Genomic DNA, 57,671 nt, shown 5'->3' on the forward strand with positions numbered 1-57,671 from the left:
TGGAATCAGAAAAAGGAATGTTCCAAAGGAAAAGACCGTGTAGCCACCGAACTAAACCACTATATCAATACGGTTCGTGCCAAAGTATTGCAGATACACCGTAAACTGGAAATAGACAACAAATCGATAACAGCCGATATAATAAAGGATTGTTTCTACGGACGGGATAAGGTACAGCGCAGCTTGCTGGAAGTGTATGCAGAGCATAACGAAAAATGTCGTGCCCTGATTGGCAAAGAATATACGGAAAGCACAGTTACCAAGTTTGATACTTCCATAAACCGCCTGAAAGAATATATTCGCAGTAATTACCACCGTGATGATATAATGTTGGCAGAACTGGATGGACAGTTTATCCGTGACTTTGATTTTTGGCTGAAAACGGACAAGCATTGCCAAAATAACTCCGCATTGAAACATTTGAAGAACTTGAAAAAGGTTATCCGCATTGCTTTAGCTAACGATTGGATAAAGAAAGACCCGTTTTACGGCATCCACTTCAAGCAGGATGAAGTAAATGTAGAGTTTCTTTCACGTGAAGAACTGGATATTCTGATGAACAAAGAATTTACTATCAAACGATTGGAGCAGGTAAGAGATGTTTTTGTCTTTTGTTGTTTTACCGCGCTCGCTTTCGTGGATGTGCAGCAATTAAGCCGTGAACACCTGATAAAAGACAATAACGGTGCTTTGTGGATACGCAAGGCACGACAGAAAACTAATCAGATGTGTAATGTTCCCGTCTTATCTATTCCTCAAAGGATATTGAGAAAATATGAAGATAATGCAGAGTGCATAAAAAAAGGAGTACTTTTGCCTGTAATCAGTAATCAGCGCATGAATGCCTATCTAAAGGAAATCGCTGATTTATGCGGCATTACCAAACGCTTAACTACACATGTGGCACGCCATACTGCGGCTACCATCGTTTTCCTTGCCAATGATGTATCAATGGAAAATGTATCTAAGATTTTGGGACATTCCAATATAAGAATGACACAGCATTATGCAAAGGTTTTAGATAGCTCCATTATGCGTGATATGGTGAATGTGGAGAAGAATTTTAAATAGAAAAAGAATTATGCTTGCTTTATTCTTTGACGATACATAGTTAGTCCTTTTATCTTTAAGAATGCTTGTTCATTGTTTTGAACGTCCGCCCTGATTCGCTTTATTCTTTTATTATATGATTGTGGTATTTTAAGTTTATTGTTTTGACATATTACACCAGTAACTATTGGATTTTTTGTTTTATAAAAAGTTTTAGAATGACTAATTTTATATCCTGAAGTAGTTATAATAGATAATATTTCAGGGATTTTTTTATGGAAATCTATAGAAGAAGACATTGTTATATCATCAACAAATATTGAAAATTTAATATTATTCTCTTTTGCTAATGCCTGTATTCTATCGCCAACAGGCTTGAATACCAAATTAGCTATTAATGTTGATGTTGGAACACCTTGTGGAACTTGATAATTATGTGTAGTAAGTTTAGTTAAAGTTCTTGCAATTTCAGGGGTGCATCCTAATTTTAAAAACATATAAAACACCATTTTATGATTAATGGAAGGAAAAAATGATTTCAAGTCTGTAGTAAATACATATTTATTACCTTGATGATATTTAGCGTTAAGAATATTATCCTTCTTAGGAATACCTCCAAAAAAATAATTAGGAAGAGTTGTTTTTGAAAGTAAATAGTTATACAATCTTTTTTGTATAACTTTCAAATCTTTATTAGTGGAGTTAATTGTGCGTTTTTTTATTGTTCCATCAGAATTATATAAAGGTTCATTGGTGTCTTTATTTAATTTAGGCTTTTCCCATGTAGAGTAATATTTATCTATATTCTCTATAATGGAATCCAATTGTTGACGAGAAACTTTTAGTATATATAGCAAATGCTTTTCGGTTGTAATCATCCTACTAAAATGTATAAAAGAAATTAGAGAGCCGATAGAATATCAAAAACGGTTTTCAAAAAACTGTATATTTTTGAAATAACTGGAATTACCTTAAACAAACTTTTAAAAAGTAGATATAAGGTGCTTCCACATTTTTGAATAGACTTTAATAGTTGAGAAAACTCATCTATTTTTTTTGTCATTCTTCCTATCTTCGAAGAGCAATGGGAGGTTTTTATTTTTCCTCCTTTTGAAGGTATAACCTTTTTCATGATATATAATATTAAATGATTATATGGCAATATCGCCATGTCCTCAATCAATATTACTAATAACCAATAATACTATATACATTACCTTCTTTTGCTCTCTATTTTCATGTCCTAACAGACGTAGAGACGATTTACAAGTGGGGAATCCCTATATAGAATGCCAACAAACTATAAATGGATAAACCACTATCTCTGATGTTTATCATTAATATAGATGAACACAGATGCTCGTCCCATAAAACCATATTGGTGTGATAAATCACTTTAATTTTGTAGTACTATTGGTTAAATTGTACCTTCTTCTACATTCTTTCAAAGAACGAATACTTTGCAAAAGTATAGAATAAAATAGTATTACCAAAGAAAAATGCTATGTAATTTTCCCAAGCTGAATAAAACATTAACAAAGGTAAGCTCCGTATTCCGTCCGTTCAAGTCCAAGCCCTACGGGTTTAACTAAAAATCTCCACACCTGCGCTACGCTCCGGGTTGTATTTTTAGTTAAAGACTTGCACAGACGAAATACTACACTAATAAAGTTAATGTTCTTAGTCAGTTTCGGAAAAAAATGTGTGTTTTTAAGAATGGTAGGCTATTCCTGCCGTTCTTTATTATAATAGGTCTGCAAAAGCCTTTCTATATCACTTTGACGGTAGATTATTTTGCCTTTTATCTGAATGTAAGGGATAACGCCCGTATCTCTCCATTCTTGCAGCGTGCGGATGCTTACTTTCAGATATTTGGATGCTTCCCGGTTGCTTAGAAACTTTTCACCGTTCAAATGCTGTCTGTTTTTCTTTGCCAGTTGGCTGATACCGTCTAATATTTTATCCATAGACTGAAAGAAGTCCCTAATTATTTCACTGTTGCCGTTTATCAGTTCCATATTGTTATATCGTTCTATTGATTTATAATTCGTTTGAATGATTGACAGACATACATCTGTCAGTTACGCAGATACTCGCCATAGTAAAATATGGAAATACTATCTTTTACCGTATCATAGCCGATATAAAGCCGTTTAAAGGCTTCAACGATGAAGTAACGGTTATCTTCTTTCTGTATCTCGTAAACGGCTGGTTTCGCCTGTCCGTTATCAGATACATGGAGCATCGAAAGGAAATACTTTTTCTTGCTTTGGTATATCATCACCGTAGGATGAAGGTTTAAACTTTCCCAAATTCCGACAATGGCAGACAATTTGAATGACTGGTTTACTTCCGTATTATTTTCTTCTTTCTTTTCCATAGGACAATCTTTATTTATTGTTTGATTGATAATTCGTTATCTTGTTTTCCGTACATTCTACAATCAGTCTTTCAATATCGGCAGATTTATAGTATAGTTTGTTACCAATTTGGGAGTAGCCCAGTTTACCGCTATCCCGGTAGTTCTGCAAACTTCGGATGCTGATACCGAGCAGGGCACACACTTCACGACCTGACAGCCATTCATCCGGCTGGCGGGTATTCTCTTTGCAAATCCGTTCCACCTGACTGGCGAAGCCGGAAAACCGACCGCACACCTGTTTAAAAGTCTGTTCCTCAATAGTTATGATATTCATACGTTCTTCTCTTTTGGTTCGTTGAATATTCCTTTTTGCATTTCTTCCCGGTAGAGAGCCGAAAGAACATCATTGTGTGTATTCAAATGTTCTTCCAGTACGTTATCAATGAAATTTCCGATACTTACCTGTTTGCCTGTAATCACCCCTATAATCTGCATGATACGTTTCTGTATCTCTCCGCTTATGTACACGCTTTGACGGTTGCAGATTGTTCGCTTTTGGAGATACACCGCTTTGTAGTTCTCCTGTTTTTGCTGTAATGACTGTTTTACTTCTTCCATACTTTCAATTTTTAAAGGTTTATAAATAAGTTGATTGATTTCTGATACTGATTGAAAGAAAGCCAGCCAGTTTTATAGCTATATAATTTTATCTTTAAATAGCTTTCAATCATAGTTTAAAGCCATTTCCAAAGATTGTTCGGCTGTCTTATATATTGCTTTCATTCAATCAATTTCAGGCAAAGAAAGGGGTAAAAACAGACGCTTTAAAAAATAGGGTTACTTTGACCGTTTGTGTCGTTATTTGGCGTAGTGGGCTATATTTCAAAGACAATTTGCTGTCTGTAATTTTGTAAACGATAAACAGACAGAAGAAGAAGCCGAACCGCTTGCTTTGGCAATCCGACGAAAGGAGGATTTTTATGTTCATTAGAACATAGCAAGTTGTGTTTTGAGGTCCGCTATTCGCTTTTTGCACCTCAAAACCTTGCCACCTGATAAGGTGGTTTGGTTTACTCCGAAGTCGTAAACCTTGTAAAAATTATGATTATGGAACAGAAAAAGAAGTATCAACACAATGGAGGGCGCAAGCCTAAACTTGACCCACGAACACACCGCTATTCGTTCAATTTGGACGATGTAGAAAACGCCAAATTCCTGTCATTCTTTGATAGGTCAGGCTACACTATCAAAGCGCATTTTATTAAGAATTGCATTTTCGGTAAGTCATTTAAGGTTACGGTCAGGGATAAAAGTAAGGTTGATTATTACATTCAGCTAACACAGTTCTATTCACAATTCAGAAGTATAGGGCAGAATTATAATCAGGTAGTGAAAGAACTTCATTCCAATTTTTCAGAGAAGAAAGCACTTGCTTTACTTTACAGACTGGAACAATGTACTTTGGAATTGATAAAGACTAATGAAATGATAGTACTTTTAAGCAGACGGTTTGAACAGTCTTACCAAAGAGAGGGGACAATATCGGCAGAGGAATAAAAACGGCTTGCCAAAAAAGAAAAATCCCGAAGTTGCCACGTGTACAACTTCGGGATAGTTTCTTTCTTATTTGTCCGTTCCGTGTTCTTTTTCAAACTTTCGGAGCGTACCTACATCAAACCTTTCCTTTATGAACTCTCGCACATCAGAAGCCCGATAATAGGCTTTTCCGCTAATCATCATAAAGGATAGTATTTTTTTGCTTCGTAATCTCTGCAATGTTCGGGTACTTACTTTGAACAACAGGCATAAGTCCTGATTATCCAAAAGTTTATCGCCCGGCATTACTTCGGGATTGGTTTGCAAACTCTTCACGTCTTTTCCTACTTCTTCCAGTTTATCAAGTAGTTTTTGCATCCAGTCTTTGAACTCGTAATTATCTACATACATATTTGCTTCATTTTTCAAGTTATACATAAATGATTACCAATCGATTGATGAAGCAAAGTTCTGAAAATGGAAGCAAAGAAATTACAGGGTAGTATATGCTACCTCGTATAAATTTATGCTAAACACCTGATTATCTATACCCTTTATTTTCGTGTTCTTTGCGGATAAGGTTTGCCAGTTCATTAAGGAACTCTGTTAGTTTGGCTGGCTTTCGCTTGATGACATCCATGTACTTTTGATGATAATCACCTAATTTAATGTTAAAGAGCCATTCAAAGGCTTTTCCTAAGTCCGTCAGGTGAACAGGTTTTTCATTTTGATATATTATACGTTTTGACAGGAATAAGCCGCTGACTATTTCCATGATGTTGATAAGGCTTGTTTTGTCTGCTAAATGGAGAGGGGAAAGGGATAGTTTATTTGCGTGTTGCTCGAATTGTTCGGGGTATTTGATATGCAAATTCACTATGCGTACTTCTGTTTTGATTAGTTCTATTGCTTCATCAATCAAATGCAAATAGGGTATTTTTTTCTTGCTCAAACCGCACACGATACGATTTAAGCCGATGTAAGCCGAAAGAAAAATAACGTAATAAAACGCTGTAATCCTGTTCGTTGATACTAAAATCGGCTAAATGGGTAGCCAGTTCTTCAATAGCTTCTGTAAATTCGGATGCAGAAACTTTACGCTGTGAGTATTCCGATAATAATCGGAAGAATCTCTGTTCCAACAAATTATTCATTATGGGAATTATAGAAAGAAGTCCTACCAACGTGGTAGAACTTCCTTTTTTAATAAGTTATTTATTTACAAACTGAAAATCATATTCATTATATCTGTTACCAATATTAGGATATTTTTTTAAAAGCAGTTGTATATTAGAAACATCTTCCGTTGATAGATTTACATCTACCGCTTTTGCATTTTCTTCTAAATACTTAATCCGTTTAGTTCCCGGAATAGGAATTATATTTTCACTTTGTGCCAATATCCAAGCTAAGGCAAGTTGGGCTGGGGTTATTCCTTTGCTTTCTGCTATTTCTGCAATTTCAATAGCCAGTTTTTGATTATTTTCCCAATATTTACCGTTATAACGTGGCAAATGCTTGCGGAAATCATGTTCTTCCAACGCATTTACGTTGATAGTATTTGTTACTAAACCTCTGCCTAACGGTGAAAATGGAACTAAAGTTACACCTAATTCTTTTGTTAATGGCAGAATCTCTTTTTCGACATCATGTGTTAATAAAGAATATTCACTTTCAACCGCAGATATAGGATGAACATTACAAGCTCTTTTCAGTGATTCGGAAGAACATTCGCTTAGTCCCAAATAGCGTACTTTACCCTCTTTTACTAACTCTGCCATAGCTTCAACTGTTTCTTCGATTGGTATTGTGGGGTCAATCCGATGCGCATAATACAAGTCTATAGTTTCGATATTTAATCTTTTCAGGCTGTTCTCTACAGCTTGTTTTACATATCTTGGAGAAGCATCCACATAACTATCACCACCAACGAACACGCTACCTTGACTATTGCGTAAGCGAAAACCAAATTTTGTTGCAATGAAAATCTGATTTCTTTTTTCTGCTAATACTTTGGATAGCAATTCTTCATTAGCACCATTTCCATACACATCCGCAGTATCCCAAAAATTAATGCCAAGTTCTAAAGCATGATGCAATGTCTTAATGCTTTCTTTTTCGTCGGCTACTCCATACGCAGCACTCATTCCCATACAACCCAATCCGATAGCGGATAGGTTTACTTCTGTTTTGCCTAATTTTCTGTACTTCATTATTTATATTTTTTAGTCGGTACAAAATTAGGTAATGGAAATATGGCTGGTTAACACTATTCAAAGCATCATTTGCACAAATCAAATAATTGTTGTTCTCTAATTTCGCTTGGCGATTTTCCTGTGTGCTTACGATAGAATTTACTGAAATAGGCCATATTTTCAAATCCCAAGCTATAAGCAATTTCTGAAATAGAAAAATTACTATGTAATAAATACTGGGTACATTCTTTGATTATTCTTTCCGCAATCATTGTAGAGGTAGTTTTTCCAGTAGTATCTTTTACCACTTTATTTAAATGATTAACGTGTATAGACAAACGGTTTGCATAATCGGCAGGAGTGCGCAAACTTAATACTGAATGTGGATAATCAACAGGAAATTGTCTATCCAATAATTCTATAAATAATTCGGTAATACGTTGCGAAGCATTCGGATGTGATTCATATTTATTAGACTCCTGCATTTTTAAAGCTGTATGTATCAACAAATGAAGATAACAACGTAAAACATCATGTTTGTTTGCATAGTCTGACTGGTTTTCTTCCTGCATTTGTGTGTATATATCCATGACTTTGGCAACTTGTGCGTCATTCAAGAAGAAAACCTTATCTCCAGTAACTTTGAATAATGGTGTATTAGCCAAAGAGCCATTCTTTTCTTCTGACTGAACAAACTGCTCATTGAATATGCAGAACATACCTTTCTGTTCTTCACTAATTGATTCCCAAGCATAAGGGACTAAAGGATTAGAAAATAACATAGCAGGACGATTTACTAAAATCCATTTATCTGCATAATATAGTTTTCCCACACCAATAATCAATGTGACTTTATAAAAATCTCTATAACTGAATTGTACTGTCCCAAAATTACATTGTCGGGAAAGAACATTGAAATATGGGTTCTCCTTAGAGTAGGTTGTACCCAGTTGAGGGTCACAACGCTGGATTCTTTTATAGAACTGTGGAATACTTTCGGACATAATATTCAATATTGTATCGTTAGAGTCCTATAATATTTTTAATTTTTTGTATATTCTCAATGGTTAGATTATCATTATTACATTTAGGACATAATATTGCTTCTGTTTCAAAAAAGAATTCATAATCATCCCGTTTTAGAAAGTACTTATTTTTACAGATAGGACAGGTAAATCGTATTTTCTTATTGAATAATATGAAAATAGAATCTTTTTTTGTGCGAAGATAACTCTCTGTAAATAAGGAAAAACCTATTGTTCTTCTTAGCCTTTTTACAATGCTTAAGTTTTGATTATCGGTGTCTTTTAATATTGAGAATATCAACTTGTCAATAATATCTACTGCATATATAAGTATATATGGGACTACCCAATAATACTGTTTGTAATATAGAGCAAAATCTTCTTCTTGAGAAAAAACAAAATTAAAATTTTGTGGTTCTGTTCGATAATTCTTATCTTTAGTAACAATATGTAAAGCATGATTAGAAATCCCATTAATCCCATATTCGCATAATTTGTTATAACGTAAATCGTGAACAAAATCAGCGTCAAATAAAGGATTTGTTAGGCAATCTACTGCATTCTTAATAACATCCACTTTGTTTATATTTTTACTACTTGGGTCATACGTTTCCACAGTATCTGAATGAAAAAATCTATATATAAAATCAGAACGATTATATAGTAACTGTTCTAATATTAGTAATTCATCTGTAAAGGGTTTACGAATTAATGCATAGGCAACTGTTATTTTTCCTCTTTTTGCACAATATAAAGATTCAAAAACAAAATTGATAAAATCCGACGTTATAGAAAGTATTATATGTTTAGTCAAGATTAATTCTAAATCTTTGTTTTTATTATTCCATGTAAGCCAGTCGATTGCATGAATTTTATTCTTATTCAGTTCGTCCATTCCAGTCTCGCTTCCATCTAAAATTGACTCTGTATGATATAAGTCCTGATAATTTTTTTCTTTATATATTTCCGTTAATTGGTCATATATTACAGCACAAATATCTTGAATTCTATGATAGCATTTAGGCAAGAAAATTTGCTCGTTGGGAGTAATTGCTAATACTGGGGCTGTTTTTTCAGGTTTCATAGGCTATAGATGTTTATAGACAAAGATACAAATAATGAAATGGCATACAATATTCATCTAAAACTATTTTTCTGAAAATAATGATGTCTTTGCATTTTTGTTGTATCTTTGCCCTAACTCAAACAACCACCGCAACACCAAGCAATCTAAAGAATTGCACACGTGGGGTTATTAGTGGGAGAAAGAATTAAGAGCTTGCTAAGATATTGAGTACTTGAAGAATAAAACTAAGGTTCATCTTCCGTACGCACCGCAAAAGCAAATAGCAGATTAAAGCAAAGCTCTGAAGTTCAAAGATTTCAGGGCTTTTTTATTTTATTGAAGTAAATGAAAAGAATAGAGGCTGTCTCTTGAAAAACAGCCTCTGATTTTTTAGTCTATCTGAAAAAGATGTCGTAGTCGGAATCTATTTGATAATTGACAACACCCCATTCTATTAACCATTTGATATTTCGTCCGGCATTTGGAAGATTATCAGGTTCTACGTTTCCTCTGAAAGGTAAATTAGCACAACACATTATCTTGATACCGTTATCTTGTGCCCATTTAATAGTTCTCCCGTTAATCTCATCAACTCCGGCAAAAAGGAAATAATAGTCTTTTGTCTTTTCTCCATATTCTTTGAAGAAGTCATTGGTTTCACGCATAAGCATGGTGATAAGCGGCCCTTTTCCTCTGAAATATTCGCCATGTCCGATAAAATAAGATGAATTAAGGAAGCCGGTGTCTTTTAATATTCGTTCTAGCTCCTGGTAGAACTCCAATGATGGTTTATCTAATTTAATGTCAATCATTAGTTCTTTGAGCTTTCCTTTAGCATGGTTGCAATACTCTTCCATGGAAACGGGAGCTTTTATTCCTTCTTTTAATGGACGAAGTGCCTGAATTTCTTCCCATGTCATATCTGCACCTCTTCCTTTTGAATCATAATCGCGTTCGAATGATCGGTTATGGTAAAGAAATAATTTCCCATCTTTACTTTGGCGTACGTCAATCTCGGCTCCAACATATCCTCTTTCAATCGCTTCATCTAGAGCAGCAATGCTGTTCTCTAAGTTTTTCCCTCTATCCACAACTCCTCCTCTATGGGCGATCAAATAAAACTGGGGTTGAATATGTACATTTTCCTTTGGAGCCTCATTGGCATCAATAGGATGAGAGGCCTGAACGTATCCGAAGTTCAGAATACAACTTAATGCTATTAAACAAAAGTTTTTCATGACGTTTATGAATTATATATGTTAGTTAATTAATTAAATAATTACTGTTTTGAACCAGTATACCACTACTTTTGTCTATTTCCTCTTGAGGCAATGGGAAAAAATAATGTTTAGGTCGGATAAACTTCTTGCGTCCCACATCGGTTACATGTGAAGATACCGGATCTCCATAAAGCTTGGGTAGATCTACCCAGTTTATTTTATCCCATCTGACCAAATCAAAATGCCTTCTGTTCTCACCTGCTAATTCCAATCGACGTTCTTTCATTAGCTCCTCTTTTCCCGCATTTTGCAATGGGGGCAAACCTACACGTGCACGGACTGCATTTATTTCCACATCACCAGCACCGGGACCGGATTGTCGTATCTTTGCTTCTGCTACTAGTAAATAAACATCTGCACTTCTCATTAAAGGTATTAACAGATCAAAATTTAGTCTACCGTCGGCAGTAAAGGTAGTATATTTATTGAAATGGTAACCTGTTTCAGATTTATCAGCTTCATAATCTATCAAATTATTTCCTACTTGTATTTTATCTCCTTCTGCCCACATGGTCATTTCTCTTCTGGGGTCATTTCCAAATGCCTGATAGAGTCCGGGGAGCGGATGAAAGAAATTCCAACCTCCCAGATTTCGAGGTGAAAAATAATAAATGGTAGATGTATTACGCCAAGTACTGGAGGACGCTACATACAGTAGCATTTCCGAAGTGGCTGTTGTTGTTTGCCTAAAATTGCTTTGATAATCTGCGGCTAATTTGTACAAGTCATTATTGATCACTTTTGCCCCAGCTTCGATTGCATTAGTTAATTTGCCTTCTTTTCCTTCGTAGGAAGCCCAATGCATATACAATTGGGTTAAGTAAGCGTAGGCAGTACCTTTGGTTATTCGACCCGCAGTGGATGTGTTATCTAAGTTCTCCGCAGCCAGGAGTAAATCATGTTCAATCTGAGACAATACCTCTTCCACTGTGGCTTTCGGTTTGTTATAGTTCGTGTTACGCACATCGTCTTCTAATATAAGGGGTATTTCCCCATAAGGTAAATATAACCACCAATAAGCAAAAGCTCTGAAAAAATAAGCCTCACCAATACTACGTTTTTTTATAGCATCAGTGATATTGGTCATCGAAGGAACATTTATTAAAAGGTTGTTTGCACGAGAAATCATTTCATATTTCCATTTCCAACCAGCTTTCAACATATTATTCCCGGCATCTAAAGTAAATGTTTCAAGAGCTTCATCCTCACTGTGATCTCCGGCACGGAACATATCATCAGAACATACATCCCATGTATAATCTCCGTGAGCTACAAAATCTTCTATAATAAGAATACCATATAATCCGGTAACAGCATCTACTACAGCTTCTTCATTTTTAAAGAAATTTTTTTCGGTATATATTCCCTTAATGTCAACAGATAAAAAATCATTACAGGAGATAAAAATCAATATACCGATTAATTCGATGATATATAATTTGTAATTTTTCATAATGTACTATTTTGATAGGGTTAAAAGTTCAAATTCAATCCAAAAGTAAACTTTCTGCTTTGGGGATATTGTGCATAATCCACACCCTTCTGTTTATTACCGTCGGTATATCCTATTTCAGGGGAATATCCCGAATAAGAAGTAATTGTGAATAAATTTTCTGCACTAACAAAGAGACGGAGATTATTGATAGATATCTTCTTTAACAGATTATTAGGAATAGTATATCCTAAAGTTATATTTTTCAGTTTAACAAAATCTCCACTTTCAATGAAGAGATCAGACGTTCGATGGTTCTGATTTGTCCTCAAAGTAGTCATCCTGGGTATAGAATTACTGGTACCTTCACCATGCCAACGGTTTAAAGTTTCGCTGTACATGTTGTATGAGAAACTGGGGTCAAGACCTTGCATTCTATCTGCATTATATAGGTCTGCACCAAAACTTCCAATGAAATTCATTGATAAATCGAATCCTTTATATCCGAATTGTGTTTGTAAGCCTAAAATAACATTTGGATTCGGATCTCCTATATAAGTTCGGTCTTTCTCGTCAATGATACCATCATTATTGATGTCAATAAAGCGGACATCTCCTGGGGAGATAGAACTTTTTCTCGGATCATTCTTTATATTAGGATCATTTTGAATTTCTGCGGCATTCTGGTAAAGTCCGTCAGTTTTCCATCCATAAAAAGATGCGATAGGTTTTCCTTCATAACTTCTGGATATTTCCTGCTCCTGACGTCCGTATGTGATAGACCCAATGTAATTGTTGTCACCATACAATTTCAAAATCTTATTTTTGACAAAAGAAGCATTAAAATTAATGTTGTAATTGAATCCTGATGACAGATTTTGACGGTATCCCAATTCAATTTCCCAACCTCTATTTCTCATTTCTCCAATATTACTATCTGGAATTGTGGCACGTCCGATTGTTCCTACAACCACAGTTGGTACAAGCATATCCACGGTCTTTTTATCAAACCATGTTATGGATGCTGTCAATTTCTGATCAAAAAAAGCACCGTCAATACCGATATTTGTCATTCCTGTTTTTTCCCAGGTAATATTCGTGTTTGCTAAACTGGTTATTCTGGCTCCTCCAACTTTATCCGTTCCAAAAGTATATTTATTTCCATAATCGATGTTTTTCTTCATTACGGTGAGGTATTGAAGATCGGCAACTTCCTGATTACCTAGTAATCCCCAACCACCAACTACTTTCAGGTTATCGATCCAGGAAATATTTTTCATGAAGTTTTCTTCAGATAGTCTCCATCCTAATGATACGGCTGGGAAATATCCCCAACGTTTACCTTCCGGAAATTTAGATGAACCGTCAGCACGGAAAGTTGCTGTTAGCAAATAACGGTTATTGTAAGAATAGAATACGCGGCCGAAATAGGAAGCTAGAGCTGTTTCAGTATAATAATTTCCATTGATAGAACCCATAGTTGAGCCATTATCGAAAACTAACTGGTTGTCATCTTCGTCTGCAAAAGTTTTCATAGTTGCACTATAATACTGACCTTTACTTTTCTGAGCAGAGAATCCGGCTGTTGCATTAATACTATGCATATTATTGATGTCTTTTTTATAAGCCAGATAGGCTTCTCCTAAAAAAGAATAACGTTCTTGATGTTCTTGAGTTAATTCGGCATCATTTCTTTTACGCATTTGTTCGCTTACCATCGGATAAAAAGTCTTCGTTGAATAAATACTACCGTCAAATGCAGCATTTCCTTTCAGATAAAGATCTTCAATGATTTTATAATCAAGCGTAATTGAAGTAAGCAAACCATGATTATTCCGTTGATGCCTTTCCGTTTCTAATTCGTATACAGGGTTATTAATGTCTCCCAATTCATTGTTTTCTACTGCTGAACCCCAAGTGCCATCTTCATTGAGGCATGGTATGGCAGGATTGAAGCGAAGAGCTTGCCATACGACCCCCGAATATACGGATTGAGTACTTGGATTATACCAGCGGCGATAAGTATATTGCAAACTCTGACCGATCCTTAATCTGCTGTTAATCTGATGATCTGAATTTAATCGTAAGGAAACACGTTCGAACTCCGAATTAATGATAATGCCATCTTCTTTGTAATAACCGATGCTTGACATATAATTAGACTTATCATTTCCTCCTGACATACGTAGGTCGACATTGGCTACCTTTCCTTGATTAAAAAGCTCATCTTGCCAATCTGTTCGTTGTGTTTCATAATAAGGATTATTCCAAAAAGAATTTACTGCAATTCCATCATTCAGGTAACGTTCTTTCTTTAGCATAACTAACTCAGGAGCAGTAAGTACATCTAATGTTTTGCTTATGTTTGAAATACCATAGAATGCATTCACGTCTATGTTTGTTTTAACATTTTTCTTTCCTCTTTTAGTTGTAATAATGACAACTCCATTAGCTGCTCTTGTACCGTAGATTGCTGATGATGAGGCATCTTTTAAGACTTCTATCGTCTCAATGTCATTAGGATTTACATCAGAAATCTTTCCTGAAGGAACTCCGTCAATAACAACAAGCGGATTGGAAGCACTCATGCTACCTGTACCACGAACACGAATAACCGGCTCAGCTCCGGGAGAACCTCCATCTGAAACAATATCTACACCCGCTGCTTTTCCTTGCAAAGCATTCGACAAATTGGCAACAGGTAAATCCTTTAAATTATCTCCTTTAATATTAGCAATAGAACCTGTGATATCTCTCTTCTGTTGTACACCGTATCCAACTACTACCACTTCATCCAGATTTTGGGTGTTTTCGCGTAAAACAATGGAAAGGGTACGTTGGTTTCCTACTTTTATTTCTGTAGATATATAACCTATATAAGATATAATCAGCACTGCATTATCAGGCACTAGTAAGGAAAACTTTCCATCAATATCAGTAATTGTTCCGATAGAACTATTACCCTTTATAGAGACGTTTGCCCCTATAATGGATTCTCCTGACTCATTAAGAATAGTTCCTTTAATTTCATGAGAATTCTGTTGAGAGACTGAAGCTTTTTCCTTATTCAATATGATATATTTATCATTTACGGAATAAATCAAATCAGTACCTTCTAGTATTTTATGCAAAATTGTTTGAACTGGCTCAGATTCAGCCTTTATAGATACAAGACGCTGATTATCTACTTCATAGTTGCTATAAATAAAAAGCAAGTTGGTTTGCCTTTCAATGAGATCAAATACATTCTTAAGAGTCGCATTATTAATATCCAATGTTACTTCTTCTTTTTTTAATAGTTCAGAAGACTGGGCTGCATTTATTTCCGGTAAAAAACAAATACATCCGATGCATAATAATGCAAGTTTACATAATGTGTTTCTAATGGTATTCATACATACTAGTTTTTAATTAATGGTTGTACACGTAATAACTATAGATTTTTTATTTGTGGCTTTTCAATTTATTCTAGATTCACTTATTCATAGGCATATGGTTTATTTGATGATTACTTGGTTTTTGATTATTTGGTATTTAAAATTTATAATATTAGACAATGCATTCAATATATCTTCTAAAGACTCATTTTGAATGAATTTTGCTGTTATATTATGTCTGGTGATATTTGTATTTGATTTATCATAACTGATCTGTACTCCATATTGGATTTCAATACGGCGTAAGACATCACTTATAGGGGTTTTGTCAAAAATTAATATTCCTTCTTTCCATGAAGTATATCTGGATGCATTTACTTCATTTACAATAAAACCATTTATCTGAGGATTATACACGGATTGGTGATTAGGTGACATTATAATAGATTGAGAATTAGGGGTGTCAAGTGTTGAAAGACGTACGGAGCCTTCCGTCAGAATAACCTGAACCGAATTATCCTGAGAATAAGCAGAAACTGAAAATTCTGTCCCGAGTGCTTCAATTTCTATCAGAGATGTCTTTACTCTAAAAGGTTTTTCTTTATTGGAGGCAACTTTAAAATACCCTTCTCCTATGAGATAAATAATACGATTTTTATCAATAAACTTTTTCGGTGCTATTAAGACGGAACCCGAATTTAAATAAACCCGTGTATCGTCTTCTAAGACAACTTCACGCCTTTCACCCATTGGAGCAACATATTCTGTGTATGATATAATTGACTCCTGAACAATAGTTCTATTATTAAAAGAAAGGTATGTGAAAAATGAGGCTAAGACTGGTAACAACAAAATACCAGCTATTTTCAAAATAGAATAGTTCTTTTGAGTAGCTTTCCTTTTTGCGGAAAACAATTCTTCATAAAGTGAAATCCTGGCTAATAATTGCTTTAAAGAATTTTCTACTTCTTTTTCCGATACATTCACTTGAAGATTGTTCCACAGATCTTTTAAATCCTGCTGTTCCATAAATTGTCATTTATAAGTAATACAATAAAGAGAATGGATACACGTAAATAAGAATCCAAAAAAGCATATGGTTCTTTAAAGGAAGAAAAACAGATAGTTTTTTTCTATGACTTTGCGTAGAAATTTCAAAGAAGAAGAGATGTGTTTTTCTACTGTTCGTTTGGATATGCCTAATTTTTTAGCAATTTCTGCATTCATAAGTCCTTCTTCTCTGCTTAGCCGAAATACTTTTTGTTGTTGGGAAGGCATATCATTAACAGCACCTTCTATTATAGCAAGTAAATCTTTGAAATAAAAATATTCTTCTACTTCTGTATGTGCCGTGTTAAAGACTTGGATAGTATGGTCTATATATCGTTGTTCAACTTCTTTCTTCTTAAAATAATTCAGAACAATATTTTTTGCAATAGTAAACATGTAGGAGTCAAAAGATAAATCTAAATTTAGGTTTTCACGGTTTATCCATAACCTCATAAAAACATCTTGCGTTATTTCTTCAGTCAATTGTTTATCTTTTAAAAATTGAAAGATAAAAGAAAATATTTTGGGATAATATAAACGGAATAATTGAGAAAAGGCGAGTTTATTACCTTTCTTTATTTGCTCAATTATATGACTTATATTATTCGGCATAGGATAAATAGTCAATATTTTATTGGAGTGTATTTGACAAATATTGCAAAAAATATTCATTAATATACAAATAACAACTGTTTAATTAATATCAAGCAATCTGTATCGTCTTTACAATGAAATATAGAAAGTCACACGGTATAAAGTTTTCTATACCGTGTTTTGACAAAGTCAATTGTTTCGGTTCATTCCTATTCTGGCAGAAACAGCATTTCTTCTGGAATAATTGTTTCATTCATATTCCGGCTTGCTATTCCTACTTCAAGTTCTTCTCCCATATAACTTTCAAAATAAAGTACTTTTAACTCATGAAAACCTGCTTCCAGAGCCACCTTTCCCGAAATATACCGGGCAGAATGCGATCCATCATTATCTACAATTACATTTCCGTCAATTAACAATTTGGACCCGTCATCCGAGTAAGTATAAAAACGATACACACCTCTTTCAGGTATTTTGATCCAGGTATGAAACTCATATCCGAAATGATCTTTTACAGCGGCTTCCTTTATGGTAAAGTTAGGGAATGATCCTCTTTTTACCTCTGTTTTAGAATCTAAATCGGTGGTAGATTTGTATTCCCCTTCGTAATAAATATAACGGACGCCTTGTTGGGGTTGCTTTATGTTTTTAGCGGCTAAATACTTCAGATTTTCCTCATCTAAAGAGGAAATACCGGAAGGATAATAATAAGAAAGCTCTTTTCCTTTTGCCGTACGTATCCATGTATCAAACTTTTGTTGGCCTTCATATAATTCAATAATTCTTCCCCCTCTTTCCAGTTTACCCCGTGCATCTGCCCCTGTAGTTCTTCCAAACCCTAATGCTATGCCATAATTAATTCCTATATAATCGTTATCGTGGTCATGTCCTGTAAAAACACCCATTATATCTCCCATATCAACCATTGAACTGAATAGGGCTGAATTTATATTGGGAGAGGATATTACTTCTTCGTTGTGACCAATTGTCGTATTCTGTCCTATAATGTTATGGTATTCCGGAATCGGAATATGAAAAAATGCCAGCGAAGGTAAAGGCTTATTTCCATTACTCTTGGTATATTGTTCGCTTTGCTTACGATACCATTCAATCTGATTATACTTGATCCGGTCATACTCTCCATATTTTCGGGTATTTTCCGGATAATCATGAGAGTCTAGGCAATAAAGCAGAGCTGCTAAATCAGACTTAGAGCCTTGTACTTCAATTACAAAATTTCCACATCCATGAATATCTTCAGGGCCTTTATTCCCTACAAAATAAGGAGATTGGTTAAGCCAATTATAAATAGTTTCTCTAGTGTACCCTTGTTCGGCGTCATGATTTCCCATAGTTACGGCAAAAGGAATCTCCTCTTCTTCAAAGATTTTAATAATCGCTTGCCATCCTTTTTCTGCCGGACGACTAGTGACAACATCTCCTGTGATAATAGCAAGATTAGGCTTTTCTGTTTGCAAAACATGTTTTATAGTGGCCGTTGTATGAGCACAATTTTGCGAATGAGGATTCCAATGCAAATCTGTAAATTGAACAATTTTGAATTTGCCATTCTCCTCAAATTTCAAAGGAATCTTTGTCTGGGCAGTTACCAAGCCGGCAAATAAACCTGATGCAATGATAACAAATGATAGTAGTTTTTTCATGATTTGATATGTGATTAATCTTAAAACAGATTTCTACTTATAGAATATACAAACTTAATGACCTGTTACACTTACCAAATTGATGGATATTTAGTGTTTATTCACACTTGTATTGAAAAAGTAGTGGAAATGTCTTAAAAGGTATCGGTGATATCACGAAGAAAAGGAAATTAAAGAAGAAGAGGAACAGATAAATGCCTGCGTATAAAGAGAAATTTGAATCGGTATTTGTGTGAAGGTTTGAAGAAAAAGAGCTATATTTGCACCGCTTTTGAAAACGAGATAGATAATTCCTAAATAAATCAGATTAAGAAATGACAAAGAGTGCATTACAAATCGCAAGAGCAGCTTACCAGCCAAAGGTACCTGCTGCATTGAAAGGTGCTGTTAAAGCCGTAGACGGCGAGTATACTCAATCAGTAGCCGATCAGGACGAAATCAAGAAATTGTTCCCTAACACTTACGGTATGCCTATCGTTACTTTCGAGAAAAGTAATGAAAAGAAGGCTATGCCTGCAATGAATGTAGGTGTTATTCTTTCTGGAGGCCAAGCTCCTGGAGGTCACAATGTGATCGCTGGTTTGTTCGATGGTATTAAGGCTCATAATACAGCTTCTCGCTTGTATGGATTTATTCTAGGCCCAGGCGGTTTGATAGATCACAAATATATGGAACTAACATCCGGTATTATTGACGAATACCGTAATACGGGTGGTTTCGATATGATCGGTTCCGGTCGTACAAAGCTGGAAACTAAAGAACAGTTTGATAAGGGACTTGAAATATTGAAGGAACTTGATATTAAGGCTTTGGTTATTATTGGCGGTGACGACTCAAATACAAATGCTTGTGTTTTAGCAGAATATTATAAAGCTATTAACGCCGGCGTACAGGTTATAGGTTGTCCGAAAACTATTGACGGTGACTTAAAGAATGCCCAGATTGAAACTTCTTTTGGTTTCGATACGGCTTGTAAAGTTTATTCAGAAGTTATCGGTAACATTCAGCGTGACTGTAACTCTGCCCAGAAGTACTGGCATTTCATTAAATTGATGGGACGTTCGGCATCTCATATCGCTTTGGAGTGTGCTTTGCAAACTCAGCCGAATATCTGTATTATATCAGAAGAAGTTGAAGCAAAAAATATGTCATTGGATGACATCGTTACATATATTGCAGGTATCGTTGCAAAGCGTGCCGATGAAGGCAATAACTTCGGTACTGTATTGATCCCCGAAGGTTTGATTGAATTTGTCCCTGCAATGAAACGTTTGATTGCTGAGTTAAATGACTTCTTGGCTAAAAATGACGCAGAGTTCAAGATGATTAAAAAGAGCGAACAACGTGCTTATATCATTAGCAAGTTAACGAAAGACAATGCTGACCTATACGCATCTCTTCCTGAAGGCGTTGCCCGTCAGTTATCTTTAGATCGTGACCCGCACGGAAATGTTCAGGTTTCTTTGATTGAAACAGAAAAGCTGCTTTCTGAAATGGTTGCTAAGAAATTGGCAGAATGGAAGGCTGCAGGTAAGTATGTAGGTAAGTTTGCTGCTCAACACCACTTCTTTGGTTATGAAGGACGTTGTGCTGCTCCGTCTAATTATGATGCAGATTATTGCTATTCATTAGGATACACTGCTTCTTGCCTGATAGCTTCTGGTAAAACTGGCTATATGTCATCCGTTCGCAATACTACTGCTCCTGCTGATAAATGGATTGCCGGCGGTATTCCTGTAACAATGATGATGAATATGGAGCGTCGTCATGGCGAAATGAAACCAGTTATCCAGAAAGCTTTAGTAAAGTTGGATGGCGCGCCATTTAAGAAATTTGCTGCAAACCGTGACGAGTGGGCTATGACTACAAGTTATGTTTATCCGGGTCCTATCCAGTATTTCGGTCCTACCGAAGTATGCGATGAACCTACTAAGACTTTGCAGTTGGAACAGGCTAAATAAGAACCTTTAAATACTGTTTATATTGTCGGAGAGCAACAAGGATACCCTTGTTGCTCTCTTTTTTTGTAGTGTTGTCTTGACGTTAAACAGCATGTTTATTAATAAAAAAGTTACCATCATCTAGCAAAAAATATCCGCACTTTTATTCTTTTGACCTGGCTCAAAATTGATTTTGCCCTAGCTCAAAATTAATTTCGAGCCAGGTCGTAATTGATTTCGACCTAGGTCAAAAGAATAAAGACTCAGGACTTTTTCCATAAATGGTGCTATGGTGAAGGATAATACGTAGGCACTCTTTGCCTAAAAATAAGTGGAGATACTGAACCGGGATTTGTTTTTTCTCCATTTGTTTTTAATATATGGACAAAGAAATTATCTTTGTATATAATAAGCTCATAGTCATCGTTCTTATATACATTTGTTTATTTAAATTAGATATCCATGAAAATTAGATTCATTCAGTTATTTATTTTGCTATTGTTTATTCCTCTAACCCTTTTTGCACAAGGTAGATTTTCCTTTGAGATTAAGGATGGACATTTTTACCGGGACGGTGCGGTTACGCCTGTTATCTCCGGAGAAATGCACTATCCCCGTATTCCTCATCAATATTGGCGTCACCGCTTGGAGATGATGAAGGCTATGGGATTGAATACTGTGGCTACTTATGTGTTTTGGAATTTACATGAAACTGAACCTGGAAAATGGGATTTTGAAGGAGACAAGAACCTTCGTGAATATATAAAAACCGCCGGCGATCTGGGAATGATGGTTATACTTCGTCCCGGTCCGTATGTATGTGCCGAATGGGAATTTGGAGGCTATCCGTGGTGGTTGCAGAATATTCCGAACATGGAAATCAGGCGGGATAACCCGGAGTTCTTGCAACGGACAAAACTATATATAGACCGTTTATATAAAGAAGTTGGCGACTTGCAGGTAACAAAGGGAGGCCCGATTATTATGGTACAGGCCGAGAATGAATTCGGTTCATATGTTGCACAACGCAAAGATATTCCTTTGGAAGAACACCGGCGGTATAATGCCAAGATACGTCAGCAGCTGGCTGATGCCGGATTTGACGCGCCTCTGTTTACTTCGGACGGGAGCTGGTTGTTTGAGGGTGGCTCAACGCCGGGCGCTTTGCCTACTGCAAACGGAGAAAGCAATATAGATAATTTGAAAAAGGTTGTAAATGAATATCATGGAGGGACAGGACCTTATATGGTAGCTGAGTTTTATCCGGGCTGGTTAATGCACTGGGCTGAACCGTTCCCCGACGTAAGCGCTTCAAGCGTTGCACGTCAGACAGAGATGTATTTACAGAATGATGTTTCATTTAATTTTTATATGGTTCATGGTGGAACTAACTTTGGTTTTACTTCCGGGGCAAACTATGATAAGAACCATGATATTCAGCCGGATATGACAAGCTATGATTATGATGCCCCTATCAGTGAGGCCGGTTGGGTTACTCCTAAATATGATTCGATCCGGAACGTTATTAAGAAATATGTAAAATATACAGTTCCGGAAGCTCCCGCTCCTAATCCTGTAATAGAGATTCCTTCTATTCGTTTAACGAAGGTTGCGGATGTGTTGGCTCTTGCTAAAGAGCAGAAACCTTTGGTGGCATCTAATCCGATGACTTTTGAGCAGTTGAATCAAGGATATGGTTATGTGCTGTATACGCATCATTTCAATCAACCGATCTCGGGAACTCTGGAGATTCCCGGTTTAAGAGATTATGCTACGGTTTATTTGAATGGTGAACGGGTTGGAGAATTGAATCGTTATTATAATAATTATTCAATGCCAATTGATATTCCGTTCAATACAACGCTGGAAGTTTTAGTAGAGAATTGGGGACGCATCAATTACGGGGAGGAGATTGTAAATAACACGAAAGGTATTATCAGTCCGGTAACTATCAATGGCCTGGAAATATCCGACTGGTCTATGTATAAGTTACCGATGGACCGCGAGCCGTCATTTGCAAAGCTAAGTAAAGATAAGGTTTATACTAACACGCCGGACAAAACCTCTTCTTTGTATGGCAAGCCTGTTTTCTATGAAGGAACTTTCAATTTGGATAAGACGGGAGATACATTTATAGATATGTCTGCCTGGGGGAAAGGTATCATCTTTATTAATGGAAAAAATATAGGTAGATATTGGCAGGTTGGTCCTCAGCAGACGTTGTATATTCCGGGTGTGTGGCTAAAGAAAGGGGAGAACCGTATTGTTATTTTTGAGCAGTTGAATGATGAAAGAAAGACGAATGTAAGAACTGTAAAAACTCCGGTTTTGACCCAGCTAAAGAGTGTGTCATCAACAGAGGTAAGAAATAAACTTATGGAAAAAGTAGAGAGTCCGTTTAGTGTGGACGAAACGATAAATAAGATAGAGCAAACTATCAAATCGAATGGAGCTTCCGTATTTGCCGTATTTGATCATGCGAAGAATGCGAAAGAGGCGGGAATGGAATTGTTGCCGATAAAGGTGGTCGTTTTCGGCTCTCCTGAAATAGGAACGAAGTTGATGCAAGAGAATCCTGCTATTTCTTTGGAGTTGCCATTACGGATTTCCGTTTGGGAAGCTGCTGACGGCAAAGTATGGGTTACCTATCCGAACTTAGATGAAATATCGAAGGAATATGGAATGGAAAACAATACTGTTGTCGGTAAAATGCAGGAAGGATTAGTGAACATTGTTAGGAATTCAACCGGCAAATAGAATGATAGAAAATCTTAGTGGAAATAGATATTACAAATTAAAAACGATTTATTATGTTCTCGGGAATAGTAGAAGAAACGGCACGCGTTGTGAATATAGAGCATGATTTGGATAATATTCATATCACAATGGAGTGTTCTTTTGTGGATGAATTGAAGATTGATCAGAGCGTGGCGCATAACGGAGTATGTCTGACGGTGGTTCGTAAGGAAGGAAATACTTTTACGACGACGGCTATGAGAGAGACTTTGGAACGTTCTAATCTAGGGCTTTTGAAGCCGGGTTCTTTGGTAAATCTGGAACGGAGCATGTTGATGAACGGACGTTTGGACGGCCATATAGTACAAGGTCATGTGGATCAAACGGCTGTTTGCACAAACGTGGAAGATGCAAGCGGCAGTTGGTATTATACCTTTGAGTATCCTTTTAATAAAGAAATGGCTCAACAGGGTTATTTGACAGTGGAGAAAGGTTCTGTATGTGTGAATGGTGTCAGTCTTACGGTATGCAATTCAAAAGAAAATAGTTTCCAGGTAGCCATTATACCTTATACACACGACAACACGAACTTTTGCCAGATAGAGAAAGGAACAGTCGTTAATTTAGAGTTTGATATTGTAGGTAAATATATCAGTAAGATGATGATGTTTAAATAACGGTTAATAATATCTGAAAAAGAAATGCTTTCCATCCGGGTTCTTTCCGGAGGAAAGCATTTTTTTTGTCGGGTGCTTAATAAGATGCTTTTAAGTAAATTTTCATTAACAAAAGGCACTCTTGGTATGTTTATTGTAATATGACTATGCGAAGAAAATAAACGAAATAGATAAGTATTATGGCCTATATCGATTATTACAACATTTTAGGGGTGAACAAGAACGCTTCTCAGGATGACATTAAAAAAGCCTATAAGAAGTTGGCACGTAAATATCATCCGGACTTAAACCCGAACGATCCTAATGCACATCGTAAGTTTCAAGAGATAAATGAGGCAAACGAAGTGCTTAGTGATCCGGAAAAGCGAAAGAAATATGACCAATACGGTGAGAATTGGAAGCATGCGGATGAATATGAATCTCAACGGCAGCAATATAGTAGGCAAGGTAATGGTTTTGCCGGGACTGGTGGTTTTACGAATGATGGAGGAACTTATTGGTCTTCATCAGGTGATGGAAGCGAGTTTTCGGATTTCTTTGAATCTATGTTCGGTTCTCGCCGTGGAGGAAGTAGTCGTTCTAATTATGGCTTCCGTGGTCAGGATTACACAACAGAGTTAAGTTTATCTTTGATGGATGCCGCAAAGACACATAAACAGGTGATTTCCGTGAATGGAAAGAATCTGAGGATTACTGTGCCTGCCGGGGTAGCCAATGGACAAACAATTAAGCTGAAAGGACAAGGCGGACCGGGTACAAATGGTGGGCCGGATGGTGATTTGTATATCACATTCGTGATTCCGGATGATAGTAGATTCAAACGGATTGGTGATGATTTGTATTTGACTGTTCCATTAGATCTTTATACCGCTATTTTAGGAGGCGAGCAAATTATTGATACTTTAGATAGCAAGGTGAAATTGAAAATAAAACCGGGTACGCAAAACAACAGTAAGGTCCGGCTGAAAGGTAAGGGATTTCCTGTTTATAAGAAGGACGGACAATGTGGTGATTTAATTGTTACGTATTCAATCGAGATACCGACTAATCTGACAGAAAAGCAGAAAGATTTATTTCGGGAAATACAGAGTCTAAATTAAAAAAACATGTGTATTATGCAAACAGATTTAGTTATTGTCAGCGAATATTGCCAGAAATGTCATATAGACCCTTCATTTATCGTAATGCTGGAAGAAGGAGGTTTGATAGACATTAACGTCATGGACGATGGAGAGAAGTATTTGTTATCTTCTCAATTACGTGACTTGGAACAGTACACACGTATGTATTACGATTTGTCTATTAATATTGAAGGAATTGAAGCTATTCATCATATGCTGGACCGGATGAGAAACTTGCAGGACGAAATCTCATTGTTGAGAACTCGACTTCGTTTGTATGAACCATTCGATTTTGATACAATAGAAAACTTATAGTAGCAAATTGTAGGAAAATAAGGGCTTATTACTGCTTAAATGAGATTTGTATATAGGCAAATTGTAAATATATTGCAGGTTTACTTGGAAGTTTGCTAAATTCTATATATCTTTGCACTCGCACGCAATCAGAAATGGCGGCGCTATATCGCGGAGTGGAGCAGTGGTAGCTCGTTGGGCTCATAACCCAAAGGTCGTAAGTTCGAGTCTTGCCTCCGCAACTGGAAAAGGATATCTCAAAGATATCCTTTTATTTTTTAGGGTTATTTATGTACAAAGGTCCTTTGTTTTTCCAGAATCCCGATTTATAATAGATATAAGTGATCGTAAGCCCTATGCAAAGGCTCGCTCCGATAGCCCACCAGATACCACTCCGTCCCCATATCGAACTGAACCAATAAGCAAGCGGAATCCGTATCAGCCACAGACAAGTGATGCTTACGGCCATAGGGAACACGGTAGTTCCGGCTCCCCGTAACGTTCCGTTATACACGTTCAATCCTCCATGCACGACAAAAAAGCCTCCCATAATGAGTAAGTATTCTTTGCCTATTGTAATAACCTCCGGATCATTGGTGAAGGCTAACATCATTTTATCTCCAAAGAAATAAATGGAGGTGAAGGTGATAAGGCTGAATATTATGTTGACAAACATGGCGAATCGTACGCCTTCACGTACTCTGTCCAGCCGTTTGGCTCCAATGTTCTGTCCGCAGAAGGCTGCTAATGCTCCGGATAATGTTAATATGGCTTGAGTGATGATGGTGTCAATCTTTCCAGCTGCACCATATGCTGTTAAAGTGTCAGTACCGAAATGGTTTACAATACCCAGTAGAGCGATAAGCCCCAGAGCTATGGCGCATTGCTGAATGCTGGTAGGCAAACCAATCTTTAAGCTTTCTTTAAATAATATGCCGTCGAATATTAAGTCTTGCTTCTTTATGGAAAGTAATGGATGTTGGTTGTTTACATAAATCAAGGCTGTGCACATGCCGATCCCTTGGGCAATGACGGTAGCCCGTGCTGCTCCTTCTATTCCCCAATCGAAACCGATGATAAAGAGTAAATCCAGTATTATATTTAGAAAAGCGGAAAGCAGGATAAATAACATGGGGCGAAAAGATTCTCCTACACCCCGTAATATAGAAATAATACTATTGAATGTGACGAATAAGAAAGTGCCTCCTATATAAATACGAAAATAGGCTACGGCTTGCGGTATGACTTCCTCTGGTGTATTAGTCAACCTGAATATTGGTTCTGCAAAAATAATTCCTGTGATAGATAGCAATATACCTGCTACAAGCATAAAGATGAAGAAGGATGAAAAGGCTCGCTGTACTTTATCAAATTGTTTGGCTCCGAAAAACTGGGATACAACAACAGACGTTCCACTACCCACTCCAATTACCAATGAGATAATAAAATAGTAGATGAAGAAAGAGGCAGATACGGCTGCTAATGCTTCTTTCCCAATAAATCGACCTACAATAATACTGTCTGTTATGTTATAAAGTTGTTGTAACAGGTTGCCTATTAGTAAGGGAAAAGAGAAACGTAGAATGACTTTCCATACTGAACCATGTGTCAGATCATTCTTGTTTTTCTCCATAAATTGTTCGTTCTCCATTATCTAGAGATCTTTGAGCAATATATTATCGTTGGCTTTTACCATGTCATCGCGAGTCTTGAGTAACGTTTCCCATTCTTTACTGAAAAGTTTGGATGTGTCGATCTTGAAATTCTCAGAGCCATATTCGTCCATTCTGGTAAGCAGATAGCTGACGGTTATTTTGTTTACATCAACAGCCGGTTGGTAATAAGCAACACGATCATCGTCTCCGTAATTTACTTCAATGATGATGTTCAATTCAGTAAGTAGATATAGAATCTGTGTAGTTAGTCGGATCGGAATACGGTATGCGTCCGATAACTCGTCGGCTGTATAGGGCTTTTCTCCATTTACGAAACGTTTCACAATAAGCGATGCTATTAATAAAGTGAGGAAGTCTTTGTAACGTCGGCTTATGTTTTTACTATCTCGTTCAAAGCTGAACTTCTTTACATTCTGTGAAGCATAGGACAGCTCTGCCCCAAATAGGCAAATCAACCATGATAATTGCAGCCATAATAATAATAAAGGCAGGGCTGCAAAGCTTCCATAAATAGCATTGTATTTACTGACCCAAATCTGTCCGCTAATGTAAATAAACTGGAAAAATTGGAAAGCGCAACCCGCGATGAATCCTGCAAGCAATCCGTTTACGAATCTTACCTTTGTATTGGGTAATGATACATATAAACCAGTGAAAGCAAGAGTTGTTATTATGTATGGCACTACGTTTAGCATTATTTCCATCAAAGGAGTGAAAAAGAAATATTGGCTGAGAAACGAATTTTGTAATGTCGATACGAAAATAGAAAGACCGCTGGATGTCATGATCAATACCGGCAAAATCAGGAATAATGCCAAGTAGTCTGATATTTTGCGGTACCAGGGACGTGATTTTTGTATCTGCCATATATCATTAAATGTGTCTTCAATGGAAGAGATCAGGTTGATGACCGTATAAAATAAGAGAATAAAACCAATTCCAATTATGACGCCCCCTTGTGCTTGTGCCAGATAACTGTCTACAAATTCGAATGCTTTATTCAGTTCTGCTTCATGACCTGGAAAGTAATCTATCAGTTCTTGACTGACAGCACCTTGGAAACCAAATCCCTTGGCAACGCCTAGCAATACTGCTAATAATGGAACGATGGATAAAAGGGTACTATAGGTAAGTGCGGATGCTTTTGTCTGTAAATTTTCATTCTTAAATCCACGAATGGCAAGGATGATCGTTTTAATGGTGTTGATATAAAGTTCTTTCAGGCCGCTTACTTCATTTTCGGTAATCCTCCAAATGTCGTAAGTAACAAAACGAATCGTGCGTGTCAAGAATGCTTGGATTCGTTCTCCGATTGGCTTTTTATCAGACTCTTTCATGAGTAAAGTATTAAAAATGCAGTCCGCCTGTAAGCCGGGTTCTGTACTTCTGCCAAAAACAAAAGTGCCTGCCATTTATCTTGTCTTACCGTCACCGGTAAGCTTTAGCGGTCTACCCCCTGGCATCGGACGAGCAATCCTACATGCGCCAGTATACATGACCTTACAACCCATAAGACGTACGGCATTCCATATTGCTATGGAATCCGGTAAGCTTTTACCTCACCTTTTCACCCTTACCGGCAAACCGGCGGTTATTTTCTGTTACGCTACTTTGCCCTTACGAACAACTTCCTGTTAAGAAGTATGGTGCTCTGCGTTGCCCGGACTTTCCTCACATCCGAAGATGAGCGACAGACCGGCAGACTGCAATTATGCAAAGATAGGTAATTTAGTTTATAGTTGTCTATAGTGCACCGATATTTCAGTGTGCCATTGTGTCTGTATCAGAGTTGTTGGGATAGATTCTATGATATTTGAACATTGAATTTACGTATGTATTCCTTCTGAACTTTCTGACGAACTTGCTGTTATAGTATTGAATACATGACCATTTGGCAGCTTTATGATTGTTAAAAAGGTACTTTGTAATGCACAGTACTGTTAAGTGCAGTTAAGTGCTTGAATAGTGTCGTTAAAAGTGATAAAAAAACAATAGGAAATGGAATATCTGCACGTTTTTTGAGTTTAATTTGTCACAAAGAAACTGTTAAATTTAAGTGTTTAATTAATTGATAGAAGTATGAAAAAAATGTGGAAGAATATGCTTGGCCTTGTTCTCGTAGCTGCAATTGGCTCGGGAGCTGCAATTGGAACGAGTGCTTACATGATGAAAAAAGAACAGCCCGTTTATGCTGCCGGAGTGGAGAACACGTTTAAGCAACCCCTTCGACTGGCAAATTACAACTCTGTTGCTGCCGAGAATACAGATTTTACACATGCTGCCGAAAGTGCAGTGCATGGCGTTGTCCATATTAAGTCTGTTGCTAATATGAAGGAGGCAAACGCCGGAGAGCAATATATTGATCCGTTTGAATTTTTCTTCGGAAATCGTGGATTTCAACGTCCGCAACCGCAACCTCGCGTAGGAACAGGGTCTGGAGTGATTATTTCAACAGATGGATATATTATTACCAATAATCATGTTATTGATGGTGCCGATGAATTGGAAGTAACGTTGAACGACAATAGAAAGTTTTCGGCAAAAGTTATAGGTGCTGATCCCACAACAGATATTGCTTTGTTGAAGATTGAAGCAAAAGATCTGCCGACTATTCCATTTGGAGATTCTGAAAAATTGAAAGTAGGAGAATGGGTTTTGGCTGTTGGTAATCCTTTTAACTTGACATCTACTGTAACGGCTGGTATTGTTAGTGCAAAAGGTCGTGGTATTTCTGGTGGAGGCGGAAGTAAAATTGAATCGTTTATTCAAACGGATGCTGCTGTAAACCCTGGTAATAGTGGAGGAGCATTGGTGAATACTAAAGGAGAATTGGTTGGTATTAACACTGCTATTTATTCGCAAACAGGAAACTTTGCAGGATATTCGTTTGCTGTGCCTATCAGTATTGCCAGCAAAGTGGCAAATGACTTGAAACAATATGGTACGGTTCAACGTGCAATTTTGGGTGTGCAAATTATAGATCCGCAGTATGTATCGGGTGATGATAAAGAAAAGGTAAAAGTGCTGGAAGGTGCTTATGTAGGAGGTTTTGCAGAACGTAGCTCGGCTAAAGAGGCTGGAATTGAAAAAGGTGATGTTATTATTGCTGTAAATGGTGCAAAAGTAAAATCAGCAAATGCTTTGCAAGAGCAGATCAGCAAATATCGTCCTGGTGATAAAGTGGAAATAAAGGTAGACCGCAATGGTACAACCAAAACATTTACGGTAGAACTTCGCAATGCACAGGGAAGTACACAAATATTGAAAGGTGGAGATAGTGCGGAAGTTCTTGGTGCGGCTTTCAGAGCTCTGACGGATAAACAAAAACAGCAATTGGGTGTAAGTTATGGCATTGAAGTAACTGGTGTAACTACTGGTAAATTGAAAGATGCCGGAATGAAGAAAGGCTTCATTATTATGGTTGCTAATAATCAAAAGATTACATCTCCTGAAGACTTGGAAAAACTTGTGGAAAACATACTTCAGGGACGTTCAGAAGATCAAGGATTGTTCATCAAAGGTTTCTATCCGAACGGACGCACTAAGTATTATGCTATAGATCTTGCCGAATAAAAGACAACGAATGAAAGTAGTCTTATAGGTGTGAAAAGATTGTTAAAGGTTTATAATTGGCTGGATGTGGGGTGCATTCAGCCAATTCTTTCAATAAAATATTATTATCTTTGCACCCCGTATTCTCAATTAAAACAATTGGATGAGACAATTAAAGATTACAAAGTCCATTACCAATCGCGAAAGCGCTTCGCTTGATAAGTATCTTCAAGAAATTGGTCGAGAGGATCTTATTACGGTTGAAGAAGAAGTAGAATTGGCACAGGCAATTAAAAGAGGAGACCGGAGGGCATTGGAAAAATTAACCAGAGCTAATCTGCGTTTCGTCGTTTCTGTAGCTAAACAATATCAGAACCAGGGATTGAGTTTGCCCGACCTTATTAATGAAGGCAATTTGGGATTGATTAAAGCTGCTGAAAAATTTGATGAAACCAGAGGTTTTAAGTTTATTTCTTATGCTGTTTGGTGGATTCGTCAGTCTATTCTGCAAGCTTTGGCAGAACAGTCAAGAATCGTACGTCTTCCTTTGAACCAGGTAGGCTCATTGAATAAAATCAGTAAAGCCTTCTCTAAGTTTGAACAGGAAAATGAACGAAGACCTTCTCCTGAAGAGTTGGCAGACGAATTGGATATTCCTGTTGATAAGATTTCCGATACCTTGAAAGTGTCCGGACGTCATATATCAGTGGATGCTCCGTTTGTAGAAGGCGAAGACAATAGCCTCTTGGACGTTCTTGTGAACGATGATGCTCCAATTGCTGACCGATCGTTGATGAACGAATCATTAGCTAAAGAAATTGATAGAGCTCTTGCTACATTGACCGAAAGAGAATGTGAAATTATCAAAATGTTTTTCGGTATTGGTTGTCAGGAAATGACATTGGAAGAGATTGGCGACAAATTTGGCCTCACAAGAGAGCGTGTCCGCCAGATCAAGGAAAAAGCAATTAGAAGATTAAGACAAGGAACGCGTAGCAAGCTCCTCAAATCCTATTTAGGTTAACCTCGGAAAAGTTGATTGAAGAGGTCGCTAAAGCTCCATATTCTGGGAAAAGGAATATGGAGTTTTTTTTATTCCTTTCGAGAGAAATTTTATTTTCTTCCGAAAGGAATTTTATTTTCTTCCGAATGTACTTATTTTTGCTGTTAAAAATAAATTATCTATTTTCGACGAAAACGGGCAATTAGTCCTGTCTTTGTTTCCTTAAAATAAATATGTTGAATTATGGATCGAAGAACGTTCTTGAAAAAATCGTGTGGTGGAATGGTGGTGTTGTCTTGTCCGGGATTGAATATGACGGAAAAGAACAAAAAGATACGCTTTGGATTGATTACAGATTTACATTTTGCCCGAAAAGAAAAGTGGGAAACTCGTTATTATGAGCAATCAAAGCAAAAGTTGCAAGATGCAATAACTGTGTTTAATGATGAAAAAGTCGATTTCTTAATTGAATTGGGAGATTTGAAAGATCAAGGAACTCCTCCGGATAAAGTACAAACATTATCTTTTTTGGATGAGATAGAGAATACATTGCAAACATTTAATGGCCCTGTATATCATGTACTTGGAAATCATGATATGGATAGTATTTCTAAGCAGGATTATTTAGCTCATACTCGGAACTGGAATGATACAAAAGGAAAAACTTATTATTCTTTTGTCAGAGATAAATTTAAATTTATTGTTTTGGATGGCAATTTTAATGAGGATAGTTCCGATTATAATTGTGGTAATTTTCAGTGGACAAAAGCAATGATTCCTGATGATCAAAAGATGTGGTTGCAAAAAGAATTGGAGAATAGTAAATATCCGGTTATTATTTTTGTTCATCAATTATTGGATGCTTTCTCTGGAATATCAAGAGATGTCTGTATTTTAAATGCTGATGAAATTGTCCAAATTTTAGAGCGAAGTAAAAATGTTATAGCTGTTTTTCAAGGACATCATCATTATGGGCATTATAGTTTTAAAGACGGAATTCATTATTTTACAATGAAAGGGATGATAGAAGGGAGTCTTCCGGAAAATAATAGTTTTGCCGTAGTAGAGATTGATGAAGATGCTAATATTTATCTTGATGGTTATTTTAAATGTGAAGATAAAATTATGAGAAAGTCTTAATTCTTTATTTTGTAACTTCCAGTATTTCAATGGTTCTTATTCTCAAGCTTCAAAAACCGTAAAAATAATAGTCAAAAGATTTGGAGTATATGTTTAAGAACACTACTTTTGTCCCCGCATTCAAGCGAGAGGGCATTAAATTTAAGTATTAGAAGGAAATGTTTTCCGGGTATCGGGTCACTGAGGTTAGAAGTATCTAAGCAATATGTCGGTTTGTGCGGTGGAAAACAGGTATAAAAACTTTCCACAAAATTTTGTTCATAAAATTTGCGTGAAAGAAAAAAGTCCTTACCTTTGCACTCGCTTTTCAAACGAAAGCAAACAACGTTCTTTGAAAAATTTACATACAACTAAAAAGTAGTACAAGTATTAAAAAATTAATACCGTCAATACTTACAATAAACAAGGTTATTCTGAGCAGAGATAAAAACAATTTAACAACGAAGAGTTTGATCCTGGCTCAGGATGAACGCTAGCGACAGGCTTAACACATGCAAGTCGAGGGGCAGCGAGGTGTAGCAATACACTGTCGGCGACCGGCGCACGGGTGAGTAACGCGTATGCAACTTACCTATCAGAGTAGGATAGCCCGGCGAAAGTCGGATTAATACTGCATAAAACAGGGGCTCCGCATGGAGATATTTGTTAAAGATTCATCGCTGATAGATAGGCATGCGTTCCATTAGGCAGTTGGCGGGGTAACGGCCCACCAAACCGACGATGGATAGGGGTTCTGAGAGGAAGGTCCCCCACATTGGTACTGAGACACGGACCAAACTCCTACGGGAGGCAGCAGTGAGGAATATTGGTCAATGGGCGAAAGCCTGAACCAGCCAAGTCGCGTGAAGGATGAAGGTTCTATGGATTGTAAACTTCTTTTATAGGGGAATAAAGTGCGGGACGTGTCCTGTTTTGTATGTACCCTACGAATAAGCATCGGCTAACTCCGTGCCAGCAGCCGCGGTAATACGGAGGATGCGAGCGTTATCCGGATTTATTGGGTTTAAAGGGTGCGTAGGTGGATAGATAAGTCAGCGGTGAAAGTTTGTGGCTCAACCATAAAATTGCCGTTGAAACTGTTTATCTTGAGTATGTTTGAGGTATGCGGAATGCGTGGTGTAGCGGTGAAATGCATAGATATCACGCAGAACTCCGATTGCGAAGGCAGCATACTAAACCATCACTGACACTGAAGCACGAAAGCGTGGGTATCAAACAGGATTAGATACCCTGGTAGTCCACGCAGTAAACGATGATTACTAGGAGTTTGCGATATACAGTAAGCTCTACAGCGAAAGCGTTAAGTAATCCACCTGGGGAGTACGCCGGCAACGGTGAAACTCAAAGGAATTGACGGGGGCCCGCACAAGCGGAGGAACATGTGGTTTAATTCGATGATACGCGAGGAACCTTACCCGGGTTTGAACGCATTTGGACCGGAGTGGAAACATTCTTTCTAGCAATAGCCATTTGCGAGGTGCTGCATGGTTGTCGTCAGCTCGTGCCGTGAGGTGTCGGCTTAAGTGCCATAACGAGCGCAACCCTAATCACTAGTTACTAACACATCAAGGTGAGGACTCTAGTGAGACTGCCAGCGTAAGCTGTGAGGAAGGTTGGGATGACGTCAAATCAGCACGGCCCTTACATCCGGGGCGACACACGTGTTACAATGGCGTGGACAAAGAGCAGCCACCTGGCGACAGGGCGCTAATCTCCAAACCACGTCTCAGTTCGGATCGGAGTCTGCAACTCGACTCCGTGAAGCTGGATTCGCTAGTAATCGCGCATCAGCCATGGCGCGGTGAATACGTTCCCGGGCCTTGTACACACCGCCCGTCAAGCCATGGGAGCCGGGGGTACCTGAAGTCCGTAACCGCAAGGATCGGCCTAGGGTAAAACTGGTGACTGGGGCTAAGTCGTAACAAGGTAGCCGTACCGGAAGGTGCGGCTGGAACACCTCCTTTCTGGAGCACAGAATTACCGAGTATAGTAACGAAGGTATTAACTTCCTTACTTGTGCTGCTTTAGTTGTAATGTATTTATATATGATCTTAAAACTGGACAACCCAGTAGAGAAAACAGAAGCTTCGACGCGGTATCCCCGCGGAAAGAAAGTTTCAGGAAGAAAAAGATAAGCCAGTCCTATAGCTCAGTTGGTTAGAGCGCTACACTGATAATGTAGAGGTCGGCAGTTCAACTCTGCCTGGGACTACACTCCGGGAGAAGTAGTAAAAGTAGTCAGGAAGTTAAAGTAGATAAGTCTACTAACTACTAACTACCAACTACTATCTACCAAACCAAGAGGGGGGATTAGCTCAGCTGGCTAGAGCATCTGCCTTGCACGCAGAGGGTCAACGGTTCGAATCCGTTATTCTCCACAACACTCAGTAATGAGAAAAGATCTTTGACATGATGGACAGAATCAATAAAGTAAAGAAGTAGAGCGAACTTACAGAGATATCATCCCGACACGNTACGAAGCCAGCCTCAAGATGAGATATCCCTGAAGGGTCGTTGTAGACTACGACGTAGATAGGCTACAGGTGTAAGTGCAGTAATGTGTGAGCCGAGTAGTACTAATCGCCCGAGACTTTCAGAAGGGAAAGTGGGATGATAGTTTTGTAGGAAAGGAGTTTTACTGAAAAGACTTTATTGATAGTCCAGAGTGTTTAAGAAATAAAAGATATTAAGGTGGTTATAGCACGAGGGATCCACCTCTTCCCATACCGAACAGAGAAGTTAAGCCTCGTCACGCCGATGGTACTGCGTAAAAGTGGAAGAGTAGGTAGCCGCCGTTTTTAAGGAATCAATCGAAAGGTTGGTTCCTTTTTTGGTTTGGTAATTATACTCTGTTTTAAGTTTATGAACAGAAATAGTTTACTGATGTTCTAAATTTATATTGTTGTTTTATTGAGTTTATTTGATTGAAGGGATCAAATAAATATTTATATTCGTCACATATATAATGACTTTATAAATGTATAATATATGGAAATAAGATGGTTGTTTCTTTTTTTTGTAGAGACTTGTCTGGTTGGTACTATTATGGCACAGGATAATCCGATATTATTGTTTCCAAACGGAGCTCCAGGCGAAACGGTCAAACTTATAGAGAAAGCTGATCGAGATGGAGGAAAAGTAGGTGGCGAAACAGTTCTTCGGCTTACAAATGTAAGTGAACCTACTATCACTGTTTATCATGCACCGGACGATGTTGCAACTGGTGCAGCAATATTGGTGTGTCCAGGCGGAGGATATAATATTTTAGCATATGATTTAGAAGGAGATGAAGCTTGTGAATGGCTTAATAATCTTGGCATTACGGCTGTTTTGCTTAAATATAGAATACCACGTCGTGAAGGGCTTCAAAAACATGAAGCTCCTCTACAAGATGCTCAACGAGCTTTGGGATATATTCGTGCGCATGCAGAGGAAATGGATATAGATCCATTGAGAATAGGTGTTATGGGATTTTCTGCAGGAGGGCATTTGGCTGCTATGTTATCCAATAGCCAGAAACGTACATATCCATTAGTTGATGCTGCGGATAAAGAAAGTTGTTGTCCTAACTTCTGCTTATTAGTTTATCCTGCTTATTTAGATGGTGAAAATTTCCAGTTGTCACCAGAATTAAAAATTTCTTCAGAAACACCACCTACAATGTTAATACAAGCAGAAGATGATAAATCCTATATTAATAGTAGCCTTTATTATTATTATGCTTTGAAAGAAATGGGTGTACCTGTTTGGATGCATTTATACAGTAAGGGGGGGCATGGTTATGGTCTACGTGATACAGGTGTTGCTATAAATGAGTGGCCGGATCGAGCAGAAGACTGGTTTCGAGAACTTGGTATAATAGAATAAAGAGCGAAAACAGCTTAGAAACAGGGAATATTTTATATCTTTGCAAACACAATTAGGGGCTGACCGGTTTTGACAGCGGGCAGAAGTGGTTTGTAAGCATGTAGTGCGTAGTTGGCTTGCACTTAAATCTCAGACAACAAACAATTAACTGGCGAAAATAATTACGCTCTCGCTGCTTAATCGAAGTATAGTAGATTAAAGCTTAATCCTTGTAAAAGTTACGAGGACGTGACATCACCCGGAAGCTGTGGCTTCGAAGCGTTCCGATCAGGTGGTGCAGCAATATCGGAGATAGTCTGAAATAAGCCTTGGGTTTCAGATGAAAATTTAGAGGATAAGAGTTGAGTGGGTGGCTTCGGTCTTGCTTAACTCCGACAATTAAAGGCGAAGATAAACATGTAGAAAGCAAATTAATTCCTCGTTTGGACGAGAGTTCGAGTCTCTCCAGCTCCACAAGAAAAGCATAAAGTACAACTTTATGCTTTTTTTATTGGGGCATATTATTATATGTTTCCGTTAATTGATGTGGCATAATGTCTGTTTGTTGTACTATAATATTGTCTCCTTGTTTTTTACAGATAAGATATTTGTGATATAATTCTCTTGTTTCCATGTTGAATACTAGGTTCGGGTTGAAATGTTTACCATTAATGCGGGTTTCAAAATGCAGATGTTCCGTTGTTGCTCTACCTGTACGACCTGTTAATGCAATAGGTGTTCCAGCCTTTACATAATCTCCTGATTTTACAAGATTTTTGGAATTATGACTATAAACCGTCTCCAGTCCATTATAATGACGGATAACTATTACGTTCCCATAAGCTGCAAAAGGTTTAGACATGCGTACTACTCCGTCAAATGCTGCTACAATTGTGTCATTTGCACGTGTTTTTATATCTGTACCTGAATGATGCTTACGACGTCCACCATAAGGAGATATTATTTTTCCATTGGGTAAAGGAAATGCATATTTTTCTTTAGGTATGAGAGTCAAATCTATAATCTCTGTATTATTATTTGCGAATAATGCGGAATCTTTTACACTGACATAGCTTTTTTCACGAAAAGTAAAGACATTTGATATTTTCCTTTTAGGTATATACATATCCTCTAATTTAATAGAATCAGCAAAAATAAAATTGAAATCAGTTGTTGGTAATGGGATATTTAGTGAAGGAAATTCAACTGTAGAGGTTACGAACTTAGATTTGTGATTTTTTTGAGTTTTAAAAGTGCTACAAGCTGATATAGTAATTAGTATAATGAATATAAGCCAATATAGTATTTTATTTGTCATGTGCATTTTATGATTTTGTCTGCAAAAATACTAAAAGGTTACGGTAGCTAGATGTGTAGGTCTGTTATTTATGATTTATTTCCTTTTAATGATAATACAACCTACAATTTATAAACGGAACTATATCGGTTTATAAATTGTAGGAATAAAATCTCTGAAAATTATAATTTATATTGATATAGGCTTAAATAAATATTAGTATAGAAACTCTTATTTAATGCCGTAAAACTCTTATGTATTTGTGTGTCTCTATCAGATGGAAAAAAGAGAACGGGCTATTCCCAATTCCAATCCTCGCAATTCTGCTAATCCACGTAAACGTCCGATACAGGAATATCCAGGATTTGTTTTCTTTTTTAAATCATCAATCATTTGGTGGCCATGATCTGGACGCATCGCAATACTACATTTCCTTCGCTGCTGAATAGTAAGCAATGTTTTCATGATATTGTACATATCTACATCGCCTTCCAAGTGATTGGCTTCATAGAAATTACCCTCCGGATCTCGTTGTGTGCTGCGGAAATGCACAAAGTTTATGCGGTTTGCATAACGTTCTAACATACCCGCTAAATCATTATCTCCCCGTACTCCGAACGACCCTGTACACAAACAAAGTCCGTTACTTTTATTCGGTACAGCTTCAATTAATCTACGGAAATCATTTTCTGTACTGAGTATTCTTGGCAGTCCAAAAATAGAATATGGAGGATCATCCGGATGAATAACTAAGCTAACATTTGTCTCATCTGCTACAGGTGCAATTTCTTGAAGGAAATAAATAAGATTGGATCGGAGCTTTTTTGCATCAATATATTTATATCGGGATAATGCTTCACGAAATTGTTCGATGGTAAAACTTTCTTCTGAACCAGGTAATCCTGCTATAATATTGCGAATTAGTAAATTGCGCTCATCTTCACTCATTGACTCATAGCGGGCACGCGCTTTTTTCTTTTCTTCATCTGTGTATTCTGACTCAGCTTCTGGACGTTTCAATATATATAAGTCGAAAGCCATAAAAGCGGCACGTTCAAAACGCAGAGCTTTGGAGCCGTCAGGTAGAGTATATGCCAGATCTGTACGTGTCCAGTCAAGTACAGGCATAAAATTATAGGTAACGATATCTATTCCACATGCTGCTAAATTGCGAATACTTTCTTTATAATTCTCTATATAACGTTGGAAATCTCCCGTTTGTGTTTTAATATGTTCATGTACAGGGACGCTTTCAACAACAGTCCAGCTTAAGCCTGCTTCTTCAATAAAAGCTTTCCTTTTTTTTATTTCTTCAACAGTCCATACTTCTCCGTTTGGAATATGATGAAGCGCATGAACTACTCCAACGGCGCCTGCCTGACGAATATCCTGTAAACTAACAAGATCATTTGGGCCGTACCAACGCCATGTTTGTTTGCATAAATACATAATATTGATTCTTTTAGTGGTTTATAATGATTCTTTATTTATATAGAAAAAGCATCGAAGCCGCCATCAACAATAGCTACTGTTCCTGTTACGAACTTTGAGGCTTCGCTGATTAGATATTGGATTGTTCCATATAGTTCATCGGGTGTGCCTAAACGGCGAAATGGGGTATGTGCAATAACAGATTCAGCGCGTGGAGTGTAAGATCCATCCGGATTTGTCATTAAAGCTCGGTTTTGTTCAGTTAAGAAAAATCCTGGAGCTATAGCATTTACGCGTAGTCCTTCTCCAAATTTGATGGCTAATTCACCTGCAAGATACTTGGTAAGGTTTGAAATCGCGGCTTTTGCCGCACCATATCCTACAACACGTGTTAAAGGACGTAAAGCTGATTCAGAAGAAAAGTTTACAATGGTACCTTCTTTCTGACTTGCCATTGTTTCAGCAAAGACTACAGTAGGGAGGACTGTCCCAAACAAATTTAAATCCACAACTTTTCTGAAAGCCTCTATGTCTAAATCAAAAATTGTTTTATCAGGTGCTATAGTTGCACCAGCCATATTTCCTCCTGCAGCATTAAGTAATGCATCAATACGTCCATATTTTGTAAGAATATCTTTTTTGTTTTGTTCAAGAACTTCTTTATCCAATACGTCAGTTAAGAAGAAAATCGCTTCTCCTCCTGTTTCTTTAATTTCAGTAACAATTTGTTTGCCCGATTCTATAGCCCGGTCAAGGATAACGATTTTAGCACCTTCTGTCGCTAAATGTTTTGCTATGCCTTTACCTAGAATACCTGCACCACCTGTGATGATTACAACTTTGTCTTTTACGCAAAATAAATTAGCCATGTTTTCTAGTTTAATGTGATTTTTCTATAATATTTTGTCTTTTGTGTGTGCGGACACATAAACATGTGCAAATGTAGAATATTTATTTATCAAACAAAAAAAATACGCAATAAAAGGCTATTTTATGCTTTAAATATAGTTATTATAGTATTTGATATTCTCTTTTATTAATATATCAATTGGCATGTAATTAATCCGGTTTACTTCTTCTTTTAATATTATATGACGGAATAAAGCACGTATACAGTTGAATCCTTGTACTTCGGGACGTTGAGCTATTAAATAAGAAATGTATCCGTTTTCTAGATAAATTGTGTTAGATTTAATTACGTCATAACCAATTAAAAAGAATTGTTTGAGCTTTTGTTTGAAATGTTGCGCGACTAAATGCGCTTTTGAATTAAAGATGATTCCTGCGTTGATGTCTTTATGTTTATCAAAAAAATTATCTAATATAGCTGTATTCTTGTTTGGATCATTTGCTTCTAGTAGCAGAGTATAAATATTCCCACCAAAGTCTTTTTCTAATAGATAATTGCGGAAACCTTCTTCGCGTTTTATTTCTTGCGTTACTTGTACATCTCCTTTATGTGTAAATCTGAAAATAACTATATTATCAGTTTTGTTGATTTGATCATATAATAACCGTCCGGCTATATATCCGGAATCAAATGAATTTATGCCATAGTAAGCAATACAATTCGTTTTATCAATGAAAGCGTCAATTAAAACATAAGGTGTTTTTTTTTGATCCAGCAGCTGAGTTAATCTCATAACACTACTATAAAAAGATGTTGCAATGACAACTCCTTGATAATCTGTCTGTTCAAGAATTGGTATTAGTTCATCAAAGCTCTGTTGGTTATATTGATCGAAATATAAGCGTTCTACTTCTACATTATAACTAAAAAGCTCTTGTCTGGCTTTATCAATGCCATTACATAATTCCGCCCAATATTCACCCTCCGCGAATAGAGGAATAAGAGCTATAAAGCGATAGCTCTTTTTTAGGGCAAGTGATCTTGCTATTAAATTAGGTTGATAGTCTATTTCTTTTAATACTTTGTTAACTTTCTTATAAGCCTCTTCCGATACTTTTCCTCGATTGTGTAATATACGGTCAACGGTTCCTGCGGAAACCCCAGACATTTTTGCAATATCTTTAATTCTATATGTATTACCCATGGTGAAAAATGTTATGCAACCCAATAATTATTATGAATTGCATATATTCTAGTTGTATTTAAACGTTCTCTGGGTTTTCTGCTATCACTATTGCATTAAGTTTACGAAAAGTGTAACAATACATCATGTAGATTAAAGGTGTGGCAAATAAAATACCGATACCAAATAATAATAGACCAATAATTGCAATACCAATCATTGTTAACATTAATATAAACAGTTGTCCTACTTGTCCTTCTGTTATTTTCCAGCTAAGTTTTATAGAGTCAATGATTCCGGCATCTTCCTCAACGATTAAAGCCTGAAAGAATTGTAGGCGTAGTGCTAAGTATATTCCTGGAATAATAAAAATGATACAACCTATTAATACTGTAATGCCTACGATAATACTTGCAATGAAATAAGTAAATAATTTACGAGCTTGCTGTCCGTATGCGGAAAATTGAGGTTCAATACCGTCTAATGTTTGGAATAAATTTTTAATATATCCTAATGAAAAAATCATCGAGATAATCATGCTGATGAGATTAACAACTATTTGTCCGGTTATAGATCCGCTTGCCGGTAATGCAAATATAGATAATGTAAATGAAATGATGAACATGCCGATCATCAATCCAACTAATACCCAAATCTGGGATTTGGTATATTTCCAAGAAGTATTGAATACTTCAGAAATTAAGAATTTAGCTTCCATGAGATATGATATTTATCTGTTTAAATGCAAATTTAAAATATTTTATTGAATAAACCAATTTTATCTTTTTGTATAGTGATTTAGACGAATATATTTTCGTTTAATCAAAATAGAATTTGTTTTGTCATCAAATATGAAATAAAATAGTTTTTTAGTATATAAAAGAATGTATAAACAAAGAAAGTACGATAAAAAGATTCTACATTTGTACGTTTTTTATAAAAAATAGTGTGAATGGAGTTACCAAGACCAAAAATGAACGCTTTTAGGGTGAATTGATTGTATATATTAAAATACGAATATGAATAAACGAATGCTGAAAATTACATTATTAGGGCAAATATCTTTATTTGCAGTAGGAATGTCTTTGTTTACTGCCTGTGGTAATAGTCAGGGTGGTATGAAATTAGGGGATAATGAATTTGCTGTTCTTTCAGTCAGTTCAACAACCAGTGACCAGTCAACGTCCTATCCTGCAACAATCAGAGGTACGCAGGATATTGAGGTTCGTCCCCAGGTTTCAGGTTTTATTGTGAAGTTATGTGTGGATGAAGGTGCAACAGTCCGTAAGGGGCAGGCTTTATTCCAGATCGATCCGACTCAGTATGCTGCTGCAGTAGGACAGGCAAAAGCCGCTGTTGAAATGGCAAAAGCAAATGTCAGTACTTTGACTTTGACCGAAAAGAACAAAAAGGCATTATTCGATCAAAAGATTATCAGTGATTTTGAATATCAGACAGCTGTCAACCAGCTTATGTCTGCCAAGGCGAGTTTAGCTCAGGCGGAAGCTTCATTGGTCAGTGCGAGCCAGAACCTGTCTTTCTGTACAGTGACAAGTCCGTCGAACGGAGTTGTCGGTACTTTCCCGTACCGTATCGGAAGTTTGGTGAGCCCTTCTGTAGCGCAGCCATTGACAACTGTGTCTGAAATTGGAGATGTTTATGTTTATTTCTCCATGACAGAAAAAGAATTGTTGCGCTTGACTAAAGCTGGAGGTACATTGAAAGAACAGCTGGAGAAGATGCCGGCTGTACAATTACAATTGTCCGACGGTTCATTATATCATACAGAAGGAAAGATCGATGCCGTAAGTGGTGTGATCGACCAGTCTACCGGTTCTGTCAGTATGCGTGCCATTTTCTCGAATGATAAAAATATTCTGAGAAGCGGTGGTACGGGTAATATCGTTTTCCCGTACACAATGGATAATATCATTATGATCCCTCAGTCTGCTACGGTAGAAATCCAGGACAAGAAGTTCGTTTTCGTCTTGCAGTCTGATAACACAGTGAAGAATACGGAAATCCGGGTTTCAAATCTGGATGATGGGAAAGATTATTTAGTTACGAATGGCTTGAAGTCCGGTGATAAGATCGTGATTGAAGGTGTACAAAAGCTGAAAGACGGTCAGGCAATCGAGCCGATTACTCCGGAACAGCAGAAAGCCAAGTACGATCAGGCTTTGAAAGACCAGCATGACGGTAATCTGAAGACCGCATTTAATTAATTACTCCCATTCGTTCGTTAAAAACAGAAAATATGAAATTAGATAGATTTATAAATCGCCCGGTGCTCTCTACGGTGATCTCCATCGTAATTGTAATCCTGGGTATCTTAGGCTTGTTGACCTTGCCTATTACCCAATATCCGGACATTGCACCTCCAACCGTGTCGGTGAGGGCCACTTATACGGGTGCCAATGCGCAGACCGTGTTGAATAGTGTGATCGCGCCTCTGGAGGACCAGATCAACGGTGTGGAGAATATGATGTATATGACTTCAAATGCATCAAACAACGGTTCTGCCGATATTTCCATTTACTTCAAACAGGGAACGAATCCGGATATGGCGGCTGTCAATGTCCAGAACCGTGTCTCTATGGCACAAGGTTTGCTGCCGGCCGAAGTAACCAAGATCGGTGTGACGACGCAGAAGCGCCAGAACTCCATGTTGATCGTATTTGCCGTGTATGATGCGGAAGACCGTTACGACCAGAAGTTCCTTGAAAACTACGCCAAGATCAACTTGATCCCGGAAGTGCAGCGTGTACCCGGTGTCGGTGATGCAAACGTGTTGGGTACCGACTATTCCATGCGTATCTGGTTGAAGCCGGATGTGATGGCCGAGTATCATTTGGTTCCGACGGATGTTTCGACTGTTTTGGCTGAACAGAACGTCGAGGCGGCTCCGGGATCTTTCGGTGAACAGGGAAACCAGACGTTCCAGTACACGATCCGTTACAAGGGACGTTTGCAGACAGCTGAAGAGTTTGAGAATATGGTGGTAAAAGCCCTTCCCGACGGCGAAGTGCTCCGCCTGAAAGATATCGCGGATATCGAGTTGGGACGTTTGACTTATAACTTCTCCAATAAAGTAAACGGTCATAATGCCGTAGCTTGTATCGTCTACCAGATGGCTGGTACGAATGCGACCGAGACTATCAATAATATCCAGGACCTGCTGGTGGAATCCGAGAAGACAATGCCGCCGGGAATGAAAGTCGAGGTGTCCATGAATGCCAACGACTTCTTGTACGCTTCTATCCATGAAGTAATCAAGACATTGCTGGAGGCCTTTATCCTGGTGTTTATCGTGGTGTATATTTTCTTGCAGGATTTACGCTCCACGTTGATTCCGGCTATTGCTATTCCGGTTGCCTTGATCGGTACATTCTTCTTGCTTTCAATGATCGGATTCAGTATCAACTTGCTGACCCTTTGTGCTATGGTGCTTGCCATTGCGATTGTGGTCGATGATGCGATTGTGGTCGTCGAGGGTGTCCATGCCAAACTGGACCAGGGATATAAGTCGGCTAAGCAAGCTTCTATCGACGCGATGAGCGAGTTGGGCGGTGCTATCGTTTCCATTACATTGGTCATGATGTCTGTGTTTATCCCCGTAAGTTTCATGGGCGGAACAGCCGGAACGTTCTATCGTCAGTTCGGTCTGACGATGGCGATCGCAATTGGTTTGTCAGCCTTGAACGCCTTGACTTTGAGTCCGGCGCTGTGTGCGATGTTCCTGAAGCCCCACGAAGAAGAGCATGAGAATAAGAAGACAACGTTTGTCACGCGTTTCCATAAATCGTTCAATGCGGCTTATGACTCGTTGCTGAAGGGATATAAGAAACGTGTCTTGTTCTTTATCCAGAAGAAATGGTTAGCGTTCGGGACGGTTATCGGTTCTATTGCCCTGTTGATCTTCTTCATGGAAGTTACGCCGACAGGTATGGTGCCGAATGAAGATACCGGTACGATCATGGGAGCTGTGACATTGCCGCCGGGAACATCAATGGAACGTACGCAGGAAATTATGCAGCGCGTCGATAGCCTGATCGCTTCTGATCCGGCTGTAAAATCACGTACTGCAATTACCGGTTTTAGTTTCATTGGCGGTCAAGGGCCTTCTTACGGTTCATTTATTATCAAGTTGAAAGACTGGGATGAACGTTCGATTATGCAAAGTTCGGATGTTGTTTACGGTAGTTTGTTCATGCGTGCCCAGAAGATTATAAAGGATGGTCAGGTGTTGTTCTTTACTCCGCCTATGATCCCGGGTTATTCAGCATCTAGTGATATCGAGTTGAACATGCAGGATAAGACAGGTGGTAGTTTGGAGAAATTCTTTGATGTGTCAAAAGATTATATGGCAGCATTGATCGCTCGTCCGGAGATTAAGTCTGCGCAGACGACTTTCAACCCCAACTTCCCGCAATACATGATCGATATCGATGCGGCAGCCTGTAAGAAGGTGGGTATCAGCCCGAGCGATATCCTGATGACGCTCCAAGGTTATTACGGAGGTTTGTATGCATCCAACTTTAACCGTTTTGGAAAGATGTACCGAGTAATGGTGCAGGCTGATCCTACTTTGAGAACGAATATGGAATCGTTGAAGAATATCAAAGTAAAAAATGGAGATAAGATGGCTCCGATTTCTCAGTTCATTACCATGACAAAGGTGTATGGTCCGGATATTATCAGCCGTTTTAATATGTATACTTCTCTGAAGGTGATGGTCGCTCCGGCCGACGGTTTTACCAGTGGCCAGGCGTTGAAAGCGATTGAAGAGGTGGCTGCAACTAACCTGCCTGCCGGTTTCGGTTACGAATTGGGAGGTATGGCGCGTGAAGAGGCTGAAACTAGCGGTAGCACGACAGGCTTGATCTTCCTGCTCTGTTTCGTATTCGTTTACTTGTTGTTGAGTGCCCAGTATGAAAGTTACATCCTGCCGTTGTCCGTATTGCTCTCCATTCCGTTCGGTTTAATGGGTAGCTTCCTGTTCGTGCAGGGATGGGCTGCTTTGGGTAATATTCCGGCTTTGAAGATGATTCTGGGTACGATGTCCAATAATATCTATATGCAGATTGCCTTGATCATGTTGGTGGGTCTGTTGGCGAAGAACGCGATCCTGATCGTAGAGTTCGCCCTCGAACGTCGCCGTATGGGTATGAGCATTACGTGGGCTGCCGTCTTGGGTGCCGCTGCCCGTTTGCGTCCTATCCTGATGACATCACTGGCTATGGTTGTCGGCTTGTTGCCTATGATGTTCGCATTCGGTGTTGGTGCTCATGGTAACCGTACGTTGGGTACTGCTGCTATCGGCGGTATGTTTATCGGTATGATTTGTCAGATATTCATTGTACCTACCCTATTCGTGGTATTCCAGTACTTGCAAGAGAAATTCAAACCGATTGAATGGGAGGACTTGGATAACAGCGACCTGAATACGGAAATAGAACAGTACGCAAAAACAAAATAAGAAATGACAATGAAGAATCAGATTATATATATGGTGTGTGCAACCGCTCTTTTGAGCAGTTGCCACATCTATAAAGCATACGACCGTCCGGATACGATTGAAACTTCCGGCATTTACCGTGATCCGGTGTCAGCTGTAGATACGTTGGTGACGGATACGGTTAATATGGGAAACCTGCCATGGCAGGATATTTTCCGTGATCCGAAATTGCAGGCATTAATTGAAGAAGGACTGGCAAACAATGTCGATATGCAAGCTGCCGTTCTCCGTGTGGAAGAAGCGAAGGCATTGTTGACTTCGGCCCGCTTATCATTCCTTCCTTCGCTTAATTTAGCTCCGCAGGGAAGTATCACGAAGATGGAAAATACCGGTTATAAACAGGCCTATACGTTGCCTGCTGCTGCAAGTTGGGAAGTCGATTTGTTCGGAAAGCTCTTGAACGCAAGTCGTGATCAGAAAGCTACTTATTTGCAGAGCCAATATGCACAGCAGGCCGTGCGTTCACAACTTATCGGAGGTATTGCTAATGCTTACTTTACCTTGTTGATGCTTGATCGTCAAGTGGAGATCACAACCGAGACTGTCGGTATCTATAAGGAAAATGTCCGCGTTATGGAAGCCATGAAGACGGCCGGTATGACGACGGAAGCTGCCGTTGTCCAGATGCGTGCTGTGTATCATCAGGTATCCGGTTCGTTGATCGAATTGCAGCGTCAGGTGCGTGAAGTAGAGAACTCCTTGTCCGTATTACTGGCAAAAGCCCCTCAGCGAATTGATCGCGGTACACTGGATGAACAGCAGATACCGGAAGAACTGATGGCCGGCGTTCCTTTGCAATTGCTGGAAAACCGTCCGGATGTGAAGATTGCAGAGATGGCGTTAGCCAGTGCTTATTATACGACTAACCGGGCTCGTGCCGCTTTTTATCCCGGATTGAATATTACGGCTACTGCCGGTTGGACGAATGGTTCCGGCGTATCGGTGGCTAATCCGGGGCAGTTCATGTTCCAGGCATTGGCTTCCCTTGCACAGCCTATCTTTAACAACGGTAAGCTGATTGCCAACTTGAAAGTGTCGAAAGCGGAAGAGAAGATTGCCCAGATGAATTATCAACAGGCAATCCTCGAAGCCGGTAAGGAAGTAAGTGACGCTCTTCATCTTTATGATGCGACTAACAGAAAGCTGTTCCAGGATAAGTCTCAGATTGAACAACTGGAAAAGGCTGTTACCTACACAAATGCTTTGTTCCAGTCCGGACAGTCCACTTATCTGGAAATCCTGTCTGCTCAACAGAGCCTTTTGAGTGCACAATTGACAGAAGTTTCCGACAACGTCCAGCGTATGCAAGCTGTTATTAACTTGTATAGTGCTGTCGGTGGTGGAAGAGAGTAATAACTTTTAAATTTGAATTATTATGATTAGTCCGCTAGCGTATGTAGATTCAAGTGCGAAATTAGGAGCGAACGTAACGGTTCATCCTTTTGCATACATCGATAAGAATGTTGAAATAGGTGATGATTGTGAGATCATGCCTTACGCCAGTATCATGAGCGGTACGCGCATAGGAAAACGGAATCGCATCTTTAATGGTGCCGTGATTGCTGCCGAACCACAGGATTTCAAGTATAAAGGAGACGATACGATTGTTGAAATAGGAGATGATAATGTGATCCGCGAGAATGTGGTGATCAACCGCGCAACGACTTCCGAGGGCAAAACGGTTATCGGTAACGGTAATTTCCTGCATGAAGGGGTTCATGTTTCCCACGATACACATGTTGGAAACTATAGCGTATTTGGCTATGGAAGTAAAATTTCCGGTAATTGCATGATTGAAGATTATGTTATTTTCGGTGGAAATGTGCTGGTTAGCCAAGGATGTCGCGTAGGAAAATGGTCAATGACACAAACCGGTTGTCGCTTCCGTAAAGATGTACCTCCTTATATTGTTGCCGCTCAGGAACCTACAGTCTATTACGGAGTTAATTCCGTAATCCTGTTACATGAAGGTATGAGTGATAAAGTGATCAAACATATTGGTCATGCTTACCGTATCATTTATCAAGGTAATACAAGTATTTTCGATGCTTTGCTGATGATCAAGGATCAGGTGCCAATGAGCGAAGAGATTCAACATATCATTGATTTTGTTAATGATTCGAAGCTCGGCATCATAAAATAATTTAGTTCTCGGATTGATTGTGAAAGGAGAGGAAAAAGTTATCAACTTTTTTCCCTCCTTTTCTGTTTGTTTAAAGCGGAAAATAAAATAGATATGGTATTCAATCAAGTAGATATTCATTATTTAATAGCTGCTATAACTGTTATAACTTCAGCTTTGATTTTTTATACAATTGGTGTATGGGGAGAAAGAATTCAGAAGAAGTTGAGGGCCTGGCATGTTATTTTCTTTATTGCCGGACTTTTTGCCGATACAATCGGAACCAGTTTTATGGAGCATATAGCAAATCTTACCCATTTACACGATAATATTCATACAATAACGGGTTTGATTGCTATTTTCTTAATGTTTATTCATGTTATATGGGCAATCTGGACCTATTTTAAAGGTTCAAAGAGAGCTAGAGCTCATTTTAATCGATTTAGTATTATTGTATGGTGTATTTGGCTGATACCTTATTTTATAGGTGTTTATTTAGGAATATCCTTACACAAATAAAAAAGAGGATAATTCTACCGGATTATCCTCTTTTAAAATATAATTAATGAGTTTGTTTGACTGATTATAATGCGCCAACCTCTTTTAAAGCGGCATTTGTTTTGTGAACAGCATCTGCACTTTTAGCAAACAGTTCTTTTTCTTCCGCTGTCAATTCCAGTTCAACGATTTTTTCGATACCGTTCTTACCAAGGATAACAGGAACACCGATACAAAGATCAGATTGTCCGTATTCTCCTTCCAAATATACAGAACAAGGAACCATCTTCTTTTGGTTATGGATGATAGATTCAACTACAAATGCTCCGGCTGCTCCCGGTGCATACCATGCGGAAGTACCTAACAACTTAGTTAATGTTGCGCCACCCACCATAGTAGAAGAGACAACTTCTTGAAGCTTTTCAGCACTCAGCAATTTGCTTACAGGTACACCTTTGTAAGTAGCCAGGCGAGCCAACGGAATCATAGTTGTATCACCGTGACCACCTATTACCATACCTTCAACTTCGTTTGCATTGCAACCTAAAGCCTGAGACAGGAAATATTTGAAACGAGAGCTATCCAGCGCACCGCCCATACCGATGATGCGGTTTTTCGGCAGACCCAAAGATTTCAATGACAGGTAAGTCATTGTATCCATAGGATTAGAGATAACTACCAAGATTGCGTTCGGAGAATATTTCAGAATGTTCTGAGCTACGCTCTTAACGATGCCAGCGTTGACACCTATCAGCTCTTCGCGAGTCATACCCGGTTTACGAGGAATACCTGAAGTGATAACAACAACGTCAGAGTTAGCTGTTTTTTCGTAGTCGTTTGTGCAACCTGTAACTGTGGTATCGAAACCAAGCAGCTGAGCAGTCTGCATCATATCCATTGCTTTACCTTCGGAAACACCTTCCTTAACGTCAAGCATTACAACTTCGTCTGCCACTTCATTGAAGGCAAGAACATTTGCACAAGTAGCACCTACATTACCGGCGCCAACAACTGTTACTTTAGACATAATAATAAGTTTTATATGTTTTACTTATAATAATACTTTCATCTTTTTTAGCGTGAGCAAAGTTACAACGTATTACGAAATAAAGAAATATTTCCGTATATATTTTCCGCCCTCCTTTATTAAATATCGCTAAAGTTCTGCTGTCCTTACTCTACATACAATACCAAGCCTTTCAGATATTCGCCTTCCGGATGATAAATGTTTACCGGATGGTCGGCCGGCTGCGTAAGTTGATGCAGGATGCGTACACTGCGCCCTGATTGGGCGGCGGCACTGAATACGGCTAAACGGAAGTTCTCTTTACTAACTACCTGAGAACAGGAGAATGTAAATAAGATTCCACCCGGTTTAATCTTCTCGAATGCAATAGCATTCAGTTTCCGATAACCTTGCAAGGCATTACGCAATACGTTTTTATGTTTGGCAAATGCGGGAGGATCAAGGATAATGAGGTCATAATTGCTGCCCATCTTTTCCAGATATTTAAAAGCATCTTCCGCATATGCTTCATGGCGAGGATCGCCGGGGAAGTTCAGTTCCACATTCTTTTTTGTCAGCGAGATGGCTTTGGCGGAGCTATCTACCGAATGCACTGCTTTTGCACCTCCGCGCATGGCATAGAAAGAGAAACCGCCGGTATAGCAAAACATATTCAACACCGAACGGTCTTTAGCATAATGCTCCAGTAAAGAGCGGTTCTCACGCTGGTCTACGAAGAAACCTGTCTTTTGTCCTTTCTGCCAATCAACACAGAATTGCAATCCGTTTTCGAGAGCGATGTCTTCTACTTCACCTCCGTATAAATAGCCGTCTTCACTATTCAAATTGGCTTTGAACGGGAGAGTGGCCTCCGATTTGTAATATATATTATGCAATGAATCTCCTAATATAGCCTTTAAGGCTTCCGCTATTTGATGGCGGGCGTAGTGCATCCCTACAGAATGCGCCTGCATAACAGCCGTATGCGCATACATATCTATAACCAGTCCTGGCAAATTATCACCTTCTCCATGAATCAGGCGGTATGTATTGTTGTTGTCTACCTCAGCCAGTTTCAATGACTTGCGAATTGAATAAGCAACACGAATGCGTTCCGTCCAGAAATCATTATCAATAACCACAGGCTTGAATGATAGTACACGTACGGCTATACTTCCTATTTGGTAATGCCCAATGGCCAGGAAACGTTGGTTTGTTCCGTATACTTCTACCAGATCGCCTTCTTCCGGTTTACCTTCGATAGACTGAATAGCACCGGAAAATACCCACGGATGAAAACGTAATAACGATTCCTCTTTTTTCGGTTTAAGAAAAACTTTACAATAATTCATTTATGCTTCATTCAATAAGTTATATATTTGGAGACAGGCCCAAGCGTCCAACGCCGCGTATTTCTTCTGCGAATCGGTTAGAACATCGGCATCCCAGTTGGTAAGACGTTGCCCTTTCGATATTTTTTTACTGAACAGGATCGCATATATCTTTTGAAGGCTGGCATCTTCAATGCCGAACTTTCCTACGAACTTCTGTAAATCAAGAAAGTTTGTCGGTTCTACGCTGGTACGCTTTCTCATAGCTGCAAAGTCGTCACGTAATGACAAACCAATTTTCATCGTATCTTCAGTGCGTAGAAAATACTCCAAAGGCTCCGGTATATCAATGCGGTTTAACCGGAACAGGAAGCAAGTATCTTCTGTTGATATTTGCATCAACGATATTTTATAATGTTGCCCTTTCTTAAAGCTGGGACGTGTTTCCGTATCGAATCCTACTTTCGGATATTTTAGCAGATATTCCACCGCTTTATTGGCTTCGGCCGCTGTGTCTATCACGTATATCCGGCCTTTAAATTCTTCTATAGGAAGGGCTGCAATGTCTTCTTTCTTTATCGTATGTGTATATTGTTGTATCATTCGTTGTTCATTTCTAAGTTCTCTTCATCTTCGTATCGCACGGTGTGAAGAGCTTTCAAAGCGTTTAATAATTGTTGTCCCCAATATTCGCGGAAATTTGTACGGCACAGGGCGATAGCCTCGCGCATTACCTCTTCATTTTCTTGTTTGAATAAAGAAATAAAATTACCGGTATCTTGATATACGTCTGCCAGGTTTTCAGAGATAAACGCAGCAATAGGGGCATCGCTGTATTGCATATCCGGATGGAAAGTTTCCAGATATGAATCTTTTTCACCTAATAAACCGGCCATCTGGTTACGAACAGACTCGTACATATCTTCTGTAACGGAAAATTCGAGTTCTACATCTTCATTCTGTTCAACCTCAGGTAATAAGGTCGCTTTCAGATACAACAAGGGTAGTAATTTTACGGATTTATCTACAAATTCATAAAGTCCGAATCGCCTGGTTGTTTCAATGAAACTGCAATACTCTAATGCAACAGTAACAAATTCCAGCGTGTTTCGTTCATATATAGGATTATTCTCTTTTTCTTTTCCCATGCCTGTTCTAGTTTCCTGCAATAATAATGTGCAAAAGTAGCAAATATTGTGATACGAGCGGTATTCCTTTTGTGAAAACAGGTTACGTCCTATTAATTTATAGATGTATAGTCTTGTTTAAGGAGTTATATAAAGCTTCTTTTAAACATCGCACTTGTTAGCTGTTTTGTCCTGTATATTTAATAGGCCGACATAGGTCGGTCTATAGAACCACATATGTCGGCTTATAGGTTGACGACTGTCGGCTTATGGAATGATACAGGTCGGCCTATTAATTATTGCGATGTTTTTTCTTACAATGTATGATGTACGGTGCTAAAAAGAGCTGATAAATACGCTGAAAGAAGCTATGCTTTGTGCTTCTGCCGCTTAAACTGGCTGTTTTATTGTGCGAGTTTTTTTAGACGTGGTTTGTGAAAAGATACTCGATAATTCTGTTTATATTTGCAAATTGTTAAGATGGGAGAGGATAGCCACTCTTCTCCCGGATGTTAAATGAAAAGCAATATATGGCAAAGAAAACAACTACGACGAAGCAAAGCAATAACGGAGAAAGTAAGCTTGGAGAGGTGAAAGCGTTCTTCCGGAATGAACGTACCCGTTTTATCACAGGTTTGGTTATTTCTATCGTTACGATTTATATAGGGCTGGCCCTTATCTCTTTTTTCTTTACAGGTGGTGCGGATCAGAGCAAAATAGAAAATATACCTTTGTCTGATTTGGTAACGAACCGGGGCTCTGTAGAAAACTGGACAGGAGCAAGGGGGGCTTATCTCGCGGATTTGCTGATGAACCGCTGGTTTGGAATCTCTTCTTTTATGATACTGTTCTTTCTGGGCTCAATAGGGGCTAAGCTGATGAACCTGAACCGTGTTTCTCTATTAAAACGCTTTTTGTTTTGTTCTGCCTGGTTGCTTTGGGGCTCTCTCTTTTTTGCTTTTGTCTTTATAAAGGGATATGAAGATACCTTTATCTATCTGGGAGGGCAGCATGGCTACTATCTTTCGGAGATGATGATTAATAATATAGGTATTCCGGGAACAATATTGTTATTGACCGGAATCTTTCTTATCATAGCTATTTTTACCAGTAAACGGACGATTCCTCTTTTACAAAGTTTTCTGTCCTTTAATTGGTTGAAAAAGCGCCTGAAGAAAAATAATTCGGAAGAAGATTCCGACGAATATGAACAGGAGCAAGATATTGCTTCCGTTTCCGATCAACCGGATGCTATGCCTGAAATGGATGAAGAGCTGTTTGATACGGAGAAAGAATTGGCTGATGCCGAATCTGAATTGGATGAGCAGAATAAAGAGGTCTATACGTCAACGGAAGACGATAATACTTTTGAGGTGACTGTTCCCTGTGACGAAGAATATGAGATCCCTCAAAAACAGGAAGCGGAATCCGGCGATGCCGATAATAATACGGATGATGATGCCGATAATACGGCCTTTACCATAGAAGTGGCTGCCGGGGATGATGAGGTGTATGATGGTTCTGCGCTGGGCGAATATGATCCGAAATTAGATTTATCCCACTATCGTTATCCCACTATCGATTTGTTGAAAAAGTATGATTTAGGAGATCAGCAGGTCGATATGGAAGAACAAACGGCCAACCAGAAACGTATCAAGCAGACGCTGGAGAGTTTTGGTATCAGTATTGCTTCCATTAAGGCAACGGTAGGACCAACTATTACTTTATATGAAGTGATCCCGGATACGGGTGTGCGTATATCAAAGATACGTAACCTGGAGGATGATATCGCTTTAAGCCTTTCTGCTTTGGGTATTCGTATTATCGCCCCAATGCCGGGTAAGGGAACTATAGGTATTGAAGTTCCGAATAAAGACCCGCAGATTGTTTCTATGCAATCTATTATCGCGTCCCGCAAGTTTCAGGAAAGTAAATATGATTTACCGGTAGCATTGGGCAAGACTATTACCAATGAAATATTTATGTTCGATCTGTGCAAAATGCCCCACTTGCTGGTTGCCGGTGCTACGGGACAGGGTAAATCCGTTGGATTGAATGCCGTTATAACATCACTCTTATATAAGAAACACCCTTCTGAATTGAAGTTTGTGATGGTAGACCCTAAAATGGTTGAATTTAGCATATATTCGGAAATTGAGCGTCATTATCTGGCAAAGTTGCCGGATGCCGATAAAGCTATTATTACAGACTTTACCAAGGTAATCCAGACACTGAACTCACTTTGTAAGGAGATGGATGATCGTTATGATTTATTGATGAAGGCACATACCCGTAATATAAAAGAATATAATGCTAAATTTATCAGTCGTCGTTTGAACCCTGAAAAGGGACATAAATTTATGCCTTATATCGTTGTTATTATCGACGAGTTCGGCGATTTGATAATGACGGCAGGTAAAGAGATAGAGCTGCCCATTGCACGTATTGCCCAAAAAGCGCGTGCTGTAGGTATCCACATGATTATTGCAACGCAACGTCCGTCTACAAATATTATTACGGGAACGATTAAGGCGAATTTCCCTGCCCGTGTAGCATTCCGGGTTTCATCCATGATTGACTCCCGTACTATTCTGGATTCTCCCGGTGCGAATCAATTGATAGGGCGTGGAGATTTATTGTTCTCGCAAGGAAATGATATGACACGTGTACAGTGCGCTTTTGTAGATACACCGGAGGTGGAACAGATTGCTTCTTTTATTGGAGAGCAACCCGGCTATCCTACGGCGTTCCTGTTGCCTGAATATGTGGGAGAGAGCGATGGTGAAAAAGTTCCGGGAGCTGTAGACCTGTCAGACCGTGATCCGTTGTTTGATGAAGCAGCCCGTTTGATTGTTATTCAACAGCAAGGATCTACTTCGCTTATACAGCGTAAGTTTGCTATCGGTTATAATCGTGCCGGACGCTTGATGGACCAATTGGAAGCGGCGGGTATTGTAGGCCCGTTTGAGGGAAGTAAGGCGCGTCAAGTACTGATTCAGGATGAATATAATTTGGAGCAGTTGTTGAATTCGTTAAAATAAAAGGATGGAATCGGAAAAGAAACAGAATGTAGTTCGCTTCTGTGTACGTGCTTATCTTGTATTACAGTTGCTTGCACTATTGATAATCGTGTTGGCTGTATTGTTTGGCAGTAGCTGCTATGCCCAGAATGTAAATGATATTTTGGGAAAAGCAACGGTTGCTTACGATAAGTCGAATGGTATAGAAGCAACCTTTTCAATCCATACCCGTTCTACACAGCAGGGGGTATCGGAAAGCTTTGAAGGCGTTATTAATATGAAAGGAGATAAGTTTACTTTGGTTACCCCTGGTATGCGTACTTGGTTTGACGGTAAAACACAATGGTCGTATGTTGAACGTAACGATGAAGTGAATGTAACTGTTCCGACAGGAGAGGAATTGCAGATGACGAATCCTGTTTTGCTGTTAAAGTCATATAAAAAAGGCTTTAATCCGGTTTATAAAGGTGAGAGTACGGCTGCAAACGGGAAATCGGCTTATGACATTGAACTGACCCCGAAAAAGAAAGGGGATATCCAGAATATATCGTTGCAAATAGAGAAGAATACCTGTTTGCCTGTCGGTATCGTGATGGAAACAAAAGGAGGTGTTACTACTTCAATACGTATCAGTAAGTTAAAGACGGATGTAAACCAACCGGATTCCTTTTTTGTTTTTAAAGAAGCGGATTTTCCGGATGCGGAAGTTATTGATCTCCGCTGATGTGTTTTCTTAATATCGATTAATAAATTATCAATATAATAAAGACTATGGACAACTCAACAATCGAAAAGGTTCGATGCCTGATTATCGGTTCAGGTCCGGCAGGTTATACGGCTGCGATTTATGCTTCGCGTGCCAATCTGAATCCGGTTCTTTATGAAGGTATACAGCCCGGAGGGCAGTTAACTACAACAACGGAAGTAGAGAATTTTCCGGGTTACCCTAATGGTATAACAGGCCCGGAATTGATGGAAGATTTGAAGAAACAAGCCGTCCGTTTCGGTGCAGATATCCGTATGGGTATAGCAACCGCCGCAGATCTTTCTGCCGCTCCTTATAAAATTACTATTGATGCGGAGAAAGAAATAGAAACAGAGGTTTTGATTATAGCAACCGGAGCAACGGCTAAATATCTGGGATTGCCCGATGAACATAAGTATGCAGGTATGGGTGTGTCTGCTTGTGCTACATGTGATGGATTCTTCTATCGGAAGAAGATCGTCGCTGTTGTAGGAGGGGGCGACACGGCATGCGAGGAAGCTGTTTATCTCTCCGGTTTAGCTAAGCAGGTCTATCTGATTGTGCGTAAACCTTATTTGCGCGCTTCAAAGGTGATGCAGGAACGTGTTTTAAATACCCCTAATATTATTGTATTGTTTGAACATAATACAGTTGGACTATTTGGCGAAAGCGGGGTAGAGGGCGCTCATCTGGTGAAACGTATGGGGCAGCCGGATGAAGAAAAGGTGGATATTGCTATCGACGGCTTTTTCCTGGCTATAGGTCATAAACCTAATTCTGATATATTTAAACAATGGTTGGATACGGATGAAACAGGCTATATAAAGACGATAGAAGGAACACCTCGTACGAATGTTCCGGGTGTATTTGCTGCCGGAGACGTAGCAGACCCTCTTTATCGGCAGGCTATTACCGCGGCGGGAAGTG

General features: G+C 38.5%; 48 protein-coding genes, 3 tRNA genes, 2 rRNA genes, 2 other RNA genes and 1 other annotated feature (1 of these 56 cut by a window edge). Of the genes, 25 read left to right on the top strand and 30 right to left on the bottom strand.

Translation table 11 applies throughout. From position 1 onward, the window contains the following. Positions 1-1,071 (top strand): site-specific integrase (locus C1721_RS09310; RefSeq protein WP_102408097.1); only part of this gene is annotated, 1,071 nt, incomplete at its 5' end. Between the two features lie 8 nt (positions 1,072-1,079). On the opposite strand, the gene C1721_RS09315 is transcribed toward C1721_RS09310, so the two are convergent. The 6 genes from C1721_RS09315 to C1721_RS09340 all read right to left on the bottom strand — a co-directional run bounded on the left by C1721_RS09315 (position 1,080) and on the right by C1721_RS09340 (position 4,030). Then, the gene (locus C1721_RS09315) at positions 1,080-1,928 is read right to left on the bottom strand and encodes a reverse transcriptase family protein (RefSeq protein ID WP_102408098.1); all 849 of its coding nucleotides are present in this window, start codon (positions 1,926-1,928) and stop codon (positions 1,080-1,082) included. A gap of 23 nt (positions 1,929-1,951) precedes the next feature. After that, a complete protein-coding gene (locus C1721_RS09320; protein WP_102408099.1) occupies positions 1,952-2,182 on the bottom strand; it encodes a hypothetical protein in 231 nt (76 codons plus the stop codon). 592 nt (positions 2,183-2,774) lie between these two features. Next, on the bottom strand, positions 2,775-3,068 hold the full coding sequence (locus C1721_RS09325; protein WP_102408100.1) for a helix-turn-helix domain-containing protein: 294 nt from the start codon (positions 3,066-3,068) through the stop codon (positions 2,775-2,777). A gap of 59 nt (positions 3,069-3,127) precedes the next feature. Beyond that, positions 3,128-3,430, bottom strand: a complete 303-nt coding sequence (locus C1721_RS09330) for a DUF3876 domain-containing protein (RefSeq protein ID WP_102408101.1) — start codon at positions 3,428-3,430, stop codon at positions 3,128-3,130. A gap of 10 nt (positions 3,431-3,440) precedes the next feature. After that, positions 3,441-3,746 carry a helix-turn-helix domain-containing protein gene (locus C1721_RS09335; protein ID WP_102408102.1) on the bottom strand — a complete coding sequence of 102 codons (306 nt, stop codon included), beginning with the start codon at positions 3,744-3,746 and terminating at the stop codon, positions 3,441-3,443. Then, a complete protein-coding gene (locus tag C1721_RS09340; RefSeq protein ID WP_102408103.1) occupies positions 3,743-4,030 on the bottom strand; it encodes a DUF3408 domain-containing protein in 288 nt (95 codons plus the stop codon). The genes C1721_RS09335 and C1721_RS09340 overlap by 4 nt, the downstream gene beginning before the upstream one ends. 489 nt (positions 4,031-4,519) lie before the next feature. On the opposite strand from C1721_RS09340, the gene mobA reads away from it, so the two are divergent. After that, entirely contained in the window at positions 4,520-4,969 is a 450-nt protein-coding gene (gene mobA, locus C1721_RS09345; RefSeq protein WP_102409377.1) for a conjugal transfer protein MobA, read from the top strand. Positions 4,970-5,035: 66 nt separating this feature from the next. Here mobA and C1721_RS09350 read toward each other — a convergent pair whose 3' ends face one another. The 12 genes from C1721_RS09350 to C1721_RS09405 all read right to left on the bottom strand — a co-directional run bounded on the left by C1721_RS09350 (position 5,036) and on the right by C1721_RS09405 (position 18,631). After that, positions 5,036-5,359: a helix-turn-helix domain-containing protein gene (locus tag C1721_RS09350; protein ID WP_102409379.1), complete on the bottom strand. Its 324-nt coding sequence runs from the start codon at positions 5,357-5,359 to the stop codon at positions 5,036-5,038. A 130-nt stretch (positions 5,360-5,489) separates the two neighbouring features. Continuing rightward, positions 5,490-5,909, bottom strand: coding sequence for an RteC domain-containing protein (locus C1721_RS09355; RefSeq protein WP_164088330.1), 420 nt, complete (start codon positions 5,907-5,909; stop codon positions 5,490-5,492). Further along, positions 5,863-6,102 carry a hypothetical protein gene (locus C1721_RS09360; protein WP_010992862.1) on the bottom strand — a complete coding sequence of 80 codons (240 nt, stop codon included), beginning with the start codon at positions 6,100-6,102 and terminating at the stop codon, positions 5,863-5,865. Before C1721_RS09360 ends, C1721_RS09355 begins: the two co-directional genes overlap by 47 nt. 57 nt (positions 6,103-6,159) lie before the next feature. Continuing rightward, entirely contained in the window at positions 6,160-7,161 is a 1,002-nt protein-coding gene (locus C1721_RS09365) for an aldo/keto reductase (protein WP_102408104.1), read from the bottom strand. Positions 7,162-7,229: 68 nt separating this feature from the next. Next, on the bottom strand, positions 7,230-8,147 hold the full coding sequence (locus tag C1721_RS09370) for a helix-turn-helix domain-containing protein (protein ID WP_041926219.1): 918 nt from the start codon (positions 8,145-8,147) through the stop codon (positions 7,230-7,232). A gap of 19 nt (positions 8,148-8,166) precedes the next feature. Beyond that, positions 8,167-9,252, bottom strand: a complete 1,086-nt coding sequence (locus C1721_RS09375; protein WP_102408105.1) for a hypothetical protein — start codon at positions 9,250-9,252, stop codon at positions 8,167-8,169. Positions 9,253-9,629: 377 nt separating this feature from the next. After that, complete coding sequence (locus C1721_RS09380; protein WP_102408106.1) at positions 9,630-10,472, bottom strand: glycerophosphodiester phosphodiesterase; 843 nt, start codon at positions 10,470-10,472, stop codon at positions 9,630-9,632. A 25-nt stretch (positions 10,473-10,497) separates the two neighbouring features. Continuing rightward, positions 10,498-11,967 carry a RagB/SusD family nutrient uptake outer membrane protein gene (locus C1721_RS09385; protein WP_102408107.1) on the bottom strand — a complete coding sequence of 490 codons (1,470 nt, stop codon included), beginning with the start codon at positions 11,965-11,967 and terminating at the stop codon, positions 10,498-10,500. A gap of 20 nt (positions 11,968-11,987) precedes the next feature. Beyond that, positions 11,988-15,341, bottom strand: coding sequence for a TonB-dependent receptor (locus C1721_RS09390; RefSeq protein WP_102408108.1), 3,354 nt, complete (start codon positions 15,339-15,341; stop codon positions 11,988-11,990). A 102-nt stretch (positions 15,342-15,443) separates the two neighbouring features. Continuing rightward, positions 15,444-16,352 (bottom strand): FecR family protein, encoded by a 909-nt coding sequence (locus C1721_RS09395; RefSeq protein ID WP_102408109.1) that lies wholly within the window; start codon positions 16,350-16,352, stop codon positions 15,444-15,446. A 75-nt stretch (positions 16,353-16,427) separates the two neighbouring features. Next, positions 16,428-16,985, bottom strand: coding sequence for an RNA polymerase sigma-70 factor (locus C1721_RS09400; protein ID WP_159063566.1), 558 nt, complete (start codon positions 16,983-16,985; stop codon positions 16,428-16,430). 191 nt (positions 16,986-17,176) lie between these two features. Beyond that, complete coding sequence (locus tag C1721_RS09405; protein WP_102408111.1) at positions 17,177-18,631, bottom strand: PA14 domain-containing metallophosphoesterase; 1,455 nt, start codon at positions 18,629-18,631, stop codon at positions 17,177-17,179. 314 nt (positions 18,632-18,945) lie between these two features. On the opposite strand from C1721_RS09405, the gene C1721_RS09410 reads away from it, so the two are divergent. From C1721_RS09410 to C1721_RS09435, 6 genes are all read left to right on the top strand, one after another. Beyond that, positions 18,946-20,592 carry a diphosphate--fructose-6-phosphate 1-phosphotransferase gene (locus C1721_RS09410; protein ID WP_102408112.1) on the top strand — a complete coding sequence of 549 codons (1,647 nt, stop codon included), beginning with the start codon at positions 18,946-18,948 and terminating at the stop codon, positions 20,590-20,592. A 441-nt stretch (positions 20,593-21,033) separates the two neighbouring features. After that, positions 21,034-23,328, top strand: a complete 2,295-nt coding sequence (locus tag C1721_RS09415) for a beta-galactosidase (protein ID WP_102408113.1) — start codon at positions 21,034-21,036, stop codon at positions 23,326-23,328. A 53-nt stretch (positions 23,329-23,381) separates the two neighbouring features. Next, positions 23,382-23,984 carry a riboflavin synthase gene (locus C1721_RS09420; RefSeq protein WP_102408114.1) on the top strand — a complete coding sequence of 201 codons (603 nt, stop codon included), beginning with the start codon at positions 23,382-23,384 and terminating at the stop codon, positions 23,982-23,984. 179 nt (positions 23,985-24,163) lie between these two features. Continuing rightward, positions 24,164-25,084, top strand: coding sequence for a DnaJ C-terminal domain-containing protein (locus C1721_RS09425; RefSeq protein WP_102408115.1), 921 nt, complete (start codon positions 24,164-24,166; stop codon positions 25,082-25,084). A gap of 15 nt (positions 25,085-25,099) precedes the next feature. Continuing rightward, positions 25,100-25,420, top strand: coding sequence for a chaperone modulator CbpM (locus tag C1721_RS09430; RefSeq protein WP_102409381.1), 321 nt, complete (start codon positions 25,100-25,102; stop codon positions 25,418-25,420). 149 nt (positions 25,421-25,569) lie between these two features. Next, positions 25,570-25,641: transfer RNA gene (locus tag C1721_RS09435), tRNA-Met, on the top strand. A 29-nt stretch (positions 25,642-25,670) separates the two neighbouring features. Here C1721_RS09435 and C1721_RS09440 read toward each other — a convergent pair. From C1721_RS09440 to rnpB, 3 genes are all read right to left on the bottom strand, one after another. After that, positions 25,671-27,050, bottom strand: coding sequence for an MATE family efflux transporter (locus C1721_RS09440; protein WP_416277223.1), 1,380 nt, complete (start codon positions 27,048-27,050; stop codon positions 25,671-25,673). 3 nt (positions 27,051-27,053) lie between these two features. Then, positions 27,054-28,412 (bottom strand): YihY/virulence factor BrkB family protein, encoded by a 1,359-nt coding sequence (locus C1721_RS09445; RefSeq protein WP_102408116.1) that lies wholly within the window; start codon positions 28,410-28,412, stop codon positions 27,054-27,056. A 14-nt stretch (positions 28,413-28,426) separates the two neighbouring features. After that, positions 28,427-28,782, bottom strand: an RNA gene (gene rnpB, locus C1721_RS09450) — RNase P RNA component class A. Positions 28,783-29,154: 372 nt separating this feature from the next. Here rnpB and C1721_RS09455 point away from each other — a divergent pair. The 9 genes from C1721_RS09455 (at position 29,155) to ssrA (ending at position 37,093) form a co-directional block, all read left to right on the top strand. Continuing rightward, positions 29,155-30,648 (top strand): Do family serine endopeptidase, encoded by a 1,494-nt coding sequence (locus C1721_RS09455; protein ID WP_102408117.1) that lies wholly within the window; start codon positions 29,155-29,157, stop codon positions 30,646-30,648. A gap of 142 nt (positions 30,649-30,790) precedes the next feature. Continuing rightward, positions 30,791-31,651, top strand: a complete 861-nt coding sequence (locus tag C1721_RS09460; protein ID WP_005641668.1) for a sigma-70 family RNA polymerase sigma factor — start codon at positions 30,791-30,793, stop codon at positions 31,649-31,651. A gap of 222 nt (positions 31,652-31,873) precedes the next feature. Beyond that, on the top strand, positions 31,874-32,770 hold the full coding sequence (locus C1721_RS09465; protein WP_102408118.1) for a metallophosphoesterase: 897 nt from the start codon (positions 31,874-31,876) through the stop codon (positions 32,768-32,770). A gap of 437 nt (positions 32,771-33,207) precedes the next feature. Then, positions 33,208-34,734: ribosomal RNA gene (locus C1721_RS09470) — 16S ribosomal RNA — on the top strand. Between the two features lie 174 nt (positions 34,735-34,908). After that, positions 34,909-34,982 (top strand) — tRNA-Ile (locus C1721_RS09475). Between the two features lie 92 nt (positions 34,983-35,074). Beyond that, positions 35,075-35,148, top strand: a tRNA-Ala gene (locus C1721_RS09480). A gap of 128 nt (positions 35,149-35,276) precedes the next feature. Beyond that, positions 35,277-35,357, top strand: a sequence feature (23S ribosomal RNA rRNA prediction is too short). A gap of 100 nt (positions 35,358-35,457) precedes the next feature. Beyond that, positions 35,458-35,568, top strand: a 5S ribosomal RNA gene (rrf, locus tag C1721_RS09485). Between the two features lie 190 nt (positions 35,569-35,758). After that, the gene (locus tag C1721_RS09490; RefSeq protein ID WP_102407687.1) at positions 35,759-36,637 is read left to right on the top strand and encodes an alpha/beta hydrolase; all 879 of its coding nucleotides are present in this window, start codon (positions 35,759-35,761) and stop codon (positions 36,635-36,637) included. Between the two features lie 55 nt (positions 36,638-36,692). After that, positions 36,693-37,093, top strand: a transfer-messenger RNA (tmRNA) gene (gene ssrA / locus C1721_RS09495). Positions 37,094-37,124: 31 nt separating this feature from the next. On the opposite strand, the gene C1721_RS09500 is transcribed toward ssrA, so the two are convergent. The 5 genes from C1721_RS09500 to C1721_RS09520 form a co-directional block, all read right to left on the bottom strand. Further along, on the bottom strand, positions 37,125-37,934 hold the full coding sequence (locus C1721_RS09500; RefSeq protein WP_102408119.1) for a M23 family metallopeptidase: 810 nt from the start codon (positions 37,932-37,934) through the stop codon (positions 37,125-37,127). Positions 37,935-38,186: 252 nt separating this feature from the next. After that, on the bottom strand, positions 38,187-39,362 hold the full coding sequence (uxuA, locus tag C1721_RS09505) for a mannonate dehydratase (RefSeq protein WP_102408120.1): 1,176 nt from the start codon (positions 39,360-39,362) through the stop codon (positions 38,187-38,189). 38 nt (positions 39,363-39,400) lie between these two features. Beyond that, complete coding sequence (locus C1721_RS09510) at positions 39,401-40,213, bottom strand: SDR family oxidoreductase (protein ID WP_102408121.1); 813 nt, start codon at positions 40,211-40,213, stop codon at positions 39,401-39,403. 129 nt (positions 40,214-40,342) lie between these two features. Continuing rightward, positions 40,343-41,398 (bottom strand): LacI family DNA-binding transcriptional regulator, encoded by a 1,056-nt coding sequence (locus C1721_RS09515; RefSeq protein ID WP_102408122.1) that lies wholly within the window; start codon positions 41,396-41,398, stop codon positions 40,343-40,345. A gap of 58 nt (positions 41,399-41,456) precedes the next feature. Next, the gene (locus C1721_RS09520; protein WP_102408123.1) at positions 41,457-42,095 is read right to left on the bottom strand and encodes a DUF7847 domain-containing protein; all 639 of its coding nucleotides are present in this window, start codon (positions 42,093-42,095) and stop codon (positions 41,457-41,459) included. Between the two features lie 301 nt (positions 42,096-42,396). On the opposite strand from C1721_RS09520, the gene C1721_RS09525 reads away from it, so the two are divergent. The 5 genes from C1721_RS09525 (at position 42,397) to C1721_RS09545 (ending at position 49,536) form a co-directional block, all read left to right on the top strand. Continuing rightward, positions 42,397-43,602 (top strand): efflux RND transporter periplasmic adaptor subunit, encoded by a 1,206-nt coding sequence (locus C1721_RS09525; RefSeq protein ID WP_102408124.1) that lies wholly within the window; start codon positions 42,397-42,399, stop codon positions 43,600-43,602. A 32-nt stretch (positions 43,603-43,634) separates the two neighbouring features. Further along, the gene (locus C1721_RS09530; RefSeq protein ID WP_102408125.1) at positions 43,635-46,856 is read left to right on the top strand and encodes an efflux RND transporter permease subunit; all 3,222 of its coding nucleotides are present in this window, start codon (positions 43,635-43,637) and stop codon (positions 46,854-46,856) included. Between the two features lie 3 nt (positions 46,857-46,859). Then, on the top strand, positions 46,860-48,248 hold the full coding sequence (locus tag C1721_RS09535) for an efflux transporter outer membrane subunit (protein WP_102408126.1): 1,389 nt from the start codon (positions 46,860-46,862) through the stop codon (positions 48,246-48,248). A 22-nt stretch (positions 48,249-48,270) separates the two neighbouring features. Continuing rightward, entirely contained in the window at positions 48,271-49,038 is a 768-nt protein-coding gene (gene lpxA, locus C1721_RS09540; RefSeq protein WP_102408127.1) for an acyl-ACP--UDP-N-acetylglucosamine O-acyltransferase, read from the top strand. A 93-nt stretch (positions 49,039-49,131) separates the two neighbouring features. Further along, entirely contained in the window at positions 49,132-49,536 is a 405-nt protein-coding gene (locus C1721_RS09545) for an HsmA family protein (RefSeq protein ID WP_102408128.1), read from the top strand. A 64-nt stretch (positions 49,537-49,600) separates the two neighbouring features. On the opposite strand, the gene mdh is transcribed toward C1721_RS09545, so the two are convergent. The 4 genes from mdh to C1721_RS09565 form a co-directional block, all read right to left on the bottom strand. Continuing rightward, positions 49,601-50,542 carry a malate dehydrogenase gene (gene mdh / locus C1721_RS09550; RefSeq protein ID WP_102408129.1) on the bottom strand — a complete coding sequence of 314 codons (942 nt, stop codon included), beginning with the start codon at positions 50,540-50,542 and terminating at the stop codon, positions 49,601-49,603. Positions 50,543-50,688: 146 nt separating this feature from the next. Further along, positions 50,689-51,873 carry a class I SAM-dependent rRNA methyltransferase gene (locus C1721_RS09555; protein WP_102408130.1) on the bottom strand — a complete coding sequence of 395 codons (1,185 nt, stop codon included), beginning with the start codon at positions 51,871-51,873 and terminating at the stop codon, positions 50,689-50,691. Next, positions 51,874-52,455 (bottom strand): 3'-5' exonuclease, encoded by a 582-nt coding sequence (locus tag C1721_RS09560; protein ID WP_102408131.1) that lies wholly within the window; start codon positions 52,453-52,455, stop codon positions 51,874-51,876. Next, on the bottom strand, positions 52,452-53,000 hold the full coding sequence (locus C1721_RS09565; RefSeq protein WP_102408132.1) for a DUF5063 domain-containing protein: 549 nt from the start codon (positions 52,998-53,000) through the stop codon (positions 52,452-52,454). Before C1721_RS09565 ends, C1721_RS09560 begins: the two co-directional genes overlap by 4 nt. A gap of 509 nt (positions 53,001-53,509) precedes the next feature. Here C1721_RS09565 and C1721_RS09570 point away from each other — a divergent pair. The 3 genes in view from C1721_RS09570 to trxB are tightly spaced (at most 47 nt apart) and all read left to right on the top strand, a layout consistent with a single transcriptional unit that may run on beyond the window. Beyond that, on the top strand, positions 53,510-56,020 hold the full coding sequence (locus C1721_RS09570; RefSeq protein ID WP_102409385.1) for an FtsK/SpoIIIE family DNA translocase: 2,511 nt from the start codon (positions 53,510-53,512) through the stop codon (positions 56,018-56,020). Between the two features lie 4 nt (positions 56,021-56,024). Next, positions 56,025-56,723, top strand: coding sequence for an outer membrane lipoprotein periplasmic chaperone LolA1 (gene lolA1 / locus C1721_RS09575; RefSeq protein ID WP_102408133.1), 699 nt, complete (start codon positions 56,025-56,027; stop codon positions 56,721-56,723). Between the two features lie 47 nt (positions 56,724-56,770). Then, a protein-coding gene (trxB, locus tag C1721_RS09580) for a thioredoxin-disulfide reductase (RefSeq protein ID WP_102408134.1) crosses the window boundary here: on the top strand, positions 56,771-57,671 show its 5' portion. The gene runs 53 nt beyond the window's last position; the window shows 901 of its 954 coding nt (coding positions 1-901); its start codon is at positions 56,771-56,773; its stop codon lies beyond the right edge, outside the window.

Origin of the sequence: Parabacteroides bouchesdurhonensis, from assembly GCF_900186615.1 — a bacterium.
In the GTDB taxonomy this organism is placed as follows: domain Bacteria; phylum Bacteroidota; class Bacteroidia; order Bacteroidales; family Tannerellaceae; genus Parabacteroides; species Parabacteroides bouchesdurhonensis.

Coding starts and splice junctions, on each gene's coding strand:
- C1721_RS09315 (WP_102408098.1), bottom strand. CDS start 1,928: ATGATTACAACCGAAAAGCATTTGCTATATATACTAAAAGTTTCTCGT.
- C1721_RS09320 (WP_102408099.1), bottom strand. CDS start 2,182: ATGAAAAAGGTTATACCTTCAAAAGGAGGAAAAATAAAAACCTCCCAT.
- C1721_RS09325 (WP_102408100.1), bottom strand. CDS start 3,068: ATGGAACTGATAAACGGCAACAGTGAAATAATTAGGGACTTCTTTCAG.
- C1721_RS09330 (WP_102408101.1), bottom strand. CDS start 3,430: ATGGAAAAGAAAGAAGAAAATAATACGGAAGTAAACCAGTCATTCAAA.
- C1721_RS09335 (WP_102408102.1), bottom strand. CDS start 3,746: ATGAATATCATAACTATTGAGGAACAGACTTTTAAACAGGTGTGCGGT.
- C1721_RS09340 (WP_102408103.1), bottom strand. CDS start 4,030: ATGGAAGAAGTAAAACAGTCATTACAGCAAAAACAGGAGAACTACAAA.
- mobA (WP_102409377.1), top strand. CDS start 4,520: ATGGAACAGAAAAAGAAGTATCAACACAATGGAGGGCGCAAGCCTAAA.
- C1721_RS09350 (WP_102409379.1), bottom strand. CDS start 5,359: ATGTATGTAGATAATTACGAGTTCAAAGACTGGATGCAAAAACTACTT.
- C1721_RS09360 (WP_010992862.1), bottom strand. CDS start 6,102: ATGAATAATTTGTTGGAACAGAGATTCTTCCGATTATTATCGGAATAC.
- C1721_RS09365 (WP_102408104.1), bottom strand. CDS start 7,161: ATGAAGTACAGAAAATTAGGCAAAACAGAAGTAAACCTATCCGCTATC.
- C1721_RS09370 (WP_041926219.1), bottom strand. CDS start 8,147: ATGTCCGAAAGTATTCCACAGTTCTATAAAAGAATCCAGCGTTGTGAC.
- C1721_RS09375 (WP_102408105.1), bottom strand. CDS start 9,252: ATGAAACCTGAAAAAACAGCCCCAGTATTAGCAATTACTCCCAACGAG.
- C1721_RS09380 (WP_102408106.1), bottom strand. CDS start 10,472: ATGAAAAACTTTTGTTTAATAGCATTAAGTTGTATTCTGAACTTCGGA.
- C1721_RS09385 (WP_102408107.1), bottom strand. CDS start 11,967: ATGAAAAATTACAAATTATATATCATCGAATTAATCGGTATATTGATT.
- C1721_RS09390 (WP_102408108.1), bottom strand. CDS start 15,341: ATGAATACCATTAGAAACACATTATGTAAACTTGCATTATTATGCATC.
- C1721_RS09395 (WP_102408109.1), bottom strand. CDS start 16,352: ATGGAACAGCAGGATTTAAAAGATCTGTGGAACAATCTTCAAGTGAAT.
- C1721_RS09400 (WP_159063566.1), bottom strand. CDS start 16,985: ATGCCGAATAATATAAGTCATATAATTGAGCAAATAAAGAAAGGTAAT.
- C1721_RS09405 (WP_102408111.1), bottom strand. CDS start 18,631: ATGAAAAAACTACTATCATTTGTTATCATTGCATCAGGTTTATTTGCC.
- C1721_RS09410 (WP_102408112.1), top strand. CDS start 18,946: ATGACAAAGAGTGCATTACAAATCGCAAGAGCAGCTTACCAGCCAAAG.
- C1721_RS09415 (WP_102408113.1), top strand. CDS start 21,034: ATGAAAATTAGATTCATTCAGTTATTTATTTTGCTATTGTTTATTCCT.
- C1721_RS09420 (WP_102408114.1), top strand. CDS start 23,382: ATGTTCTCGGGAATAGTAGAAGAAACGGCACGCGTTGTGAATATAGAG.
- C1721_RS09425 (WP_102408115.1), top strand. CDS start 24,164: ATGGCCTATATCGATTATTACAACATTTTAGGGGTGAACAAGAACGCT.
- C1721_RS09430 (WP_102409381.1), top strand. CDS start 25,100: ATGCAAACAGATTTAGTTATTGTCAGCGAATATTGCCAGAAATGTCAT.
- C1721_RS09440 (WP_416277223.1), bottom strand. CDS start 27,050: ATGGAGAACGAACAATTTATGGAGAAAAACAAGAATGATCTGACACAT.
- C1721_RS09445 (WP_102408116.1), bottom strand. CDS start 28,412: ATGAAAGAGTCTGATAAAAAGCCAATCGGAGAACGAATCCAAGCATTC.
- C1721_RS09455 (WP_102408117.1), top strand. CDS start 29,155: ATGAAAAAAATGTGGAAGAATATGCTTGGCCTTGTTCTCGTAGCTGCA.
- C1721_RS09460 (WP_005641668.1), top strand. CDS start 30,791: ATGAGACAATTAAAGATTACAAAGTCCATTACCAATCGCGAAAGCGCT.
- C1721_RS09465 (WP_102408118.1), top strand. CDS start 31,874: ATGGATCGAAGAACGTTCTTGAAAAAATCGTGTGGTGGAATGGTGGTG.
- C1721_RS09490 (WP_102407687.1), top strand. CDS start 35,759: ATGGAAATAAGATGGTTGTTTCTTTTTTTTGTAGAGACTTGTCTGGTT.
- C1721_RS09500 (WP_102408119.1), bottom strand. CDS start 37,934: ATGACAAATAAAATACTATATTGGCTTATATTCATTATACTAATTACT.
- uxuA (WP_102408120.1), bottom strand. CDS start 39,362: ATGTATTTATGCAAACAAACATGGCGTTGGTACGGCCCAAATGATCTT.
- C1721_RS09510 (WP_102408121.1), bottom strand. CDS start 40,213: ATGGCTAATTTATTTTGCGTAAAAGACAAAGTTGTAATCATCACAGGT.
- C1721_RS09515 (WP_102408122.1), bottom strand. CDS start 41,398: ATGGGTAATACATATAGAATTAAAGATATTGCAAAAATGTCTGGGGTT.
- C1721_RS09520 (WP_102408123.1), bottom strand. CDS start 42,095: ATGGAAGCTAAATTCTTAATTTCTGAAGTATTCAATACTTCTTGGAAA.
- C1721_RS09525 (WP_102408124.1), top strand. CDS start 42,397: ATGAATAAACGAATGCTGAAAATTACATTATTAGGGCAAATATCTTTA.
- C1721_RS09530 (WP_102408125.1), top strand. CDS start 43,635: ATGAAATTAGATAGATTTATAAATCGCCCGGTGCTCTCTACGGTGATC.
- C1721_RS09535 (WP_102408126.1), top strand. CDS start 46,860: ATGACAATGAAGAATCAGATTATATATATGGTGTGTGCAACCGCTCTT.
- lpxA (WP_102408127.1), top strand. CDS start 48,271: ATGATTAGTCCGCTAGCGTATGTAGATTCAAGTGCGAAATTAGGAGCG.
- C1721_RS09545 (WP_102408128.1), top strand. CDS start 49,132: ATGGTATTCAATCAAGTAGATATTCATTATTTAATAGCTGCTATAACT.
- mdh (WP_102408129.1), bottom strand. CDS start 50,542: ATGTCTAAAGTAACAGTTGTTGGCGCCGGTAATGTAGGTGCTACTTGT.
- C1721_RS09555 (WP_102408130.1), bottom strand. CDS start 51,873: ATGAATTATTGTAAAGTTTTTCTTAAACCGAAAAAAGAGGAATCGTTA.
- C1721_RS09560 (WP_102408131.1), bottom strand. CDS start 52,455: ATGATACAACAATATACACATACGATAAAGAAAGAAGACATTGCAGCC.
- C1721_RS09565 (WP_102408132.1), bottom strand. CDS start 53,000: ATGGGAAAAGAAAAAGAGAATAATCCTATATATGAACGAAACACGCTG.
- C1721_RS09570 (WP_102409385.1), top strand. CDS start 53,510: ATGGCAAAGAAAACAACTACGACGAAGCAAAGCAATAACGGAGAAAGT.
- lolA1 (WP_102408133.1), top strand. CDS start 56,025: ATGGAATCGGAAAAGAAACAGAATGTAGTTCGCTTCTGTGTACGTGCT.